Origin of the sequence: Streptomyces scopuliridis, assembly GCF_042790125.1 — a bacterium.
In the GTDB taxonomy this organism is placed as follows: Bacteria; Actinomycetota; Actinomycetes; order Streptomycetales; family Streptomycetaceae; genus Streptomyces; species Streptomyces scopuliridis_A.
Map to the genome: position 1 here is coordinate 1 of NZ_JBHTZS010000010.1, position 57,219 is coordinate 57,219.

Consider the following 57,219-nt stretch of genomic DNA (forward strand, 5'->3'; position numbering starts at 1 on the left):
GGGCGGGCGGTGTGGCGCCCCCCTTAGCCGCGCCCCCCCGCCCCGCCGGGCGGGGCGGGCGGGGGCGGGCCCGCCGCCCCCCCGCCCCCCGCCGCTACCGGATCCGTCCGCGCTTGGCCTCCATGGCCGCGCGGCCCTCCGCGCCCTTGCGCTTCCAGTCCCGCCGGATCTCGCCGCGCAGCCGGGCGTCCGTCTTGGCGACGATGCGCTGGTTCTCGCGGAGCAGCTTGCGGTAGCTCTCCAGCCGCCGCACGGACAGCGAGCCGTCCTCGACCGCGCCGAGCACGGCGCATCCCGGCTCCGCCAGATGCGCGCAGTCATGGAACCGGCATTCCGCCGCGAGCTCCTCGATCTCCGAGAAGACCTGCCCGACCCCGGTCTCGGCGTCCCACAGTCCGACACCGCGCAGCCCGGGTGTGTCGATGAGCACGCCGCCCCCGGGCATGGTGAGGAGATTGCGGGTCGTGGTGGTGTGCCGCCCCTTCCCGTCCACCTCGCGGGTGGCCCGCACCTCCATCACCTCGTCCCCGAGCAGGGCGTTGGCGAGGGTCGACTTCCCGGCCCCGGAGACACCGAGCAGGACGCTGGTGCCGCCCGACAGCACGGCGGAGAGCACATCGATCCCCTCCCCCGTGGCCGAACTGACGGTCAGCACCTGCACTCCGGGCGCGGTGGTCCGTACGTCCTCGACCAGATGGCCGAGCACGGCGGGGTCGCTCACGAGATCCGCCTTCGTGAGCACGATGACCGGGAGGGCGCCGCTCTCCCAGCCGAGCGCGAGAAAGCGCTCGACCCGCCCGAGGTCGAGTTCGACGGCGAGGGAGATCGCGATGACGGCGTGGTCGACATTGGCCGCGAGGACCTGCCCCTCGGAGCGGGTGGAGGCGGTGGACCGTACGAACGCGGTACGCCGCGGCAGATACTCCCGTACGAACCGGGGATCGCCGCCCGGGTCGACGGCGGCCCAGTCGCCGGTGCAGATCACCCGCAGCGGATCACGCGGGGTCACGAACTCGGTGTCGGCCCGCACCGGTCCGGCCGGGGTGATGACATCACACTGGCCGCGGTCGACCCGTACCACCCGGCCGGGCACCAGGCCGCGCTCGGCGTACGGAGCGAACTCGGCTTCCCAGCCCTCGTCCCAGCCGTACGGGACGAGCGGGTGTGACGTGGGGAACGCGAGCAGAGAGGAGAAAGACAAGGGGGACCCTTCACAAGGGTGGCCCCGGCACGCGCGCGTGGGCGCGAGAAGAAAAAGGGAGGAAGGTCAGCCGGAGACCACGGGGGTGGGATTGATGAACCTCTGTTCCTGGGCAGCGCCCAGCGTGGTGACAGTCATCAATGTCCTCACCTCCTGATTCCTCGATCCGGTCCGATCCGGCCTGATCCGGTCCGGTCCGTGACGGCTGACAGCCGTCAACTGATGGCAGCGGTCGGCCGTACGGCGCTCACCCTAGCCGTACCGGACGAGGTGGCGCGAGCCGATTATCCGGGCCCGTCCGCCGGTACCGCCGGGGCCGCCACCTCCGCGGAGGCCGCCGCGTGGCACGCGCCCCGGCCGTCGGCGCGGGCGACGATACGGCCCGCCTCGACCCGTACGGCGGCCTCGGTGGCATCGCTGACGGCGGGCAGGCCGGCCGCCGCCGCGAACGCGCCCGACTCGTCGAACACCACTTGCAGCCGGGGCCAGGCCGAGGGCGGGAAGGCCCGGCGCAGGCAGTTGCAGAGGTCGGCGACGGTCAGCCGCGCCAGCGGTGCCAGTTCCGCCGGGTCGCCGGTGACCAGGACGGCGGTGATCCGGGCGCCGGGCGGTGCGGCCCGAACCGCCTCTTCCACGGCCTCGACGCGGTGCAGTCCGAGGATCGCCACCACGCCGTCGTCCGTGAGCAGCGCGGGCTCGCCGCGTACCGCGTCCGTGACCCTCGGCGGGTCCCACGGCTCGTCGGTCGGCCATGCCTGGGTGATCACATGCGGGGGCGGCCACCAGTCGTGGAGCGCGAGGCCGGCCAACTGCTCGACGGCGCTGACGACATTGAAGGGTTCCACGAAGCCGGGCGCGACGGCGGCGAGCCGGCTCGCGCCGTGCAGGGTGGTGAGCGCGGCCTCCGCGATCCGCACCTGGCTGCCGGACCCGTCGTGTTCCCCGGGCGGCCGAAGTCGCTCCAGGGCCAGCCCGAGCAGGATCGCGTCCAGCTTCATCAGCTGCGCGAAGGGCCGCCGGATCCGCCCCTCGGCGAGGACTTCCGGCAGCACATACAGTCCGAGCCGGGCCGGGCCGTGTTCCTCGTCGGTGTCGGCCAGCGGTAGCCGGGCGACCCATGCGCGGGCGAGCGCGCCGAGCGCGTCCCGGGTGGTCTCGGACACGGCGTCGGACGCGAGCCCGGCATCGGAGGCAGGCCCGGAGCCGGACGCGGACCGGGGCGCGGACCCGGGCTCGGGCCGGGGCTCGGAGACGGACTCACGCTCGGCGAGACCGGCCAGGACGGCGAAGTAAAGGGCCCTTTTCCCGGGGAAGTTGGAGTAGACAGCCCCGCGCGTCAGTCCGGCGCGCTCGGCGATACCGTCGACCTTGGCGTCCCTGAACCCGCGCTCGGCGAACTCGTCCCGGGCGGCGGCCAGTACCTTGGCGCGGTTGTGCTCCTGCAGCTCCGCCCTGCTGAGCCGGCCCATCGCCCTCACTCGTCCCCGCGTTGCTGTTCAGTGCCGGTTCACGATACCGTGACGTCTCAGATGGTGATGTCATATGGTCCAACCATGCGAACGCCGCACAACCGTTGAGGAGACGCTTCCCAGTGGCACACATCGGCGACGGCGGCGAACTGCTCAGATGCACGTTCTGCGGGAAGAACCAGAAGCAGGTCAGGAAGCTCATCGCGGGTCCGAGCCCGGTCTGCATCTGTGACGAATGCGTCGGACTCTGCAATGAGTTGATCGCGGAGGAGCTCGACGGCGCGCACGGGGACGGGCCCCTGGAGCTGCCGAAGCCGCGCGAGATCCACGCCTTTCTCGACCAGTATGTCGTCGGGCAGACGAACGCCAAGAGGGCGCTGGCGGTGGCGGTCTACAACCACTACAAGCGCATCCGGACGGACGGCCGGGCGGCGGGGGACGCGGGCGAGCCGGTCGAACTCGGCAAGTCCAACATCCTGTTGATCGGTCCGACCGGCTGCGGCAAGACCTATCTGGTCCAGACGCTCGCCCGGATGCTCGACGTACCGTTCGCGATCGCCGACGCGACGGCGCTCACGGAGGCCGGTTATGTCGGCGAGGACGTCGAGAACATCCTGCTGAAGCTGATCCAGGCGGCGGACTACGACGTCAGGAAGGCCGAGACCGGGATCATCTACATCGACGAGATCGACAAGGTCGCCCGCAAGAGCGAGAACCCGTCGATCACCCGCGATGTCTCCGGCGAGGGTGTCCAGCAGGCCCTGCTGAAGATCCTGGAAGGCACCACCGCCTCTGTACCGCCGCAGGGCGGCCGGAAACACCCGCAGCAGGAGTTCCTCCAGATCGACACGGCCAATGTGCTGTTCATCGTCGGTGGCGCGTTCGCCGGTCTGGAGCGGATCGTCGAGCAGCGGGCCGACCGCAAGGGCATCGGCTTCGGCGCGGCGATCGCCGGCAAGGAGGAGCGGGAGCGGCGCGACCTCTACGCCGAGGTACTGCCCGAGGATCTGCTGAAGTTCGGGCTGATCCCGGAGATCGTCGGCCGCCTCCCGATGGTGACGACCGTCCAGCCGCTGGACCGGGCGGCGTTGACGCGCATCCTCACCGAGCCGCGCAACGCGCTGATCAGGCAGTACCAGAAACTCTTCGAACTCGACGGCGTGGAGCTTGAGTTCACCGAGGACGCCATCGGCGCGATCGCCGAGCAGGCGCTGCTTCGCCGCACCGGCGCCCGCGCGGCCCGCGCGATCCTCGAAGAGGTGCTGCTCCATGTGATGTACGAGGTGCCGAGCCGGGACGATGTGGCGCGGGTCGTGGTCGACCGCGACACCGTGCTCGACAACGTCAACCCCACGCTCGTACCGCGCGAGAAGCCCGCCCGCACCCGGGAGCGCCGCGACCGCTCCGCGTAGCGCGCGGCCGGCCGGGTGGCTGGAAATATGCCTGGCCGGGGCGCCTCTTGGGAACCGCTTTACCTTCTGGGGTAGTTCTGGTGGCGTTCAACACCTCTATGAAGGAGCGGACGCCACGATGGTGTTCAAGAAACTGCTCGGAGCCGTCGGTGTCGGCGGGCCCTCGGTCGACACTGTGCTGGACGGCGTGGCCGCCGTGCCGGGCGGCCCGCTGTCGGGTCAGGTGCGGCTGCGGGGCGGCCGTACGGACCTGGAGATCGAGCAGATCACGCTGGACCTGGTCGCCCGTGTCGAGGCCGAGGGACACGACGAGGAGACCGAGGGCACGGTCGTCTTCGACCGGGTCGTCGTCGCCGGCGGGTTCCGGCTGGCGGAGGAGTCGGAGCAGACGATTCCGTTCACGCTGACCCTGCCGTGGGAGACGCCCGTGACCGAGCTGTACGGTCAGCCGCTGGGTGTGGTGCTCGGGGTACGGACCGAGCTGGAGGTGTCCGGAGCGCGGGACAAGGGCGATCTCGACCAGCTCAGCGTCTCTCCGCTGCCGGTCCAGGAGGCCATTCTGGAGGCCCTCGGACAGCTCGGCTGGGGCTTCAAATCGGCCGATCTGGAACTGGGCCACATCAACGGCACCGACCAGCGGCTGCCGTTCTACCAGGAGATCGAGCTGACCCCGCCGGCGCACTACGCGCACGCGCTGAACGAGATCGAGGTCACGTTCCTCGCCACCCCGGGCGGGATGGACGTCGTCATCGAGGCCGACAAGCGCGGAGGGCTCTTCTCCGGCGGACACGACACGGTCAACCGGTTCACGGTCTCGCACCACAACGTCCAGCACGTGGACTGGAACGCGGAAGTCGACAGGTGGATCAAGCAACTTGTCGACAGCCGTGGCGCGCACGCGGGCCAGTACGGCGGGCACCACGGTGAGCAGCACTACGGCGAGCCGCACTACGGCGGACATCACGGCGGGCACCACGGCGACCACCACTCCGGCGGGCACCGGTCCGGTCCCAGTACGGGAGCGGTGGTGGCCGGTGTCGCGGCGGGCGTCGCGGTAGGTGTGGTCGGCGGCATGGTGGCCGCCGAGGTCGTCGACGAGATCGGCGACGCGTTCGAGGGCGAGGAGGACGAGGGCGGCGACGAGTAGCGAACCGCCGGCCCCCTGGGCGGACGCGCGCGGGGCGGTGGCCGACGGCCACCGCCCCGCGTGCCCTACCGGCCGGTCAGTCCCGTGAGTTGCCGAAGAGCAGCCGGTAGGCGATGAGCAGCACGAGCGAGCCGCCGATCGCCGCGCCCCAGGTGGCCGCGTCGAAGAACTCGTTCTGCACCGGGCGGTCGAAGATCTTCGCGGAGAGCCAACCGCCCACGAAGGCACCGGCGATGCCGATGAGTGTGGTGCCGATCAGCCCTCCGGGATCGCGTCCGGGCAGCAGGATTTTCGCGATCACCCCGGCCAGCAGCCCCAGAATGATCCAGCTGATGATGCCCACGTCGTTCTCCCCAGTCGGCGTACGTTGCTTAGTTGCGCAACTGTACGCATACCCAGCGGGCGAGCGTTCACCGCCCGGTCCTTCAGGTCTCGCCGGAACCGGCCGAGTCCCGCTCAGGTCCCGTTCAGACCTCGCTCATGTCCAGCCAGACCGCCGTGTCCGGCGGCAGCGGCGTGGTGTCCTGCCCGGCACCGGCCGTCAGTTCGCCGCTCGCCAGCAGCAGCCGCGCGCCGACGGGCAGGGCCAACGGCACGGGCGTGTCGGAGAGGTTGACCCGGCAGACCAGCCCGGCGCCCTTCCGGAAGGCCAGTTCGCCCGGGGCCGACGGCAGCCATGCGAAGCTCTCGTCGCCACGGAAGCCCCGGCGCAGGGACAACGCCGTACGGTACAGCTCCAGGAAGGAGTCCGGCCGGCCGGACTGGGCCTCCACCGACCACGCGCCCCAGCCGTCGGGCTGCGGCAGCCAGCTGCCCCCGGGACCGAAGCCGTACGAGGAACCGGCCGTGGTCCACGGCAGCGGCACCCGGCAGCCGTCGCGGCCCTTCACCCGGTGGTCCGTGCGCTCCCACATCGGGTCGCGCAGCGCCTCCGCCGGCAGCTCGGCGATCTCGGGGAGGCCCAGCTCCTCGCCCTGGTAGAGGTACGTCGTCCCGGGCAGCGCGAGGGTCAGCAGCGCGGCGGCCCGCGCCCGCCGGCCGCCCAGGACGTCGTCGGGCTCCGGGTCCCGGCCGTCGGTCCGCAGCCAGGCGCGCAGGTCCGTGCCCTCCGGCAGCCCGTACCGGCTGCGGTGGCGTACCACGTCGTGGTTGGAGAGCACCCAGGTCGGCAGGGCCCCGGCCGAGGCCGCACCGGTGAGAGAGGTGTCGATGACGTCGCGGAAGGATCCGGCGTCCCACGGGCAGCGCAGATGGAAGAAGTTGAACGCCTGGTGCAGCTCGTCGGGCCGGGTGTAGAGCGGCAGCCTGGCGGCGCTCACGCCCGCCTCGGCGACCATGATCCGGGGAGGTGCGTACGAGTCGGTGATCTTCCGCCAGACGCGGTAGATGTCATGGACCTCGTCGCGGTCCCAGAAGGGGTGGTTCTCGCCGCTGGGCGGGGAGTTGAGGGGCGCGGTGTCACCGCCCCGGGTGTCGCGCAGCGGCGTGGTGAGGTCCTTGCGCAGGCCGTGCGCCACGTCGATGCGGAAGCCGTCGACCCCGAGGTCCAGCCAGAAGCGGAGAACGCTCTCGAACTCCGCCGTGACGTCGGGGTTCTCCCAGTTCAGATCGGGCTGCTCGGCCGCGAAGATATGCATGTACCACTGACCGTCGGGGACCCGCGTCCAGGCCGGGCCGCCGAACTTCGACTGCCAGTCCGCGGGCGGCTCGGCGCCGTCGGGGCCGCGTCCCTCCCGGAAGACGAAGCGGTCGCGGGCGGCCGAGCCGGGCTCGGACGCCAGCGCCTCGGCGAACCAGGGGTGCTGGTCGGAGCAGTGGTTCGGCACGATGTCGACGATCGTACGGAGCCCGAGCGCACGGGCCCGGCGGAGCAGCGCGCGGAAGTCGTCGAGGGTGCCGTGCCGCGGATCGACGTCCCGGTAGTCGGCGACGTCGTAGCCGCCGTCGGCCAGCGGGGAGCGGTAGAACGGTGTGAGCCAGACGGCGTCCGCGCCGAGTTCGGCGACATGGCCGAGGCGGTCGGTGATCCCGCGGAGGTCGCCCATCCCGTCGCCGTCGGCGTCGGCGAAGCTCGGAACGTAGATCTGGTAGACGACGGACTCCCGCCACCAGTCACGCCCGTGGTCTCTTCCGCCGCCGCTGCCGCTTCCGTCGCCATCGCCGTTGCCGTCGCCGTCGCCGTCCGGGAACGCGTACTGAGTCACAGATACCTCTCGTGCTGGGCTGAGGGGGCGCTGAAACTGTAGTGGTGCGGTGCGATCATCCCTTCACCGCACCGGGCGCCCAGCACGCGGCCGACGGCCGCCAGGTCTCCCGGCGATCCGCTCGGCCGGATGACGTACGGAGATGACATACGAGGTCGACGCGCCACCTCTCGGCGGGGGGCCGGCCGCGCTCCGCGCGACCGACACGGATCCGGTCACGCCGAACGCGGCCCTGGACACGCGGAGCGCCGCCACGGCTGCGGAAGACCGTGACCGGCCGCCGGGGAAGCGGGCCGCGAGCGGATCAGCGGCCCAGTTCGCGCTTCAGCTCGGCCTTGTTCATGGACGAGCGGCCATGCACATTGCGGCGCTGCGCCTCGGCGTACAGCTGGTCGTACGTGGGCCCCGCGGCCCCGCTGTGCGAGCGCTGCCCGCCGCGCCGGGAGGACGACATGTCCTGGGTCGACGTCTTGCTCGCCGTACGGGACTCTCCCGCCCGGGCCCGTTCCTTGTTCACGGTGCGTGCGGCGATCTGCTCCGACCGCGCCGTGCTCTCGCCGCGCTTCCGCGCGCTGTCCTTGATGTGTTCGTACTGGCGCTCACGTTTCGCGCTGGAGCCTTGTGGCATGTGGATCACTCCTCATGGTCCGTTTTATGCCGGATGGTGCTCTTGAGGTCACCCTCCTACCCCCTTTCAGGACCGGCAACTTGATGCCGTCGCCCGCGAGGCACGCCACATAGTGATTCAATCGTGAACCACTATGGGCCGCGCCGATCACGCCGCACATGAGACGTTCCGTCCGGCCCTGTCCGACATCTTCCTTCCGGTCCGACCAGTCGGTACGTTGCGTGACAACCGGATCAGCCGACGGGCCACCCGGCCCGCCCGGGGGCGACGGAGGGCCAGATGACACCACGCGTACCGCCAATACAGGGGCACTGCGACGAACGGTTCGCCGCCGTGCGCGCCGCGTTCGAGCGGAACTTCGAGGAGCGCGGCGAACTGGGCGCGGGCGTCACCGTGCTGGCCGGCGGGGAGACCGTCGTCGATCTGTGGGCGGGGTGGGCCGACGGCGCGCGGACCCGGCCGTGGGAGCGCGAGACCCTGGTCAATGTGTGGTCGACGACCAAGGGTCCGACGGCCCTGTGCGCGCATCTGCTGATCGACCGCGAACTGCTCGACCCGGACGCGCCGGTCGCCGCGTACTGGCCCGAGTTCGCCGCCGCCGGCAAGGAGTCCGTGCTCGTACGGCACCTGCTCGCGCACCGCGCGGGGCTGGCCGGACTGCGCGAGCCGCACTCCGTCGAGCAGCTCTACGACTGGGAGCTGACCACGTCCCGGCTCGCCGCGACGGAGCCCTGGTGGGAACCGGGCACCCGGTCCGGCTATCACGCCCTCACCTACGGCTTCCTGGTCGGCGAGGTCGTCAGACGCGTCACGGGCCTGCTGCCGGGCGAGTTCCTGCACCGGGAGGTGACCGGGCCGCTCGGTATCGACTTCACCATCGGGCTGCCGGAGAAGGAGGCCGCGCGCGCCGCCGAGCTGGTGCATTCACGCGCCCCGCTCACCGGCGAACAGGCCGCCGCCTTCGCCCAGATGGAGCCGGTGGCGCTGGCGGCCCTGGGCAACCCCGCGACCGGCGCCGCCGAGGCCAACACAGCCGCGTGGCGCGGCGCCGAGGTGCCCGCCGCCAACGGGCACGGCACCGCCCGCGCGGTGGCCGCGCTGTACGGAATCCTGGCCGGGCGCGGTCGTCTCGGCGAGCACCGCGTCCTCTCCGAGGCGACCGTCGAGCGGGTCCGCGAGGGCCAGGGCGCCTGCCGGGACCTGGTGCTGGGCGCGGGCTTCGCCCATGACACGGAGATCGGCCTCGGGCTCTGGCTGAGCGGCCGGAACGGCTCGTACGGGCCCAATCCCAGGGCGGTCGGCCATGACGGCTTCGGCGGCTCCTGCGGACTCGCGGATCCGGAGGCGGGCATCAGCATGGGTTACGTCATGAACCGGATGGGGTCGAACATCGCCGACGATCCACGCAAGATGGCGCTGATCGACGCATTGTACGGCGCGCTGTAAGCCAGCCTGACGGGCCCTCACGGAGCAGGTCCGTCCGGCAGCACACGTCACACGGGTACGCAAGAGCGCCCTGCCGGTCGAATCACCGTGCCGTCTCGGGCTGTTGCGTACCCGTTCCGCGCCTGTACCGAAAAGATCCAGCCATGATCAACGCGAGGGCAATTCGGTGGTACGGCACCTAAACGGGCGGCGGACGCGCATAGACACGAGCGACCAACCCCCTCCCCCCGGTCACTTGAAGCCACTGCGTCATCCATCCTGCACCCTCCGTTAAGCATGTGTGTTTGTGACGGATCTTCGCGTGGCCGAATGCCGTCAGGAGGCAAAATCCCTGCCTGGCGTGGGCTTTGATGGATATTTGCCGGTGCTTTGCCGCTGTCACAGGCTTTGCAGCAGCTCACGTACGCGCCGTCGGCCGGGCCGGCGAGAGCGGCCAACAGAGCTGTCAACCCCATGACTTCGGGAATTTTCGGGCCGCCGGCGGACGGTACACGCCGTCGGTCCAGAACTCGGCCTTGCTTCAAAAGCAAACGGAGTCAACGATTCACACCGTGCGGTTGACAGGTCCACGGCTAAAACCGAATAGCCATGGACGATCGCATCCCCCAGCGGCCCGCTCACCCAACGGGCCACGCAGTTCCCCCACCTATGGAGGATTTTGTGACCTTCAAGCGCTTCTCCCCCCTCGGCGCGGTTTCCAGACGAGCCCGCCTCCTCGCCGTCACCTCCGGTCTGGTGACCGCCGTCGCGCTTGCGGCCCCGTCGGCCGTCGCCGCCCCGGCCCCGGCCCCCCAGCCGACCGCGGCACAGTTCGCCACCGCCAGCGCCGCCATCGCCGACGCGGACATCGCCGGTACGGCCTGGTACACGGACAAGGCCTCCGGCAAGGTCGTCGTCACCGTCGACAGCACGGTCACGGCCTCCGAGATAGCCACGATCAAGGACTCCGTGGGCGACGCCGCGGGCGTCACGATCAAGCACACCCCCGGCAAGATCAACAAGCTCATCGCCGGCGGCGAGGCCATCACCACCGGCGGCAGCCGCTGTTCCCTCGGCTTCAACGTCCGCAGCGGCTCGACGTACTACGCGCTGACCGCCGGACACTGCACCAACATCAGCTCTTCCTGGAGCATCGGCACCCGCGCCGGCACGAGCTTCCCGAACAACGACTACGGCATCATCCGCCACTCCAACGCGGCGGCGGCCGACGGCCGGGTCTACCTGTACAACGGCTCGTACCAGGACATCACCTCCGCCGCGAACCCCTCGGTCGGCCAGAGCGTCCGCCGCAGCGGCTCGACCACCGGTGTCCACAGCGGTTCGGTCACCGGCCTCAACGCGACCGTCAACTACGGTGGCGGCGACATCGTCTACGGCATGATCCAGACCAACGTCTGCGCCGAGCCCGGTGACAGCGGCGGCGCGCTCTTCGCCGGCAGCACGGCGCTGGGCCTGACCTCGGGCGGCAGCGGCAACTGCTCCTCCGGCGGCACCACGTTCTTCCAGCCGGTCGTCGAGGCCCTCAACGCCTACGGCGTGAGCGTCTTCTAATCGAGACACCCTCCCTCGGACCGCCGACGGGCCGCGCACCTGGTGCGCGGCCCGTCGTGTCGTCCTCCCGGCCTGCCGTACCGGTGTGTCAGCCGGTGGCCGCCGCGGGCAGCGTGACCTCGAACCGGCAGCCGCCCGTCACATTGCGCACCTCGGCCCGGCCCTCGTGCGCCTCCACGATGCCGCGGACGATCGCCAGCCCGAGGCCCGCGCCCGCGGGCGGGGTACGCGCCTGGGTGCCGCGCCAGCCGGTGTCGAACACCCGCGGCAGATCCTCGGCCGGGATACCGCCGCAGCCGTCCGTCACGGAGAGAACCACGGAGTCCGCGCGCCGTTCGGCGGCCACCGCGACCGTGCCGTCCGCCGGGGTCCGGTGAATGGCGTTGACCAGGAGATTGGCGAGGACGCGGGTCATCTCCTTGCCGTCCACCTCGACCGGTACGGCCTCCACCCGGCCCCCGACGAGCCGTACCCCGTGCTCCCTGGCGAGCGGATCGGCGCCCGCGAGCGCCTCGCCGACCAGGTCGTACACCGACATCCGGGTCGGGGCGAGCGCCAGCGCCCCGGCGTGGATACGGGACAGTTCGAAAAGATCCCCGACCATCGAGTTCAGCCGCTCGACCTCGGCCCTGATCTGCCGGAAGTAGCGGTCCGGGTCCTGGACGACGCCGTCCTCCAGCGCCTCGGACATGGCGCGCAGTCCGGCGAGGGGCGTCCGCAGATCGTGCGAGATCCAGGCGACCAGTTCGCGCCGGGACGTCTCCAGCGCCCGTTCGCGCTCCCGGGAGGCGGTCAGCTTCGCGCTGGTGGCCGCCAGCTCGCGTCCCAGCGCGGCGAGTTCGGCCGTGGAGGCGCCGTCGGGCGCGGCGAAGCTGCCGCCGTCGCCGAACGAGCGGGCGGCCAGCGCCAGATCGCGGCTGCGGGCGACCACCCAGCGCCCCAGCAGCAGCGCGGTGGCCAGCGAGACGACCGCGGCCATCGCCACGACCGTGGTGACGACGGAGAGGTCATGGGCGGACAGGAACATCGCGCGGGCGACGACGAGCGTGCCCGCGAGCATCGCGGTGACGGTGACGGCGGCGACGACGGTCAGGGCGACGGCGACCGAGCGGTCCCGCAGCAGCCGCAGCACCAGCGCGCCGAGCAGACCGGCGGCGGCCGCGCCGAGGAAGGCGAACAGCGCGATCAGCGCCATGTCACGCACGGCGCGCTCAGCTCTCGTCGGCGGAGACGGGGGCGTGTGCCGGTGCGGGCGCCGGTGCGGGCGCGGGCGATGGTACGGCCTCTACGGAAGCCGTGGGGGCGGAAGCCGGGTCGTCGAAGCGGTAGCCGACCCCCCAGACCGTCCGGATCAGCCGGGGCCTGGCCGGATCGTCCTCGATCTTGCCGCGCAGCCGCCGCACATGCACCGTGACCGTCGACAGATCGCCGAACTCCCATCCCCAGACGTCGTGCATCAGCGTCTCCCGGCCGATCGCCAGGCCGGGATGGCGCATGAGGTGGGCGAGCAGATCGAACTCGCGCAGCGTGAGCGCGAGCGGCCGGCCGTCCTTGGTGGCGCGGCGGCCCGCCGGGTCGAGGGTGATCCCGGCACGGCGCAGCTCGGGCTCGGCGGCCCCCGTCGCGCGGCCCTGGTCGCCGTGGCGGCGCAGGACGGACTCGACGCGGAGGACGAGTTCCCGGGGGCTGAAGGGTTTGGTGACATAGTCGTCCGCCCCTATCTCCAGCCCGAGGATCCGGTCGTCCTCGTCGCCGCGTGCGGTCAGCATGATCACCGGTACGGGCGCGGCGGCCCGCAGCCGCCGGCACACCTCCAGGCCGTCCATGCCGGGCAGCATCAGATCGAGCACCACCAGGGCGGGCCGACCGGCGGCGGCGAGCCGCAGCGCCTCGGGGCCGTCGGCCGCCCGGTCCACGGAGAAACCGGCCCGCTCCAGGTAGCCGGTGACGACCTCGGCGACGGTCGGATCGTCATCGACGACCAGGATGGTGTGCATGCGTCCAGTCTCCTCGGGCCGTGGCCGGCGCACGGCCCCTGACCTCTTACGAAACCATGACGGCCGGATACGGAGACCATGACGGCCTCGACGGCCTCGGATACGGGCGCGTCCGATTCGTTCAAGACCCGCCCCGGCCCGCGCTCCTACGGTGGACACATGCCTACCGCTCCACGGATCCCACGACTCGACGCGATCGGCCTGGTCGTCTCCGACATGGCCGCCTCGCTCGCCTTCTACCGGCTGCTCGGTGTGGACATCCCCGCCGACGCCGACACCGCGGCCCACGCCGAGGCCACCCTGCCCAGCGGGCTGCGCGTCCTCTGGGACACGGAGGAGACCATCCGCTCGTTCGATCCGGGGTGGACCCGGCCGCAGGGCGGCGAGCGGATCGGACTGGCCTTCCTCTGCGCGGGCCCCGCCGAGGTGGACGCCACCTACGAGGCGCTGCTCGCGGCCGGGTACGCCGGGCATCTGAAGCCCTGGGACGCGGTCTGGGGACAGCGTTACGCGGTGGTCCTCGACCCGGACGGCTGCGGGGTCTCGCTGTTCGCCAGCGCCGCGTAGGCACCGAGGGTGAGCCCGGCCAGCTCGCGGGTCTCGCGGGCGAGATGCGCCTGGTCGGCGCAGCCCGCGGCGAGCGCCGCGTCGACGAACGGCACGCCGTCGCGTACGAGCGTCAGCGCGCGCTGGAGCCGTAGCACCCGGGCCAGGGTCTTGGGCCCGTAGCCGAAGGCGTCCAGCGCGCGGCGGTGCAGCTGGCGGGCGCCAAGACCGACGGCGTCGGCGGTGGCGGCGACCGTACGGCCCGCTTCCAGTGCGTCGACGACCGCCCGCGGCAGCGGGTCCGGCGGTCCCGCCGCGGCGGCCCGGCGCAGCGCGACGGCCTCCAGCGCGGCCGTCGGGTCCGAGGCCGCCGCCAGCCGGGCGGTGAGCCGGCGCACCTCGGCCGGGGACCACAGATCGGCCAGCTCCACCCGCAGGTCGCGCAGCTCGTGCGCCGGTACGCCGAGCAGCGCCGGCGCGGTCCCGGGCGCGAAGCGCACTCCGGCGCAGTGCAGCCCGGCGATGCCCTCGGGGGCGTACGCGCGGGTGTCGGGCCCCGCGACCAGCAGTCTGCCGCCGATCCACAGCAGGTCCATACAGCCGTCCGGCAGCACCGGGTAGGGAGGCGAGCCGTCGTCGGCCCGCGCCGTCCGCGTCCAGACCATCGCGCCCTCCAGCCGCGATGTCCGTTCCCGATACATACGGATCAGCCTAAAGCCTCGCCGAGACGAGGGCCATTGATCCAGAATGGGCCTCCGGCAGGTCCGGCAGGACGTGGGGCGTTCGCATCGCGGGGGCGACGATGACGGCACTGATGGAGTTCACCACCGACAGCGGTGCCACCGTCGTGGTCGAGGTCGACCGGGATACGCCGGGCGCCAGACCGGTGGCGCGCGGCAACTCCCTCGCGCAGGCGGGCCATACCTTCGGCGAGGCGCTCCAGGGGATCCGCTCGGCCGCGGAATCCGCGCTCGCGGTGTTCCGGGACGGCTCGCTCCAACCGGACGGTGTGGAGCTGGAGTTCGGGGTGAAGCTGATGGCGGAGGCCGGGGCGGTGATCGCCAAGACCTCGGCCGAGGGCCATATGACGGTCAAACTCTCCTGGAACCCGGGCGCGACCGGTGAGTCCGCCGCCACCGGTGAGTCCGCTTCCGCCGGAGACTCCGGAACGGCGGGGAGTCCGGGAACGGCGGGCCGGTGACGCGCTCCCCGGCCTGGCACGCCAGGATCGACACCGACGGGGCGGTGGGCTCCGGCTTCCTCGTCTCCGGCCGTACGGTGCTGACCTGCGCCCATGTGGTGACCGGCGACCGGGCCTCGGTGGTCTTCCCCGGCGCGCCGGGGCTCGCCCCCGTACCGGCCCGGGTGGTCGTACGGGGACACGCCTGGGCGGGCGGGGACCGCGACCCGGGCGATCTGGCCGTCCTGGAGCTGGACCGGCCGCCGGGCCTCGTCCCCGCCGCCTTCGCACCGCTCGACGCGCCGTACGCCTCGCCCGCGCCGAAGCTGGTGGCGTACGGCTTCCCGTTCGGGTACGACGAGGAGGGCGTGCAGAGCGAATTACGGGCCACCTCAAGCCAGTTGATCCGCGACGAGTGGGCTCAGCTGGGAGGCTGGCGCGGCTACGGGCAGAAGACCGATCACGGGTTCAGCGGCGCCGCCGTGATGGTGGAGAGCACCGGTACGGTGGCCGGGATGGTCGTCTCGCACGACCCGGTGAGCCACACCAGCCGGATGATCCCGGCGCGCATCCTCGCCCGGCACTGGGCACCGCTCGCCGATCTCGTCCCCACCCCCGGCTATCCGGCGGAGGAGAAGCGGTGGCTGCGCGAGCTGGTGGCCCGCGCCGGCTCCCCGGCGCCCGCCAACTCCCCCGCGCTCACCGGTGCCCTCGGCAGACTGCTGCGCGGCGCCGCCGGACCGCTGGGGGTCGAGCCGCCGCCCGGTGAGCCGGGCAGTCTCTGGGAGGCGGTCTGGTATCTGCTGTCGGAGGGCGGGCGGCCGGGTCCTGGCGCGTTGCCGCTCGCGGAACTCACCGTTCGGCTGGCCGGGTTGGTCGGCGACGCGACGCTCGGCGCGGAGCTGCGCGACTGGTCCCGCGCGCACCGCGCGCGGCACGATCCACCGCCCGTGGCGCCGCCCGCCGTGAGCCACGCGGCCGTCGGCCTCATGAGCTACGCGCCGGCGCCGCCGTACGCGGCCGAGCACGCCGAACCGTACGCACCCGCCCTGGCCGTGGCTCCGGCCCCGGGACCCGCCGTGGGGACATCCCCCGTGCGCCCCGCCACCCGCCGCTGGTCGCCCATCCTCGTCGAGATCACGCGCAGCGGGGCCGACCGCGGCGCGCTGCTGGTCGAGGTGTCCGCGTACCGCGACGGAGAACGGCGGCTGGTCGCCGAACAGCGGCTGGCGGAGCGCGAGGTCCGGGCCTGGGTGCTGGACCGTATCGACGACGCGTTCGCCCAGATCGACACCGAGGGCAGGGAGCTGATCGCGTTCGCCCTGCCGCGCCGCTGGCTCAACAAGCCGGTCGACCAGTGGAGCGCGCGCAAGGGGATGGGAACGCCGCTGGGGTGTGTCGCGCCGGTGGTGGTGATGGACCACGACCGGCGGGGCAGCAAGCGGCTCCAGTTCCGGCTGAAGAAGATGTGGGACGTACTCGACCGGCAGCCGGGTTCCGCCGTCCATGGGATCAGCTGCGCGGGCTCCGCCAGGCCCGAGTGGCTGACCGTACAACTCCAGGACGTGGTGGGCCCGGTGGGGCTGACCAGACCGCCGAAGAGTCCGCGCGACCGGCTGCACACCGCGGTACTGGACGCCCCCGCCCCGATCGTGCTGTGGCCGCGCACGGGCTGCGCCGGCGGCGCGTCCTGCGGCGACTCCTGCCGGGGCACCGCATTCCTGAACGCGCTGGCCGACCAGCTCTCCGTACTGCCGCCCGGCGATCTGCCCGAGCGGATCTTCGAACTGCGCAAGCGCGCCTTCGGCCATGACGGGCCCGAGCCGCACTGGGCCGCCGACCTCTCCTTCGTCTGGGAGGATCCGCGCTGGTTCCCCGATGTCCCCCCACTGAGTCAGTCGCCCGTCGGCTGAGCCGCGGCCCCCCGGCCACGTCGAAGCCGAGACCTGGAGAACGCCCATGCCCCTGTGGCCGGTCTACACCGGAGCCGATGAACCGCACGACGGCATCATGCGGTTGCCCGAGCCGCCGCCCTGGCGCGCCTTCAACGGCGGCCCCGTGGTCGAGCCGCCCCAGGACGACCCGGCGCCCTCGCCCGACCGGGTGCACCGCGCGCAGGCGTACCGCGCGACGGACGAGAGCGTCCAACTGGTCAACGCCGCCCTGTACTTGCGGCGGCCCCTGCTCGTGACGGGCCCTCCGGGCAGCGGCAAGTCGAGCCTCGCGTACGCGGTGGCGCGGGAGCTGCGGCTCGGCCCCGTACTGCGCTGGAACATCACCAGCCGGAGCGCGCTCGGCGACGGGCTGTACCAGTACGACCCGCTCTCCCGGCTCTACGCGGCGGGCCGGGGCCCGGAGGGCGGCGATCCGGAGAACACCAATATCGAGGACCATCTGCGACTCGGCCCGCTGGGTACGGCGCTGCTGCCGTACGAGCGGCCCCGGGCGCTGCTGATCGACGAGATCGACAAGAGCGATCTCGATCTCCCGAACGATCTGCTGAACATCCTGGAGGAGGGGCAGTACGAGATCCCCGAGCTGGTGCGCGCCGCGCGGACCCGCTCCACGGCGGAGGTGCTGGTCGCCGACTCGGACCGGCTGGTGGCGCTGGAACGGGGGCGGGTGCGCTGCCGCGCGTTCCCGTTCACCGTCCTCACCAGCAACGGGGAGCGGGAGTTCCCGCCGGCGTTTCTGCGGCGCTGCGTCACGCTGGAGCTGAAGCAGCCGGAGGCGGCGCATCTGGAGGCGATCGTCCGGGCGCATCTGGGCCCGCTCGACGGGCAGGCGCGGGAGCTGGTCCACCGGTTCCTGGAGCGGGGCAGCGGTGGCGAGCTGGCGACGGACCAGCTGCTCAACGCCATCTATCTGGCGAGGACTTCGGGGCTCGAAGCGCCCACGCGCGACGAGCTGGCGGACCGGCTGATGAGCTATCTGAGCCGGACACCGGAACCCGATGACTTCTGACCGGGCGTTCTCCGGACCGGCCGCGCTGCGCGAGGTGCTGACGGCGGCGGGCGGCGATCCGCCGACCGGCCGGGAGCTGGCCGAGGTGCTGTGGCTGGCGACGCACATACGGCCCGAGCCCGAGCCGGACGCCGGAATCGGCACCGCCGCCGGAGCCTGGCCGGAGGCCGCTCCCCGGCTGCCCCAGCGGGGTCCCGCCCAGCGTGCGACCATCCCCCACGGCGCGTCTCCGCGGGGCATGGATCCCCCACGGACTCCCCCGGGAGGGGCCGTGCCGGACCCGGGCTCCGCAGACACCCCCTTCGCGCACAGCCCGGACGGCCGGGTCCCCCTGCACCGCCCGGCGCCGCCCCCCGTCACCGGGCCGGCGCCGCCCCCGGTTCCGGACGCGCGGGCCGAGGTGCTCACCCCCGCACCGCCGATGATCTCCCATCCGCTCGCGGTCCAGCGGGCGTTGCGTCCGCTGCGCAGGACCGTGCCCTCGGCGCGCGAACGCGAGCTGGACGAGACGGGCACCGCACACCGCATCGCCTCGCTCGGCGCCCGGCGCGGCCAGTGGCTGCCAGAGCTGAGGCCCGCGCCGGAGCGCTGGCTCCATCTGCGGTTCGTGCTGGACCGCGGCCCGACGATGGCCATGTGGGAGCCGCTCGCGCACGATCTGTACACGGCCTTCGGGCAGACGGGCGCGTTCCGTACGGTGGAGCTGGTACGGCTCGGCGCGGACGGCTCCGTACCCCCTCGGCAGTGGACGGCCGGGCGGACGATGGTGCTGATCCTCAGCGACATGATGGGCCCGCAGTGGCGGCCGGGAGCGACGGGAGCGGCGGGGGCCGCGGGCCGGCAGTGGTACCGGACGCTGCGGCGCTGGACCCGCGAGCTGCCGGTGGCCGTGGTCCAGCCGCTGCCGGAACGGATGTGGCGGCACACCCCGCCGGCGCCGGTGCCCGGACTGTTCACGGCGGCCGGTCCCGGCGCGCCCAACACCGCGCTGCGCTTCACCCCGTACGACGGCGAGGCACGGGGCGTTCCCGTGCCAGTGCTCGAACCGGCGCCGGAGTGGCTGCACCACTGGGCCGGGCTGGTGGCCTCCCCGGCCGGCACCGAATTCCCGGGCGCGGCGGCCCTGTTGACGGACGGGACGCCGGCCGGACCTTCCGTGACGCTCCCCGGGGAGGCGGGGGACGGACTGATCCCGCGACATGTGCCGGCCAGGGAGCTGGTGCTGCGCTTCCGCTCGGTCGCCTCCCCGCAGGCGGTCCGGCTCGCGGCCCATCTGGCGGTGGGCCCACCGCACTTGCCCGTGATGCGGCTCGTACAGGCGGCCGTCGAGGAGCGTCCGCAGCCGCAGCATCTGGCGGAGGTGGTGCTGAGCGGGATGCTCACGGCCGTACCGGGCCCCGCCGGGTCCTATGACTTCCGGCCCGGCGTGCGCGAACTGCTGCTCGGCGCGCTGTCGCGTACCGGGCTCGCTCATACGGTCGATCTGCTCGAACGGGTCGGGGCCGTGATCGAGTCGCGCGCGGGCTCGGCGCGCGGCGAGTTCCGGGCGCTCCTGGGCGGCGACGGCCCGGCGGGGGACGGCCGGGCGGCGGGCGAACCGTTCGCGCTGGTGAGCCGGGAGAGCGTGCGGCTGCTGCGGGGACCCGAGCCGCCGGGCGGGCCCGCGTCGGGGAACGGAGAGCGGGTACTGGCCGGCCGGTACCGGCTGGTGGAGGTCATCGAACGCGGTACGCACGGCGTGGTGTGGCGGGCCTACGACCGGGAGCGCGACCGGGAGCAGGACCGGGGCCGTACGGTCACCGTCAAGATCTTCGAACGGCCGGGGATGCGCGATTCCCTCCTGGCGATGGCCAGGTCGGAGCACGAGTCCACCGCCGTGCTGCGGCACCCCGGTGTCGTGAAGATGCGGGAGCACGGCACGGACGGCGGCGTCGTCTACCTGGTCAGCGAGGCCCTGAGGGGCAGCAGCCTTGCCGGGTTGCTGGCGGAGAACGGACACCGTCCGCTCCCCATCGCCGAGATCACCGACATCGCGGCGCAGGTGATCGATGTCCTCTCCTATGCCTGGAAGAGGGGCGTCCGGCCGGAGCCGCCATCGCTGACGAACATCATCAGGCTGTCGGACGGCATGGTGAAACTCCGCGGCTTCGGGGGCGCTCTCCCGGACGACGACACCTACGACGAACTGCACGCCCTGGGCCGTGTGCTGTACGAACTCGCCACCGGCGTCGACCCCTTCGGCGCCGCGCACTCCTGGCGACCGCCGCGAGAGTTGCGGCCCGATCTGCCCGCCGCACTGGAGTCCGCGATCATGGATCTCCTCTCCGGCGCCGCCGAGACCCGCCGGCGCGGCGCCGACGCGCTGAGGTCGTCGGGCGTACCGGGCAGCACCTGGCAGTACGGCGTACTGGGACCGCTGCGTGCGATGCACGGCGGGCGCGACCGTGCACCCGCCTCGAACGCGGTACGGGCCGTCCTCAGCAGGCTGCTGCTGGCGCGCGGCGAGCTGGTGTCCCACGAGGAGCTGGGTTTCGCTCTGGAGGGCACGAGCACGCCGTGGGACTGGAGCCAGGTCGCGGACGCCGTCGATCTCCTGCTGGACGAAGGACATGCCGTGGAGGGGCCCGACGGGCAGTACCGTCTGCGGCTCGACACGGAGTTGGACCTCGCCGTCGCGGAACAGCTGGCCGACGACGCCGTGCGCGCGGAGGAGAGGGGCGAGCGGCGGCGCGCGGCCCGGCTGTACGACGCGGCTCTCGGGCACTGGTACGGCGAACCGCTGGACGGCGTCGACGGCCGGTGGGCGGAGCGGGAGCGGGAGCAACTGCGCGCCTGGCGCCGCTCGCTGGAGGACGCCCGCTTCGTGCTGGCGGAGCGCGGCACGGGAGGCCCACCGGAAGCCGAGGTCACGCAAGAGGAGCCGGAGCCCGAAGCGGAGGCCCCGCCGGAGGCTCCGCCCCAGGCCGTCCGTGGCGACGCTGTCCACCTCGCCATCGGCGGCGCCGAGTTGTTCGGCGTCCCCCGCGACACCCGGGCCGAAGCCAGGCTCTTCTTCATTCCTCGGCTCCGGCAGGCCTGTCGCGAGGCGTTCGGCGACGCGGGCGTCTTCGAGGAGCACGGCACCCTCACGGTCCCCGACAGCACGCTACGGGTGACGGCCGCACCGGAATACACCCTGGCCCAGGTGCTGGACCGGCTCGTCGACCCGTTCGCGCCGATCCTGGCCGAGGGAATGTCGCGGTGGCTCTTCCCGCTGCCCGTGGTGCTGACCGTCCATCTCCACCACGGGCCGCCGGACGCGGTCGCCCTGGAACTGGAGGGGAAGTCACCGGCCTTGGGCGGGCTCGGCGGGCTGGGGAACGGGAAGATCGCCCTGATGCTGGGGCTGCGGGACGAGCAGTACCGGCGGATCGGCGCGCCCGAGGGCTACCGCCCCTTCGACGCCGCGACCGAGGACGGCACCACCCATGTCGTCTGGTACCGGGTGATCCACTACGCGCCGCCCAAGCCCGCCTCCCGGCCTTCCTGGCTGCGCCGTCTGCTCGGCGGCGGCACCGCCGCCGGGGCCGACGACGAGAACGGGGAGACCGCCGAGGGGCCGGACCAGTCCGGATGACACCGGACCGGACCGGACTAACTCCCCTGTCCGTCACGGCTCTTGCCGCGGTCCCGCGCCCCGTGCAGCCCCGACCTCATCCGCGCCTTGACATCGTCCGGCGGCAGGAACCGGGACCACCGCTCCGGGAACTCCGAGGGCATGTCCGGGTCGGTCACATCGTCGTCCTGCGGTCCCTCCGGCCCCTCCACCGCGACCGTACGGGCCACCAGCTCCGCCGCCTGGGCCGCGCGCAGCCGTTCATTGGCCGCCCGCGCCGCCGCGGTGGCGACCGACGGCCAGACCCGGTCGATGGCGGCGTTGACCGCCGCGCCCACCAGCACGGCGAACGCGGAGACACCGATCCAGAGCAGTACGGCGATGGGGGCGGCGAGAGAGCCGTAGATGGTGGGGCCCTCGACCGTACTGGTCAGATAGATCCGCAGCAGGAAGCTGCCGAGCACCCACATCCCGAGGGCGACCAGACCGCCGGGAACGTCCTCGATCCAGCGCGACCGCGCCGGTACGGAGACGTGGTACAGCGTGGTGAGGAAGGCGATGGAGAGCAGGATCACCACCGGCCAGTACAGAACGCTGACGACCTCCGTGCCCCAGGGGATGAACTCCACGACCCGGTCGGGGCCCACCACGGCGAGCGGCAGCACCACCGCGCCGATCAGGATCGCCACGATGTAGAGCAGGAAGGCGAGCAGCCGGGTCGCGACGATGCCGCGCCGGCCGTCGAGCCCGTACATCACCGTGATGGTGTCGACGAAGACATTGACCGCCCGTGAGCCGGACCAGAGCGCGATCGCGAAACCGAGCGAGATGACATCGGGCCGCCCGCCGTGCGTGATGTCCGCCAGCAGGGGTTTGGCGATCTCGTCGACGCCGCGCTGCGAGAGCACCGTGCCGGCCGCCGCGAGGATGTTCCGCTCGATGGAGGCGACGGTGGTGGTGTTCGTCCAGTCGTCCACATAGCCGAGCAGCCCGATGAGCCCGAGCAGCAGCGGCGGCAGTGAGAGGAGGGTGAAGAACGCCGCCTCGGCCGCGAGCCCCAGGATGCGGTACTCGATGCACGAGTTGACGGTGTCCTTCAGCAGCAGCCAGGCCATCTTCCGCTTGGATACGTCGCGATAGAGGACTCGGGCCCGGTGGAGTCGACCCGCTGGTCGCTCGGGTGTTTCTTTTGCTGCCTGCACCTCCTTACCGTATCGGCATGGCAGCCAGCACCCACACAGTGACCAACCAGGTTCCGCCCCTGGTGGGGTACGACGTCTTCAGCGCCGACCGCGCCCTGACCGAGGGCGTGGAGCGGCACAGCGCGCCCGCACTTCTCGACGAGACCCGCGCGGAGCTGACGGCCCTCGGCCGGACCGCCGGATCCGCCGAGGCGCAGGAGTGGGGTGCGCTGGCCAATGAGAACCCTCCGAAGCTGCGCACCCATGACCGTTACGGGAACCGGATCGACGAGGTGGAGTTCCATCCGGCCTGGCATCAGCTGCTGGGGCGCTCGGTCGGCGCGGGGCTGACCGACGCCTGGGGCCGGCCCGGTGGCCATCTGCGCCGCGCGGCCGGTTTCTTCGTCTGGACGCAGGTGGAGGCCGGGAACGGCTGTCCGGTGTCGATGACGCACGCCGCGGTGCCCGCGCTGCGTACGGAGCCGGCGCTCGCCGCCGAGTGGGAGCCGAGGCTGACCTCCCACCGGTACGAGCCGGGGCTGCGGCCCGCCGCGGAGAAGGCCGGCGTGCTCTTCGGGATGGGCATGACGGAGAAGCAGGGCGGCAGCGACGTACGGGCCAACACGACGCGCGCGGTGCCGCTGGACGCGGCCGGCGAGTATCTGCTGACCGGGCACAAGTGGTTCTGTTCCGCGCCGATGTGCGACGGGTTTCTCGTCCTGGCGCAGGCGCCCGGCGGTCTGACCTGCTTCCTCGTACCGCGTGTGCTGGCCGACTCCACCCGCAATGTGTTCCGTATCCAGCGGCTCAAGGACAAGCTGGGCAACCGCTCCAACGCGTCCGCCGAAGTGGAGTTCGACGGGACGTGGGCGCGCCGGGTCGGTGAGGAGGGCCGCGGGGTGCGCACCATCATCGAGATGGTGGCGGCGACCCGGCTCGACTGTGTGCTGGGCTCGGCCGCGCTGATGCGGCAGTCGGTGGCGCAGGCGGTGCATCACGCCACGTATCGCAGCGCGTTCGGCGGCGAGTTGATCGACAAGCCGCTGATGCGCAACGTACTGGCGGATCTGGCGCTGGAGTCGGAGGCGGCGACGACGCTCGCGCTGCGGCTGGCGTCCGCGTACGACACCGTCCAGAACGGCGGCGACGGCGCGGACCGGGAGCGGGCCTTTCTGCGGCTCGCGGTGCCCGCGGCCAAGTACTGGGTGACCAAGCGCTGTACGCCGGTGGCGGCCGAGGCCCTGGAGTGCCTGGGCGGCAACGGCTATGTGGAGGAGTCGGGCATGCCGCGGCTGCTGCGCGAGTCGCCGCTCAACTCGATCTGGGAGGGCTCGGGGAATGTGCAGGCCCTTGATGTGCTGCGGGCTCTCCAGCGCGAGCCCGAGGCGCTGAACGCCGTGCTCCAGGAGGTCGGCGAGGCGCGGGGAGCCGATCACCGGCTGGACGGCGCGATCAAGGGGCTGCTGACCGAACTGGCCGATCTGTCCGGCATCGAGGCGCGGGCCAGGCGGCTGGTGGAGCGGCTGGCGCTGGTGCTCCAGGGCTCGCTGCTGGTGCGGTGGGCGCCGCCGGAGGTGGCCGACGCGTTCTGTGCCTCACGGCTGGGCGGGGACTGGGGTACGGCCTTCGGCACGCTGCCCCACACGCTCGGTCTGGCGGCGGTCGTGGACCGGGCCGGGCCGGGCGTCTGAGCCGGTCCGCCGGACAGGGCCGAGACGCTGTCCGGCGGCAGACCGGGGTGGTGCCGCGCCGACACGGCACCACCCCTGGCCTGTTTTCACTCTCACGCACCAGCCCGCGGTCCGCCAGAGTTGCAGGCCGTTGCAAGCGGGTGCGCTGGATATCCGACGCACCGCAGGTGACCGGGGGCCCGATGAAGGACGTACCGCTGAAGCCGCTGAAGGACAAGGACACACCCCCGCACGGCGTGCCGCTCGATCTGGCGCGGCTCATGGCCATGGACGGTGCGCGGGCCACTCGGCTGCTGCACCGCGTACGGGACGCCGCGCTCGCGGGTGAGCCGCCGCCGGTGGCTCCCCGGCCGGTGATCGAGGCGTCCTGGCGGCGGATGCTCGGGATCGGGCTGGATCCCGAGCGGTCCGTGAACGGTGCGCTGCTGGGGCCGGACGAGCTGGAGCAGCGCCGGCGTGCCTCCGTGCTGAGCGAGGCGATGGACACGCTCAGCGGCTCGCTGCGCGAGATCGTCCACTCCTCGCGCCAGGTGATGGTGGTGACCGACGACGAGGGGCGGGTGCTGTGGCGGGAGGGCGCCGTCCCCATGCTGCGGCTGGCGGACGGCGTCAGGCTCGAAGAGGGCGCCGCCTGGTCCGAGCGGGCCATGGGGACCAATGCGATAGGCACGGCGCTGGCGCTGGGCCGGCCGGTGGAGGTCCACTCGGCCGAGCACTTCGTGCGGGAACTGCACACCTGGACCTGTGCGGCGTCGCCGGTGCGCGATCCGCGCGACGGGCGGGTGCTGGGTGTGGTCGATGTGAGCGGCCCGGCGACGGGCTTCCATCCGACGACGCTGGCGCTGGTGAGTTCCGTCGCCCGGCTCGCGGAGAGCGAGCTGCGCCAGCGGCACGGCCGGGCCGTGGAGCGGCTGCGTTCGGTGGCGGCGCCGATCATGTGCCGGCTGGGGGGCCGCGCCCTGGCGGTCGACCCTCATGGCTGGACGGCGGCGGTGACGGGCATGCCGCCGGTGGACCGGCTGCCGCTGCCGAAGACGCTGCGGGCCGGCCGGCTCTGGCTGCCCTCGCTGGGGATGTGCACGGTCGAGCCGCTGCCGGGCGGCTGGCTCATACAGGTGGACGAGGAGTGTCCGCCCACCGAGACGCCGAGCCGGGTGGTGCTGGACCTGAGCAGGCCGCGGCGCTGGTCGGTCGCGGTGTCCGGGTCGGCGGGCAGCTGGGCGCAGGAGCTGACCCCGCGCCATGCCGAGCTGCTGTACATCCTGGCGGTGCACCGGGCGGGCCGCAGCGCGGCGGAGCTGGCGGGCGATGTCTTCGGCGACCCGACCAGGGCGGTGACCGTACGGGCCGAGATGTCGCGGGTGCGGCGCCATCTGTCGGGTGTGCTGGCGCACCGGCCCTACCGCTTCAGCGAGGAGGTCGAGGTGGAGGTCGTACGGCCCGAGGACCCCGGCGATCTGCTGCCGCACTCGACGGCCCCGGCGGTGCTCGGAGCGCGGCGGCTGCCCTGTCCGTAACAGGCATGCGTGTGGGGCATGCGTGTGGGGCATGCGGGACGGCGTCCGCGACGGGGGCGGGGGGCCGGGCGGCACGGGGCCGCTTACCGGCGCGTCCGGGCGGCGTGGTTTTCTGGCCGGTATGAGCATCTCCGTGACCACCTGGTCCCTGGAACAGACCTCGCCCGACGATCTGCGGCCCGCCGCCGCGCCCCCGGGCGAGGTACGGATCGTACGGGCGGAGGTGCCGTCGGCGGAGTTCAGCCGGTTCCTGTACACGGCCGTCGGCGGCGATGTGAGCTGGTATGACCGGCTCTCGCTGACGCGGGAGCAGTGGCAGAAGACCATCGCCGCGCCCGGGGTGGAGACCTGGGTGGCGTACGAGCGGGGCACCCCGGCGGGATACATGGAACTGGCGGCGCAGGACGGAGGCACGGTCGAGATCGTGTACTTCGGGCTGATCCCCGAGTTCCGCGGCCGGCGTATCGGCGGCCATCTGCTCTCGTACGGAGTGGCCAGGGCCTGGGACCTGGCCGGGCGGTGGCCGGGGACGGAGCCGACCAAGCGGGTCTGGCTGCACACCTGCTCGAAGGACGGGCCGCACGCGATGGACAACTATCTGCGCCGGGGCTTCCGGCTCTTCGACACCAAGGTCGAGGAAGAGGCGGTCGAGGAAGAGGCGGTCGAGGAGGCGGCGCCTGTCGAGGAGGAGTCGCCGGTCGCGCCGTAAACCCTCCCGGCCCGTGACGGGCGCCACATCGTCTCGCTCCGTGGGACGACTGGGTCCACATATTGGATAGCAGTGGACTGCCCGGAGATTTGCGTGCCACGCTTCCGTCATGTCCCGAGCTGGAATTGCCTTGGTGAGTCGGCTGCACGTCGACCTCGGCCGCATGTCCAGCGCCATCTGTCCGGCGGGCTGAGAGTCCCAGCACCGCCGCGATTCAGCGCTCTCCCGCTCCCCCTGATTTTTTTCTCCGGCCTTGCCGCGCACCGCCGCGCTCACGCGCGGGTGCGCGGCTCAGCGCCGCCCTCCCGCATGTCTCGAAGGACGTATCCGCCATGGCCGCCACCCCGGAACAGCCCTCCAGCGCCACGCCACGCCGCAAGGTGAGCCGTCACCGCGGCGAGGGCCAGTGGGCCGTGGGTCACTTCACTCCGCTGAACGGCAATGAGCAGTTCAAGAAGGACGACGACGGCCTCAATGTGCGGGCGCGCATCGAGAACGTCTACTCCAAGGCCGGGTTCGACTCGATCGACCCCAACGATCTGCGCGGCCGGATGCGCTGGTGGGGCCTCTACACCCAGCGCAAGCCCGGGATCGACGGCGGCAAGACCGCGATCCTGGAGCCGGAGGAGCTGGACGACGAGTACTTCATGCTGCGGGTACGGATCGACGGCGGCCGGCTGACCACCGAGCAGCTGCGGGTCATCGGCGAGATCTCGCAGGAGTTCGCGCGCGGGACGGCCGACATCACCGACCGGCAGAACGTCCAGTACCACTGGATCCGGATCGAGGACGTACCGGAGATCTGGAACCGGCTCGAAGCGGTGGGGCTCTCCACGACCGAGGCGTGCGGTGACACCCCCCGGGTGATCCTCGGCTCGCCGGTGGCCGGGATCGCCGAGGACGAGATCATCGACGGCACCCCGGCGATCGACGAGATCCAGCGCCGGATCATCGGCAACCCCGACTTCTCCAATCTGCCGCGCAAGTTCAAGTCGGCGGTCTCCGGATCGCCGCTGCTGGACGTGGCGCACGAGATCAACGACATCGCGTTCGTGGGCGTGCACCACCCCGAGCACGGCCCCGGTTTCGATCTCTGGGTGGGCGGCGGGCTCTCCACCAACCCCAAGATCGGCCAGCGCCTGGGCGCCTGGGTCCCGCTGGACGAGGTCCCCGACGTCTACACCGGCGTCATCTCGATCTTCCGTGACTACGGCTACCGACGGCTGCGCACCCGCGCCCGGCTGAAGTTCCTGCTCGCCGACTGGGGCGCGGAGAAGTTCCGCAGGATCCTGGAGGAGGAGTACCTCAAGCGCGAGCTGATCGACGGACCCGCGCCCGAGCAGCCCGTACACCGCTGGCGGGACCATGTCGGGGTGCACCGGCAGCGGGACGGCCGCTTCTACGTCGGCTTCGCGCCGCGCGTCGGCCGGGTCGACGGCGCCACGCTGACGAAGATCGCCGAACTGGCGGCGGCGCACGGCTCGGGCCGGCTGCGTACCACCGCCGAGCAGAAGATGATCGTCCTCGATGTGACGGAGGACCGGGTCGACTCGCTGGTGGCCGGTCTGGAGGCGCTGGACCTGCGGGTCAGCCCGTCACCGTTCCGGCGCGGCACGATGGCCTGCACCGGTATCGAGTTCTGCAAGCTGGCGATCGTCGAGACCAAGCGGCGCGGCGCCACGCTCATCGACGAACTGGAGCGCCGTATCCCGGAGTTCGACGAGCCGATCACGATCAACATCAACGGCTGCCCGAACGCCTGCGCCCGTATCCAGACCGCGGACATCGGTCTCAAGGGCCAGCTGATGCTGGACAAGGACGGCAATCAGGTCGAGGGCTTCCAGGTGCATCTGGGCGGCGCGCTGGGCCTGGAGGCCGGATTCGGCCGTAAGGTCCGCGGTCTGAAGGTCACCTCCGAGGAGCTGCCCGACTATGTCGAGCGGGTGCTGGGGCGCTTCCAGAAGGAGCGCGAGGACGGCGAGCGCTTCGCCACCTGGGCGGCCCGCGCGTCGGAGGAGGCGCTGTCGTGAGCGAGCGCGCTGCCCCCTTCTACTGCCCGTACTGCGGCGACGAGGACCTGCGGCCGAACGAACAGGGCCATGGCGCCTGGGAATGCGCGGCATGCAATCGCGCCTTCCAGTTGAAGTTCCTCGGGCTGCTGTCCCGTGGACTCCAACGGAGCGATGGAGGCGAAGAGATATGACGGCACCGACGGAGACCGGCGATCCCCGGGCCCTCGCCGAGCGTGCGGGCCGCGCGCTCGAAGACGCCTCGGCCCTGGAGATCCTCACCTGGGCCGTCGACACCTTCGGCGCACGGTTCTGTGTGACGTCCTCGATGGAGGACGCGGTGGTCGCCCATCTCGCCTCCCGGGTACGGCCCGGTGTCGATGTGGTCTTCCTCGACACCGGCTACCACTTCCCCGAGACCCTCGGCACCCGGGACGCGGTGGAGGCGGTGATGGACGTCCGTCTCCGCACGCTCACCCCGCGCAGGACCGTCGCCGAGCAGGACGCCGAGCACGGCCCCCGGCTGCACGACCGCGACCCCGATCTGTGCTGCGCCCTGCGCAAGGTCGCGCCCCTGGAGGAGGGCCTGGCGGAGTACGACGCCTGGGCCACCGGACTGCGCCGTGACGAGTCCCCGACCCGGGCCAGCACCCCGGTCGTGGGCTGGGACGAGAAGCGCGGCAAGGTCAAGGTCTCACCGATCGCCCGGTGGACTCAGGACGATGTGGACGCGTATGTCGCCGAGCACGGAGTGCTCACCAACCCGCTGCTGACGGACGGTTACGCCTCCGTGGGGTGCGCCCCCTGCACCCGCCGGGTGCGGGAGGGCGAGGACGCGCGCGCCGGCCGCTGGGCCGGACGCGCCAAGACCGAGTGCGGGCTGCACGGATGACGGGCCGTCAGGAGGAGGGGCGTTCACGCGTGCCGGAGACGACAGGGACAACGGGGACACCGGAGACGACCGGCACGGCGGGGACGACGGAGCGGGGCGCCACCGTCTGGCTCACCGGACTGCCGAGCGCCGGCAAGACGACCATCGCCAACGCGCTGGCGGACCGGCTCCGCGCCGAGGGCCACCGCGTCGAGGTGCTCGACGGCGACGAGATCCGGGAGTTCCTCTCCGCGGGCCTCGGCTTCGGCCGCGAGGACCGGCACACCAATGTGCAGCGCATCGGCTTCGTCGCCGAACTGCTCGCGTCGAACGGCGTCAAGGCGCTGGTGCCGGTGATCGCACCGTACGCGGACAGCCGTGAGGCGGTGCGCAAGCGCCATCAGAGCGAGGGCACCGGGTATCTGGAGGTGCATGTGGCCACGCCGGTCGAGGTGTGCTCCGTACGCGATGTGAAGGGGCTGTACGCCAAGCAGGCGGCCGGCGAGATCTCCGGGCTGACCGGGGTGGACGACCCCTACGAGGCGCCGGACTCGCCCGATCTGCGGATCGAGTCGCACACCCAGTCCGTACCGGAGTCCGCCGCCGCGCTCCACGCGCTGCTCACCGAGAGGGGTCTCGCGTGACCACCACCGTCGCCGCCGTCACCGAGGGTACGGACGCCCCGTACGCGCTGAGCCATCTGGACGCGCTGGAGTCCGAGGCGGTGCATATCTTCCGCGAGGTGGCGGGCGAGTTCGAGCGGCCGGTGATCCTCTTCTCCGGCGGCAAGGACTCGATCGTCATGCTGCGTCTGGCGCTGAAGGCGTTCGCGCCCGCGCCGGTGCCTTTCTCGCTGCTCCATGTCGACACCGGGCACAACTTCCCCGAGGTGCTCGCCTACCGCGACCGCACGGTGGCCGCGCACGGACTGCGGCTGCATGTCGCGTCCGTACAGGAGTACATCGACGCGGGGAAGCTGCGCGAGCGGCCCGACGGCACCCGTAATCCGCTCCAGACCGTGCCGCTCACCGAGAAGATCCAGGCCGAGCGGTTCGACGCGGTCTTCGGCGGCGGCCGGCGTGACGAGGAGAAGGCCCGCGCCAAGGAACGGGTGTTCTCGCTGCGCGACGAGTTCTCGCAGTGGGACCCGCGCCGTCAGCGGCCCGAGCTGTGGCACCTCTACAACGGCCGGCACGCCCCCGGCGAGCATGTCCGGGTCTTCCCGCTGTCCAACTGGACCGAGCTGGACGTCTGGCAGTACATCGCCCGCGAGGGGATCGAGCTCCCGGAGATCTACTTCGCGCACGAGCGGGAGGTCTTCCGGCGCAGTGGCATGTGGCTGACCGCCGGGGAGTGGGGCGGCCCCAAGGAGTCCGAGACCGTCGAGAAGCGGCTGGTGCGCTACCGCACGGTCGGTGACATGTCCTGCACGGGCGCCGTCGACTCCGACGCCACCACGCTCGACGCGGTGATCGCCGAGATCGCCGCCTCCCGGCTCACCGAGCGCGGCGCGACCCGCGCCGACGACAAGATGTCCGAGGCCGCGATGGAAGACCGCAAGCGCGAGGGGTACTTCTAGCCATGACGAGCACGAGCAACACCGCCACGGAGCAGTTCGCGGAGCGGCTGTCGGCCACCACACTGCTGCGGTTCGCCACCGCGGGCTCCGTCGACGACGGCAAGTCCACGCTCGTCGGCCGGCTGCTGCACGACTCCAAGTCGGTGCTCACCGACCAGCTGGAGGCCGTCGAGCACGCCTCCCGCAGCCGCGGCCAGGAGGCGCCCGACCTGGCGCTGCTCACGGACGGGCTGCGGGCCGAGCGCGAGCAGGGCATCACGATCGATGTCGCCTACCGCTACTTCGCCACGCCCCGGCGGCGGTTCATCCTCGCGGACACCCCCGGGCATGTGCAGTACACCCGGAACATGGTGACCGGGGCCTCCACCGCCGAGCTGGCCGTGGTGCTCGTGGACGCCCGTAACGGCGTGGTCGAGCAGACCCGCCGCCATGCCGCGGTGGCCGCCCTGCTGCGGGTGCCGCATGTGGTCCTGGCCGTCAACAAGATGGACCTCGTCGGCTACGCGGAGCCCGTCTTCGCCGCGATCGCCGAGGAGTTCACGGCGTACGCGGCGTCCCTGGGCGTCCCTGAGATCACCGCGATCCCGATCTCCGCGCTGGCCGGTGACAATGTCGTGGAGCCGTCCGCGCACATGGACTGGTACGGCGGCCCCACCGTGCTGGAGCATCTGGAGACCGTCCCGGTCAGCCATGATCTGACCACCTGCCACGCACGGCTGCCGGTGCAGTACGTGATCCGCCCGCAGAGCGCGGAACACCCGGACTACCGCGGGTACGCGGGCCAGATCGCCGCCGGTACGTTCCGGGTCGGCGAGGAGGTGACCGTACTGCCGTCGGGCCGTACGTCGAAGATCGCCGGAATCGATCTGCTGGGCAGGCCGGTGGACATCGCCTGGACCCCGCAGTCCGTCACCGTGCTCCTCGACGACGACATCGACGTCTCGCGCGGCGATCTGATCGTGCCGTCCGACGACGCGCCCGCCACGACCCAGGACGTCGAGGCGACGGTCTGCCATGTCGCCGACCGGCCGCTGACCGTGGGACAGCGGGTGCTGCTGAAGCACACCACCCGTACGGTCAAGGCGATCGTGCGGGACATCCCGTCCCGGCTGACGCTGGACGATCTCTCCCAGCACCCGGCCCCCGGACAGCTCGTCGCCAATGACATCGGGCGGGTGAAGGTCCGTACCGCCGAGCCGCTCGCGCTCGACAGCTACGCCGACTCCCGGCACACCGGCTCCTTCCTGCTGATCGACCCGGCCGACGGTACGACGCTGAGCGCCGGCATGGCGGGCGACGCCTTCGCCGACGCGGCTGCCCCGGCCACCGCGCCCGACGCGGCCCCGGCCGCCGACGACGAGGGCTGGGACTTCTGATGACCCCGGTGGTCCACGACGTCTTCGGGACGTTCGCGAAGGAGGGCGGCCGGGTCGGCAGCGGCGCCCTCGGCGCGGGAACGGGCGGGGTGGCGCGATGTGCGCGATGACGTACGCGCACCGCACGCGCGCCCGCACCCCCCACCCGCCGTACCCGCACGACCCGTTCCGCCGAAGACCTGCCGACGTCCCGGCCGCGCCCCCGCCTCCGTGAGAAGGGCGTGAGCACCGGGCCAACGAGAGGAACCCCTCCCGTGTCTGTCTCCCGCACCACCGCCCGCCGCGGACTCACCCTCGCGGCCGCACTGCCGCTGCTCGCCGTCGCACTCACCTCCTGCGGCTACGGCGCCGAGGCGGACAAGAGCGAAAGCGCCGCCCCGGCCGCCGAGGGCAAGGCGCTCTCCGCCGACACGGTGAAGATCGGCTACTTCCCGAACCTGACCCACGCGACCGCCCTGGTCGGGATCCAGGAGGGTCTCTTCCAGAAGGAGCTGGGCGGTACGAAGGTGGCGCCCTCGACCTTCAACGCGGGCCCCTCCGAGATCGAGGCGCTCAACGCGGGCAGCATCGACATCGGCTTCATCGGCCCCTCGCCGGCCATCAACGGCTACACCCAGACCGACGGCAAGAGCCTGCGCATCATCGGCGGCTCCGCGTCGGGCGGGGTGAAGCTCGTCGTCAACCCGGCGAAGATCAAGACCCTGGACGACGTCAAGGGCAAGAAGATCGCCACCCCGCAGCTGGGCAACACGCAGGACGTGGCGTTCCTCAACTGGATCTCCGAGAAGGGCTGGAAGGTCGACGCCCAGTCCGGCAAGGGTGATGTCTCCGTCGTCCGTACGGACAACAAGATCACCCCGGACGCCTACACGTCCGGTTCCATCGACGGCGCGTGGGTGCCGGAGCCGACCGCGTCCAAGCTGGTCGCGGAGGGCGCCAAGGTGCTGCTCGACGAGTCGGACCTGTGGCCGGACAAGAAGTTCGTGATCACGAACATCATCGTGTCGCAGACGTTCCTCAGCGAGCATCCGGACGTGGTCGAGGCCGTGCTGCGCGGCTCGGTGAAGACCAACGAGTGGATCAACGCCAACGAGGAGAAGGCGAAGGCGTCCGCCAACCAGGCGCTGAAGACGCTCTCCGGCAAGGCGCTGCCGCCCGAGGTCCTCGACCCGGCGTGGCAGTCGATCCAGATCACCAATGACCCGCTGGCCGCGACGCTCCAGGCGGAGGCCGATCACGCGGTCAAGGCCGGACTACTCAAGAAGCCGGACCTGAACGGCATTTACGACCTGGGGCCCCTCAACAAGGTGCTCAAGGCCGCCGGTCAGCCCGAGGTGGCCGACGCGGGTCTCGGCGCCCGGTAAGCCCAGGACCCGGACCGAATCCACCCGTTCCCAGGAGGTGACGACCATGGCCACAACCTTCGCCAAGGCCGCCGAGAGCACCCCGGCGGTGGACCACGCCGCCCGTATCGCGCATGTCTCGAAGTCCTTCGCGACACCGGCCGGGCAGCAGCTCGTCCTGGACGACATCACACTCGATGTCGCACCGGGCGAGTTCGTCACCCTCCTGGGAGCCTCGGGATGCGGTAAATCGACCCTGCTCAGTCTGGTCGCCGGACTCGACCGGCCGTCCGCCGGGTCCATCGAGACCCCGGGCGGCCGGCCCGCCCTGATGTTCCAGGAGCACGCGCTGTTCCCGTGGCTGACCGCGGGCAAGAACATCGAGCTGGCGCTGCGGCTGCGCGGTGTGCCCAAGCAGGAGCGGCGCGGCGAGGCGGAGCGGCTGCTCGGCCTCGTACGGCTGGAGGGCTCGTACGGCAAGCGGGTGCACGAACTGTCCGGCGGGATGCGGCAGCGGGTCGCGCTGGCCCGCGCGCTCGCCCAGGACAGCCGGCTCCTGCTGATGGACGAGCCGTTCGCGGCGCTCGACGCGATCACCCGGGACGTCCTGCACGACGAGCTGACCCGGATCTGGCGGGAGACGGGCCTGTCGGTCCTCTTCGTCACGCACAACGTGCGCGAGGCGGTACGGCTCGCGCAGCGCGTCGTCCTGCTGTCGTCGCGCCCCGGCCGGGTGGCCCGTGAGTGGCGGGTGGAGATCCCGCAGCCGCGCCGTATCGAGGACAGCGCCGTCGCGGAGCTGTCCGTCGAGATCACCGAAGAACTGCGTGGGGAGATCCGCCGCCATGGCCAGCACTGAGACGACGCGGAAGGACACGTCGCCGAAGGGCACGTCGCCGGGGGACGCCTCGCCGGAGGACAGCTCGCGGACGGACAGCTCGCCGCACGGCGACATGGCCGGCCTGGAGGCCGGACTCGACGCGCTGGACACCGTACAGACCGGGCGTACGCCACTGCGCCAGACGCTCGTCCGGAAGGTGCTGCCGCCCGTCGTCGCCATCACGCTGGTGCTGGTCGTGTGGCAGCTCCTCGTCTGGGCCAAGGTCACCGACGACTACAAGCTCCCCTCGCCCGGCGCGGTGTGGGCCGAGGTGTCCGACGCCTGGGCGCAGGGCACCCTGCTCGGCTATATCTGGACCAGTGTGTCGCGCGGTCTGCTGGGCTTCCTGCTGGCGCTGGTGATCGGCACGCCGCTCGGACTGCTGGTCGCCCGGGTGAGGTTCATCCGCGCGGCCATCGGCCCGATCCTCTCCGGACTCCAGTCGCTGCCGTCGGTGGCCTGGGTGCCGCCGGCCGTGATCTGGCTGGGGCTCAACGACTCGATGATGTACGCGGTCATCCTGCTCGGCGCGGTCCCCTCGATCGCCAACGGACTTGTCTCAGGCGTCGACCAGGTGCCGCCGCTCTTCCTGCGGGCCGGGCGTACGCTCGGCGCCACCGGGCTCCGCGGTACCTGGCACATCGTCATGCCGGCCGCGCTGCCCGGCTATCTGGCCGGGCTGAAGCAGGGCTGGGCATTCTCCTGGCGCTCGCTGATGGCCGCGGAGATCATCGCGTCCTCGCCCGATCTCGGTGTGGGGCTCGGCCAGTTGCTGGAGAACGGCCGCACGGTCGGCAGTATGCCGATGGTGTTCCTCGCCATCTTCCTGATCCTGATCGTGGGTATCGCCATCGACCTGCTGATCTTCAGCCCGCTGGAGCGACGCGTGCTGCGCGGCCGTGGTCTCCTGGTGAAGAGCTGATCCCATGCGCCACACGCACCACTCGTACTCCGGCCACCCCAGAGACTCAGGACACTCCAGAGACTCCGGACACTCCAGGCACCCCATGAACCACGCGCACCCTCCTGTACTGCTGGTCATCGCCCACGGCAGCCGCGACCCCCGGCACGCCGCGACCGTGCACGCCCTCGCCGGGCGGCTGCGGTCGCTGCGGCCGGGGCTGCGTGTGGAGACCGGATTCCTGGACTTCAACGCCCCGTCCGTGCCCCGGCTGCTGGACCGGCTGGCGCTGGAGGACGTACGGGACGTGATCGCCCTGCCGCTGCTGCTGACGCGCGCCTTCCACGCCACGTCCGACATCCCGGCGGTGCTGCGCGAGGCGTCGGCCCGCCACCCGCTGCTGCGGATCCGGCAGGCCGAGGTGCTCGGCCCCTCGCCGCTGCTGACGGCCGTGCTGGAGCGGCGGCTGTACGAGGCGGGGCTCACCCCCGCCGACAAGGGCTCGACCGGGGTCGTCCTGGCCTCGGCGGGCTCCTCCGACCCGGAGGCGATCGCGGTGATCGCTGAAATCGCGCGGGAGTGGCGGCACACCGGTTGGTGCGCCGTGCGGCCCGCGTTCGCCTCCGCATCACTGCCCCGCACCGAGGACGCGGTGCGCGCCCTGCGCGCGGAGGGCGTACGGCGGGTCGCCGTGGCCCCGTACGTCATCGCCCCCGGCTTCCTGCCGGACCGCATCGCGGCCGGTGCCCGGGAGGGCGGCGCGGAGGTGCTGGCCGGGGTGCTGGGCGCCGCCCCCGAGCTGGCGCGGCTGCTGCTGCGCCGGTACGACGAGAGGGCGTCGGCGCCGGCACGTCTCACGCCGCTGGCGCGTCCCGCGTAGGCCACGCGGTTCGCGGGGCACCTGTGACATTCCTGTGCTCGCGTGCGCTGATCATCGTGAGAGGCAGTGGCACGGGGGGGACTGTGCCGTACCGGCACGGATAGGGAAGCTTTGAAACAGGCAGGCGAGGGCCGCCGCGCCCACCAGCACGACGAGGAACTGGGGGCGGCGGTCTCGCGTGCCCAGGAAGGGGACGAGGCCGCCTTCGCCATCGCGTACCGTCTGGTCCAGCCCGGACTGCTCGGTTATCTGCGCGGGCTGGTCGGGGACGAGGCGGAGGATGTGGCGGCCGACGCATGGCTGGAGATCGCCCGCGATCTGGGGCGCTTCCGCGGCGACGGCGCGGGCTTCCGGGGCTGGACGGCGACCATCGCCCGGCACCGCGCGCTCGACCATCTGCGCAGGCAGAAGGCCAGACCGCGGCCTTCCGCCTTCGAGCAGGACTTACTCGAACTGCCCGGCGCCCACAGCACCCAGGACGAGGCGTTCGAAACCATCTCGACCCAGCAGGCGCTCGCGCTCATCGCCGAACTGCCCAGGGACCAGGCGGAGGCGGTACTGCTCCGTGTCGTCGTCGGACTCAACGGTCCCGCCGCCGCCCGGGTCCTGGCCAAGCGTCCGGGCGCCGTACGGACGGCCGCGTACCGCGGCCTCAAACGGCTCGCGCAGCGGCTGCGCGTACCGACTGTGACGGATGAGTCCGCTCCCACGCTGGGGAAGTCAAGATGAACACACACCAGTCGGGCGGCACGGGCGATTCGGGCGGCGCACCGCACGAACCCTCCGTCGAGGCCATCCTCGCCGCCGCCGTACGCGCGGAATCCCCCGCCCAGGAGCCACAGGACCAGGCCCTCGCGGCCTTCCGGGCCGCCCGCGACGCGGGAGGACTCACCGCACGCACCCGTCGCAGGGACGACTGGCGCCCGCACCGCCCCCGCCGGTTCACCGCACGCGCCTGGCGCGCCACGGCGGGCGCGCTGCTCGCGAGCCTCACCCTCGGCGGGGTGGCCGTCGCCACGTTCGGCGTGCCCCACATCTCCGCCCGCCCCGTCAAGAGTCCGGAGAGTCCCCCGCCGAGTACCGCCTCGCCCCCCGCCCCCACCACCGACTCCGGCGGCCCCGGAGGACCCTCCGCCGAGTACACGCCGTCGTCCTCCGCGTCGGCCCCGTCCGTCAGCGCCTCACCCGACGACACCCCGCTGGGCTCCTCTCCCCGGTCGAGGGCCACCGAGGCGCACTGCCGCAACTTCGAGAAGGTCACCTCCCGGGGCAACGCCCTGAACGCGACGGCCTGGCAGCGCCTCGTCCAGGCGGCGGGCGGCGAGGAGCACGTACCCGCGTACTGCGCCGCCCTCCTGGGGTACACACCCTCCCCGGGGCCCAGACCGGAGAACACATCGGCGAACGCACCGGAGAAGACGCCGGAGGACAAGCCGGACAACGAACCGGAGGACCAGCCCGGGAAGGGCCCGGCCGAGAACGGCAAGGGGCAGCAGCAGAAGACCTCCTGAGAACGGTCCCGGCGTGACGATCCGGGCCCGCCCCGCGCTGGGTCATTCGGGGAAGCCGGACAGAAGGGGATCCAGTGCGTACGAGAACGAGGCGGGGCGCGTGACCGGCGCGGCGCCGGACTGGGCGGCCGATTTACCGGACGAGCTGCCTCCGGGCCGGTTCGTCCCCCGCGACGAGCCGGGCGGCTCCGTGATGTGGCTCTCCGACGAGCCGGTGGACGACATCGTCCACTGGTGGGGCGTGGTGCAGGAGCGGCAGGACGCTACGGGCCTGCGGCCGGTGTTCCTGGGATGGCCGGACAGCGGCCCGGCTCCCTGCGAGAGCGCCGATGTCGACGCCGTCGACGGGGAGGAGTGGCTGGCGACGTCATGGGAGGAGTACCGGCGGACCCGCCACAAGCCCCGGTACGACCCGGGCCCGCCGTACGAGTCATGGCCGGGACTCGCTCCGGCACCCGCGAAGATCCCCGACCCGGAGGCCGCGGCCCGGCGAGCCGTCGCCGACACCTGCCCCCGGCTCCCGCAAGGACGCCAGCACCTGAGCCTGGTGGCCACCGCGCGCAGCGCCGACATCCCCGCACTGGCCGGCTGGCCCGGCTCGGCGACCCATATGCGCCCCGCCGTCCTCTCGGCCGTTCTGCGCACCTGGGAGGACCGGTTCGGCGCGCGGGTGCTCGGGATGACGGGTTCGACGCTCTACGTCTCCGTAGCGGCCCCACCGACCGGCCCCGAGCAGTCCGTGCACGTGGCACTGGAGCATCTGCTGCTCTGCCCCGCCAACATCTACCAGAGCTTCAGCGAGACGTTCCCCCGGTACTCCGTGCATCTGCGCGAGGAGCCCGTCTGGTCGTTCTGGTGGGACTGAGTGACGGCGCGGTTGGGACTGAGTGACGGCGCGGTGACGGTGATCAAGGGCGCCAGGTCCGGTCCGGCCGCCCGAGGCACCCCGCCGGTACCGTTCGGCCCTATTCATGGCGCTCATCCGTCCGGAGACTCGAAAGAGCGGAAGGTGATAGCCATGGAATCCAAGGAATGGACCGTGCAGATCCACATCACGGAAGAGGGCAACGAGACGAAGGCCGATGCCGTCCTGACCACCCAGGACACCTCACGTCTCGCGGGCAGAGGCATGGCCCGGCGCAATCCGATCGACCGGACCGTACCCGAGATAGGCGACGAACTCGCCGCCAGCCGCGCGCTGGAGGATCTGGCCATCCGCCTGCATGATGTCGCCTCCGACGACATCGTCGAGCTGGCGGGCCCCGCGGACTCCTCCCGGAGGTGACAACGACCGGCCGTGCTCCGCCGGACAGGGCTTAGTCGAACAGCGTGCCCTGGTGGAAGAAGAGCAGCCAGCGGTCGTCCTTCAGCCGCCACAGTGAACTGCGGTGGGCCCGGCGGCCGTTGGAGTCGCTGTCGTAGGTCAGCTGCACCACATCGGCGGCGAGCCGCACGCCCCGCATCTTGGAGGTGGTGATCGGCGGCGGCGCCGGGGTCCCGCCCTGCTCCGTGAGCATCGCGATGAGCGAGGCGCGGTCCCACTCCCGGCCCGAGGCGCCGAACTCCCGGAAGTCCGGGTGGAGAAGCTCCGCGAGAAGGGCCGGTGAGGACCGTACCGACCGGTCGAGCAGCCGCAGTTCGGCCCGGATGGCGGCGGAGATCGCGGACGTGCGGTCAGTCACGGGTGAGCTCCACCAGTTTGAGTACGGTGTTCCAGTTGCGGGTGGTGGCGGTGACGCCCTTGAACAGGGCCGGTCTGGCCAGCGCTCCGGCGAGCTTCGAGCGGCCCAGGCCGTCCGGCGCGTACAGATACAGCGCGCGGTCGCCCAGCCGGAACTCCTCGGGGAGATACGCGGCCGGGTCGAGCGACGCGAGCCGTTCGGGGCCCACCGGCTCGGAGAAGTAGATGAGATGGAGCTGCTTGCCCGCCAGCGTGTGCGCCGGGAAGGGGCAGGCATCGGTGACGGCCCGCAGATACGGGGCACCGCGCACCAGACAGTCGACGGTGAACCCGAAGCGCTGCTCGATGGCGCGCTCCAGCGTGGCGCCGAGGGCGCTCTCGTCGTCCGACGCGCTGGTGAAGACGGCGTTGCCGCTCTGGAGGTAGGTACGGACATCGCCGTGGCCCAGCTCCGTGAGCAGCTCACGGAGGTCGGCCATCGGGACCCGTCGGTGGCCGCTCACATTGATCCCGCGCAGGAGGGCGGCGTACGTCGTGCTCATGAGCACACGATAGGACGGGAGGGCGCGGCGCGACGGCCGCCGCGCTCCGGCGGGGGAGAGTGCGACGGCCGCCGGACGCGCTGAGCCCGCGGGACGCACCGGGCGCACCGGGCGCACCGGGCGTACCGGGTGACACACCGTGCACACCGAGTGACGGACCGGACATGCCGGGTGGGCCCGGGCCACTCGATGATCTTGAGCAGCCCGGCCGGCCGTCGGCCTCGGTGGACGAGGCGACCGTGACGGCCTCCTCGTCCCGCGTCGGCGACGTCCTGCCCGGTGGTGCCGATCCGGCTCGATCCCGCCCATGCCCAAACAGGGTGCCCGGGACGGCGGTTCAGTGGCCAACGCCTCCCCGCCGCACGCGCCGTTCAGGCCGCGTCCGTCGGCAGGGCCTCCTCGATCAGGTCCGCCGCCCGTCGCGTACCGCCCTCCTTCACCATCTCGCGCCTGATCTCCCCCAGCCGCCCGGCCACTTCGGGGTCCGAGGCCACGGCGAGGACCGCCGCGCGCAGGGCCTCCGGAGTGGCCGCCTCCGTGTCGAGACGGCGGGCCACGCCCAGCGCGACCAGCATGTCGGCGTTGCCGAACTGGTCAACGGCCTGCGGGACCGCGACCATCGGCGTGCCCGTCGCCAGCCCCTCCTGGCTGCCGCCGGCGCCCGCGTGGGTGATGAACGCGTCGGCCTGCTTGAGGACGGCCAGTTGCGGCACCCAGCGGCGCACCTCCACATTGGCCGGTACGTCGCCCAGCTCCGCCTCCTCGACGTACGCGCCGATCTGCAGGACGACATGCCAGCCCGGCAGATCGCCGAACGCCTCGACGCACGCCCGGTAGAAGGCGGGCTGCCTGGTGAAGGCCGAACCGAGCGAGACCAGCAGCACCCGCTCCGCCCCGGCCGGCCGCCGCCACTCCCCCTGCTCGGCGCGGTCCCCCTGACAGGCGCCGACGAAGGTGAACACGGACTCGTCCACCGCCTCCGCGTTGTACTGGAGCGCCTTGGGGATCAGTACGAGGGAACGCTCGGGCCTGGCCACCAGCCGGTCCGGGTCGGTGTGGTCCATGTGGTGCTCGTCCAGCCACTCCTGGAACCGCGCGCGGTACGCCCTGCCGCGCTCGGAGGCGTCGAGCTCGGCGAGCATGGGCTCGGCGACGTCCTTCTCGTACCCCTCCCAGGCGACCATGTGCGTCGAGAACTGGAGATACGGAACGCCCCAGCGGTGCGCGAGCACGGGCGCCGGAAAGGAGGTGGTGTCGCCGAGGACCAGGTCGGGGCGGTCGCCGTCGAACGCCTCGGCCAGCTGTGGCAGCGCCTGGACGGCGTCGTCGAGGAACGGCTCCAGGTTGTCGATCAGCTCCGTGCCCCAGGCTTCGGGATCGTCGTCGGGGCCGGGCAGTACGGAGGTGTAGATCACCGGTTCCGCGCCGGTGGCCGCGACCTTCGCGGCGAAGGAGGCGGGGATCGCGTAACTGACGCGGTGCCCCCGGGCGACCAGTTCCCGGATGACCTCCAGGCTCGGGTTCACATGCCCGTGGGCAGCGATGGAGAACATGGCGATATGGGCACGCTTCGATGCGGTCATGGATCGACCGTAGACGAGACGATACGTCTCGTGCAACTCAATAGGGGCCCGGAACCCGCACGCGTTCACGAGTGCGAGACTTTGCCGGGCGGGCGCGATCACCGGCCGCGAACACCGGCCGCGATCACCAGAAGCGGTCACCGGACGCGGTCACCAGAAGCAGAAGCGAGCAGAAGAGAGACATCGATGGACGAGGCGCGGGCGCGGCGGATCCTGGCCGCGACGGGGCTGCCGCGCGACGCGGAGCTGCTGGCCCTGGGGGAGAACGCGGTGTTCGGCACGGCCGGACTGGTCGTCAAGGTCGGCCGGGACGCGACGGCCCACCCCGAACTGCTGGAGCGGGCGCGGCGCGAGGTCGCCCTCGCGTCCTGGCTCGCGGAGTGCGGGATTCCGGCCGTACGGGCGGCCGAGCCGGAGGCGCGGTCGGTGGACGGTCATCCGGTGACGCTCTGGCACCGGCTGCCGGCCGCCGTACGGCCCGCCGGGCCCGGCGATCTCGCGTCCCTGCTGCGGCTGGTGCACGCCCTGCCGGTCCCGGACCCGTCGCTGCTCGCGCTTCCCCGCCGGGAGTTGCTCGGTGGTGTCGAGCGCTGGCTGCGGATCGCCGGGGACGCGATCGACCCGGCCGACGCCGACTATCTGCGCGGCCGTCGCGACGGCTTCGCCGAGGCCGCGGCCACGCTCGTCCCCCGGCTGCCGAGGGGGCCGATCCACGGCGACGCGCTGCCGCGCAATGTCCATGTCGGCCCGGACGGCCCGGTCCTGGTCGATCTGGAGACCTTCTCCTCGGACCTCAGGGAACACGACCTGGTGGTCATGGCGCTCTCCCGCGACCGGTACGGTCTGCCCGCCGAGGCATACGACACCTTCACGGCGGTCTACGGCTGGGACGTACGCGAATGGCCGGGCTGCCCGGTCCTGCGCGGCGCCCGCGAGACGGCCAGCTGCGCCTGGGTGGCCCAGCACGCCCCGGCCAACCCCAGGGCCCTCGACGAGTTCCGCCGCCGGGTCGCCTCGCTGCGCGACGACGATCCCGAGGTCCGCTGGTACCCGTTCTGACCCGCCCACCGGCCCACCGGTCCGGCACGCGCCCCTTCCCCGGGGGAGGACGACCGCGACGGACCGGACAGCCTGTCGCGCCGCGACGACCTCACCGTCCGTCGGCCGCACGCGCACGGTATGGGTGGCCGACGGCCCTGGACACGTGAGTCCGTCTCACACGGCGTCAGCGGGACGAGGGCTCGGCCACCGGCTCGCGCAGCGGCCAGATCCCGTCGATCACCGCGTCCGCGTTGCCCTTCTTCCGCAGGAACTTCTGGAAGTCGGCCGCCCACTCGGCATACCAGCCGATCTGACGCTCATGCAGCAGCGCCGGGGTCAGCCCGGCCACCGAGGGATGCCGCTCCGCTATCGCCGTGGCCACCCGGACGGCCGCCAGCGCGTCCGCGCCCGCGTCGTGCGCGGCGTCGAGCACCACGCCGTACTCCGCGCACACCGCCTCCAGCGTGCGCTTGCCGCGGCGGTAGCGGTCCACGGCGCGGTCGATCGTATACGGGTCGATCACCGGCCCGACCGGCCCCAGCGGCGGCAGTCCGTACCGGCGCAACTCGGCGGAGAGCAGCGTCAGATCGAACGGCGCGTTGTACGCCACGACGGGCACCCCGCGCGTCCAGTACCCGCCGAGGACCCCGGCGATCTCCGCCGCCACCTCGGGCGCCGGACGGCCTTCCGCCGAGGCCCGTTCACTGCTGATGCCATGTACGGCGGACGCCTGGGCGGGGATCCGGATGCCCGGGTCGGCCAGCCAGCTCCGCTGCCGTATCACCTCACCGCCGCGCACCTCGACCACCGCGGCCGTCACGATCCGCGCCTCCAGCGGCTCGGTGCCCGTCGTCTCCAGATCGAAACCGACCAGTGGTTCCCCATGCCAAGTCATCGTGGCCCTCCCTCATGACGCGGTGGTGCTTCCCCCGTTGGACCTTCACCCTGCCACGCACCACTGACAGTGCCCGGCACGGGCCCCGGCTCCCCGCCCCGTCGCCGGCCTCGTTGCCGGCCCTGTTCCCGGCTCCGGCCGCCGGCTCAGGAGACCGGCCGGGAGTCGGACCAGACCGACTCGAACTCCTCGCGATAGGTCTGGAAGAGACCGTGCTCGGAGTCCTGCCCCGTGCGCACCACCTCACGCCCGCCGCCCCGCAGCACCAGCACCGGCGCCTCCATGCCCCGGGCCCGGCGCAGATAGGACTGGATGACGGCCAGCCCGTCGGGGCCGTCCCCGTCGACGAGATACGCGGTGAAGCGCGGGGTCTCGTCGAAGACATGGATCTCGAAGGCGCCCGGATCGCGCAGTTTGGAGCGCACCCGGCGCATATGAAGGATGTTCATCTCGACCGACCGGCTCAGCTCGCCCTTCTTGAGCCCCAGCTCGCGCTCCCTGCGCTTGACCGCGCTGCTCGCCGGGTTGAGGAAGACCAGCCGTATCCGGCAGCCCGATTCGGCGAGCCGGATCAGCCGCCGTCCCGAGAAGTTCTGTACGAGCAGGTTCAGCCCGATCCCGATGGCGTCGACACGCCGGGCGCCGCCGAAGAGATCCTCGGCCGGGATCTGCCGTTGCAGCCTCACCCGGTCGGGGTGCACGGAGACCACGTCCGCGTACCGGTCGCCGACCAGATCCTCCACCGCGTCGACCCGGAGCCGCGCCGCCGAGGGCACCCCGCTGCCGGCGCCCAGGATCTCCAGGAGCCGGGCCGAGGCCCGCTCCGCCTGGGCGAGGACGGTCTCGGAGAGCGCGCGGTTGCGCGAGACGACGTTGCGCGCGACCTCCAGTTCGTCCAGCGCCAGTTCCACATCCCGCCGGTCGTCGAAATACGGCTCGAAGCAGGGCCAGTGCTGGACCATCAGCTCCCGCAGCTGCGGGAGGGTGAGAAAGCTCAGGACGTTGTCGTCGGCCGGGTCGAGCAGATACCCCTTGCGCCGCGACACCTCCCGTACGGCGACGGCGCGCTGCACCCACTCCTGTCCGGCGGGTCCGGCGGCGGCGACCACCCACTCCTCGCCGTGCACGGGCTCGTAGATGGGCCGCAGAACGGCGGCGACCACGGCGCGCAGTCGCTGTTCCACGAGATTCAGCCAGATATAGGCGCGTCCGGCCCGCTGCGCGCGCGTACGCACCTCACTCCAGGCGTCCGCGCCCCACTCCAGTTCCGCCCCGATCTCCATCGGTCGCGCGAGGGAGACCGCTCCGGGCGGGATGTCGCCGGATTCCCCCGTATGACCTGCGTCACCAGGGGGCAACTCCAGCCCTCCCGAGCTCACCCGCGCACCGCCTTCTCTCCCCTTCAACGATCAAGGAAGGGTACTCCGCATCCCGGAGGCGGTGCAGCAGGATGCACAGGCTCCTTTCCCAACTCCCTTATTCGTGAGGCTTGTTCCCGGCGTCGAGATCAGCCGGAGTGAGGTGATTCATAGCGGTTGGACCTGGTACGCGCCCGGGTCCGCCGGGACTCGGGGAGACGCGCGGGACAGCCGGGGCCGTCGCCGCGATCCCGGCGACGGCCCGTCACGCGAGGTTGACGCCGGGCCCCTTCCCTGGGGCCGCGCTGGGGCCGCGCCGGCGCCGCCCCGGCCGAGAACCGGCAAGAAGAGGCAAGAACTCATCGGGTTCCTAGGTGGTTGCCCTTCTTTCGGGGAAGATCTGGCTCAAGAGCCCCGCAGCACCCGGATCAGAAATGGAAGAGTCGTATCTATGCAGGTCTGGCCGGGACAGACGTATCCCCTCGGCGCCACGTACGACGGCGCCGGTACCAACTTCGCGGTCTACTCAGAGGCCGCCAACCGAATCGAGTTGTGCCTGCTGCACGACGACGGTTCAGAAACGGCGGTGGAGCTGCGCGAGACGGACGCCTTCGTACGGCATGCCTATCTGCCGGGCATCATGCCCGGTCAGCGCTACGGCTTCCGGGTCCATGGCCCCTATGAGCCGGAGCGCGGACACCGCTGCAACTCCGCCAAGCTGCTTCTCGATCCGTACGCGCGTGCGATCAGCGGCAGTATCGACTGGGGCGAGTCGGTGTACGGCTACCACTTCGGCAAGCCGGACTCGCGCAATGACATGGACTCGGCCCCCCACACGATGTCCTCCGTCGTCGTCAATCCGTACTTCGACTGGGGCGACGACCGGCTGCCCCGTACGGACTATCACCGCACGGTGCTCTACGAGGCCCATGTGAAGGGCCTGACCATGCTCCATCCGGAGCTGCCCGAGGAGCTGCGCGGCACCTACGCCGGACTCGCCCATCCCGCGGTGATCGAACACCTGACGGAGCTGGGAGTGACCGCGCTGGAGCTGATGCCGGTGCACCAGTTCGTCAACGACCACCGGCTGGTCGACGCCGGCCTCGGCAATTACTGGGGCTACAACACGATCGGCTTCTTCGCCCCGCACAACGCGTACGCCTCCTGGGGCGACCGGGGCGAACAGGTCCTGGAGTTCAAACAGGCCGTACGGGCGCTGCACCGCGCGGGGATCGAGGTCATCCTCGACGTCGTCTACAACCACACGGCGGAGGGCAACCACCTCGGTCCGACGCTCTCCTTCCGCGGTCTCGACAACGCGCAGTACTACCGGCTCGCCGACAATCCCCGCTACTACACGGACACCACGGGGACCGGTAACTCCCTGCTGATGCGCAGCCCGCACGTACTCCAGCTGATCATGGACTCGCTGCGGTACTGGGTGACCGAGATGCATGTCGACGGTTTCCGCTTCGACCTCGCGGCGACGCTGGCCCGTCAGTTCCACGAGGTGGACCGGCTGTCGTCGTTCTTCGACCTCGTCCAGCAGGACCCGGTGGTCAGCCAGGTCAAGCTGATCGCCGAGCCGTGGGACGTGGGCGAGGGCGGCTACCAGGTGGGGAACTTCCCGCCGCTGTGGACGGAGTGGAACGGCAAGTACCGCGACACCGTACGGGACCTGTGGCGGGGTGAGCCCAGGACGCTGGCGGAGTTCGCGTCCCGGCTGACCGGCTCGTCCGATCTGTACCAGGACGACGGGCGCAGGCCGCTCGCCTCCATCAACTTCACCACCTGTCATGACGGCTTCACGCTGCACGATCTCGTCTCGTACAACGAGAAGCACAACGAGGCCAACGGCGAGTCCAACCGGGACGGCGAGAGCCACAACCGGTCCTGGAACTGCGGGGCGGAGGGCGACACCGACGACCCCGAGGTCCTGGAGCTGCGCAACCGCCAGATGCGGAACTTCATCGCGACGCTGATGCTCTCGCAGGGCGTTCCGATGCTCAGCCATGGCGACGAGTTCGCCCGTACGCAGGGCGGCAACAACAACGCGTACTGCCAGGACAACGAGGTCTCCTGGGTCCGCTGGCCGGAGAAGGGCGCGGAGACCGACACCACCATGCTGGAGTTCACCCAGGCGATGGTGTGGCTGCGGCGCGACCATCCGGTGTTCCGGCGCCGGCGCTTCTTCCACGGGCGCCCGGTGGAGGGCACGCACGACGATCTGTCGGACATCTCGTGGTTCACGCCGGAGGGCGAGGAGATGACCCAGCAGGACTGGCAGGCCGCGCACGCCAAGGCCATGACGGTCTTTCTGAACGGTGGCGCGATCTCCGAGCCGGGTCCGCGCGGTGAGCGGATCTCGGACGACTCGTTCCTGCTGATGTTCAACGCGAGCGCCGAGAAGCTGGAGTTCGTGGTGCCGGTGAACCACGGCGAGCAGTGGCAGATCATGGTGGACACCGCCCGGCCGGAGGGAGTCACTCCGGGGCAGGGCGAGAAGGTCGACGGGGGCGAGCGGATCCCCATGATCGGCCGCAGTATGACGGTACTGATGCGGCCGGCGTAGCCGCGTCGTCAGATCCCCAGGACAGGACCCAGGGGCGGCGCGTACGGGACATCCGGTTGCCGCGCCGCCCCCGCGGTGTTCCAGTGGCCGGAGGGATCACGGAGCGCCGCCGACCGTCTTCGACCGGCGGATACGTACGGATCCCGGATGACACACATACCGAGAAGCGGGGTACGTACGATCGTATGACTCCCACCGCGACCTATCGGCTCCAGCTCCAGCCGGACTTCCCGTTCTCGGCCGCCGCCAAGGCCGTCCCGTATCTCGCCGCGCTCGGGGTCTCGCATCTGCATCTGTCGCCCGTCCTGGAGGCCGTGCCGGGCTCGACACACGGCTATGACGTGGTCGACCACTCCGCCGTACGGGCCGAGCTGGGCGGCGAGGAGGGGCTGCGGCGGCTGGCCGGCCGGGCCCGGGAGCACGGTCTCGGGATCGTCCTCGACATCGTGCCCAACCACATGGCCGCCGCGCCCCGGCACAACAAGGCGCTCTGGGAGGTGCTGCGCGAGGGCCGGGACTCGCCGTACGCCCGCTGGTTCGACATCGACTGGGCGGCGGGCGACGGCAAGCTGCTGCTGCCGGTGCTGGCCGGGCCGATCGGGGAGGAGCTGGACGCGGGCGGGCTGAGCGTCGAGGGCGGGGTGCTGCACCACGGCGACCAGCGCTTCCCGCTCGCGCCCGGCAGCGAACACCTGGGGCTCCCGGAGCTGCTCGACGCCCAGCACTACCGGCTCGCCTGGTGGCGGCTGGCCCGTACCGAGCTCAACTACCGCCGCTTCTTCACCATCTCCGAGCTGATCGGTCTCCGGGTGGAGGACCCGGAGGTGTTCGCCGCCACCCACGCCAAGATCATCGAGCTGGTACGGGACGGAGTCGTCCAGGGGCTGCGTATCGACCACCCGGACGGTCTCGCCGACCCGGAGGAGTATCTGCGCCGGCTGCACGAGGCGACGGCCGGGCAGTGCTGGACGGTCGTGGAGAAGATCCTCGCCGACGACGAGGTGCTGCCCGCCGGGTGGCCGGTCGCCGGCACCACCGGCTATGACGCGCTGCGCCATATCGACGGGGTGTTCACGGACCCGGTGGGCGCCGAGGCGCTGGAGGTCCGTTACCGCGATATCGCCGCGCCCGTCGGGGACCGGGGCGGTTACTGGGAGGGGACGGTGCGCCGGGCCGCGTACAAGGTCGTCTTCCATGAACTGGCCGCCGAGATCTCCACCCTGGTCCGTACGGCGCAGCGCGTCTGCGCCGCCGACCCCGCGCTGCGCGACCACGCGCCATGGGCGCTGCGCACCGCGATCCGGGAGCTGCTGGTACGGGTCCCCGTCTACCGCCCCTACACCACGGCGGGCGGCCCCTGCCCCGAGGAGGCCGAGGCGGCGGTCCCGGCGGAGGCGGCACGGCAGGCGAAGGCAGTGTTCCCGGTGGAGCGGGAGGCGACGGCCGTGGACGTGGTGCGGGAGCTGGCCCTCGGCAGGCTCGGTACGGGCCCGGACCATACGGCCTTCTGCGCGCGCTTCGCCCAGACCGCGTCCGCGCTGCGCGCCAAGTCGGTGGAGGACACGGCGTTCTACCGCTATGTGCCGCTGATCTCCGCGAACGAGGTGGGCGGCGATCCGGGCAGTCCCGCGGTGAGCCCGGAGCGGTTCCACGCGTACTGCGCCCGGCTGGCGCGCGACTGGCCGGCCACCGGCACCGTACTGACCACGCACGACACCAAGCGGAGCGCGGACGTCCGCGCCGGGATCGCCGTCCTGTCCGAGTGCCCGGAGCGCTGGGACGAGCTGCTGGAGCAGCTGGCGGGGGCGGTCCCGGTGCCCGCGCCGGATCCGCAGGTGGCCTGGCAGGCGTGGCAGACGGCGGTGGGCTTCACCCCGGCCGCCGAGGGCATCCTCCCGGAGGGCTCGCGGATGGTGCCCGCGCTGCTGAAGTCCGTACGGGAAGCCGGGCTGCACACCAGCTGGACGGAGGCGGAGCCGCTGTACGAGCAGGCGGTGGCCGCGTTCGTGGAGGCCGGTCCCGCCGGCCCCGCGCGGCGTACGGTCGCGGCGCTCTCCCGCGCGCTGGGTCCGTACGCGCGGGCCAGCGCGCTGGGCGCGGCGCTGGTGCAGCTGACCATGCCGGGGGTGCCCGATCTCTACCAGGGCACGGAGCGCGCGTACTTCGCGCTGGTGGACCCGGACAACAGGCACCCGTTCAGGACCGGGCCGCCGGACGACAAGACGGTGATCACGACGGCGGCGCTCCGGCTGCGCGCCGAACGGCCCGAGCTCTTCGGCGAGTCGGGGACGTACGCCCCGCTGCCCGCGGCCGGGCCCGCCTCCTCGCACTGTCTGGCCTTTGTCAGATCGGGTCGGGTGATCACGGTAACGACGCGGCTGCCGTACGGACTTGAGCGCTCGGGAGGGTGGCGCTCCACGGAACTGGCGCTGCCGCCCGGCCGCTGGCGCGAGGTGCTGACGGGGCGTGAGGTGTCGGGCGCGCCGCGGCTCGCGGAACTGCTCGACCCGTACCCGGTGGCGCTGCTGACGGCCGGCTGACGGTCCCGTGCTCTTTACGTGGACGCCCTGACGTACACGCTCTTCCGTACACGAAGCGTTTACAGAGTGGGCCGGCCGCGCTACGTTCCGAATTGGGAGCGCTCCCATTCACCGTTCACACGCTTGTCATGATCACGTCAGAAGCCGTCAGAAGCTCAGAAGGGACTCGCGTGATGAAGCACCCCCCACGGCGGCCACGGTGGCTGTCGCATCCCCGGAGAGCCGTCCTCCTCGCCCTGCTCGCCGCACTCCCCGCCCTGCTGCTGGTCGTCGGCAACAGCGGGACCTCGTCCGCCCATGGCACCCCCATGCAGCCGGCCAGCCGTACGTTCATGTGCTGGAAGGACGGTCTGAGCAGCACGGGTGAGATCAAACCCATCAACCCCGCCTGCAAGGCCGCCGTCGCCGCGGGCGGCACGACCCCGCTCTACAACTGGTTCTCCGTGCTGCGCTCCGACGGCGCGGGCCGGACCCAGGGCTTCATCCCCGACGGGCAGTTGTGCAGCGGTGGCAACACCACGTTCACCGGCTTCGACCTGGCCAGGAACGACTGGCCGCTGACCCATCTGACCTCGGGCGCGTCGCTCGACTTCTCGTACAACGCCTGGGCGGCGCACCCGGGTTGGTTCCGGGTCTACATCACCAAGGACGGGTTCGACCCCACCAGGACCTTCACCTGGGCCGACCTGGAGTCACAGCCCTTCCTGACCGTCGACCACCCGCAGGTCACCGGGCCCGTCGGGACGGTCGAGGGCGCCTACAAGTGGACCGGCAACCTGCCGGGCGGAAAGTCCGGCCGGCACATCATCTACATGGTGTGGGAGCGCTCGGACAGCAAAGAGACCTTCTACAGCTGCTCCGACGTGGTTTTCGACGGCGGCAAGGGCGAGGTGACCGGCGTCGGTGACCCCGGAAACCCGACCGACCCGCCCACCGACCCCACGGCCACCTGCACCGCCACCCGCGCGACCACCGGCACCTGGACCGGCGGCTACCAGGCGGAGGTGACGGTGAAGAACACCGGCGCCCACCCGATCCTCGGCTGGATGGTGGAGTTCACCCTGCCGAGCGGCCAGCGGGTGGACAGCCTCTGGAACGGCAACGCCACCTATGGCGGCCAGGAGGTGATGGTCCATAACGCCGACTGGAACGGCTCGTTGGCGGCCGGGGCCTCGACCACCTTCAGTTACGTGGCCACCGGAGGACCGCCGGACACCGCGTCCGCGTCGCCCTGTTCCGTGCACTGACCCGAGAACCGCCCGGCCCGCCGTTCCCCGCCCCCACCCGGAACGGCGGGCCGGGTCCCTCGCTCTTCCTCCCGCTCGGCGCGCGTTCCCCGCCGAGTACGCGTTCCCCGCCGAGTACGCGTTTCCTGGCGAGTGCCCGTTCCCGCCGACTGCGCGTTCGCGCTCAGTGCGAGGCGAGCCGGAAGCTCATCGTCCCGAAGCTCACCAGATCGCCGTCCCGCACCTCGGCCGTCGTGGTCACCCGCCGGCCGTTGACGGTCGTGCCGTTGGTCGAGCCGAGATCGCGCAGGATCCACCGTCCGCCCTGCATGCTCAGTTCGGCGTGCAGCCGCGAGACCGTGTCATGGCTGAGGCGCAGCCCGTTGACCGGATCGCGGCCTATCCGCAGGGGATACGGGCCGGGATGGGGCAGCAGCAGTTTCGGCAGCCGCTCCGCCTGCCAGGCCCTGCGCAGCCGCTGCGTGAACGCGGACAACTGGCCCACCGTCCCGAACACCCTCCGGGACCACGGGCCTTCGGACTCCAGGTCCGCGGTGAGCAGCTTCAGCTCATCGGCCCGGCGCGCGGCCAGCGCCAGATCCATCCGGCGCAGGAAGGTGTCGTGCGACAGCTTGCCCTGCGCGGCGCCTTCCCGGAGTACCGCGAGGACACGGTCGCGCTCGGCGTCGGAGAGCCGCGCGGGATACGTGTGGAACTCGAAGGAGGACGTCACAGACGTGATTGTCCTTCCGACGCATGTGAGGTGTCCAGACGGTCAGGAGTTCCCGCCGTCCCGGCCGCGCCACCGCGGGTGCCCACCCCGTTCGCCGCCGTCGCCGCGCCTCGCGCCGTCTCGCTTGTCACGATGGAATTTGTCACCGTGTGGCGGAGAAGAGAGAGTGGACAGTGCCGACGACGAGGGGGAACCACCCGTGCGGTTCGAGGTGTGGGCGCCGCAGGCGCAGGACGGGATCGTACTTCAGCTGACGGACGGCGGGAACGGCACGGGCGCCGGGCTGCCCATGGAGCGCGATCCCGGGCGGGCGGGCTGGTGGACCGCCGAGGCGCCCGCCGCCGACGGCACGCGGTACGGCTTCGCGCTCGACGGCGGGCCCGTACTGCCCGATCCGCGCTCCCGCCGCCAGCCGGACGGCCCCGACGGCCCGAGCGCCGTCGTCGACCAGGCGGCGTACGCGTGGCACACGCCCTGGCAGGGCCGCGATCTGCCCGGCGCGGTCCTGTACGAGCTGCACATCGGCACGTTCACCCGCGAGGGTACGTTCGACGCGGCGGCCGAACGGCTCGCCGCGCTGGCCGAGTTGGGGATCACCCATGTCGAGCTGATGCCGGTGTGCCCCTTCCCCGGGACCCACGGATGGGGGTACGAGGGCGTCTCGCTGTGGGCGGTCCATGAGCCGTATGGCGGCCCCGCGGGGCTCAAGCGCTTTGTCGACGCGGCACACCGTCTGGGCCTGGGCGTGGTGCTCGATGTGGTGCACAACCATCTCGGCCCGGCCGGCAACTATCTGCCGCGCTTCGGCCCGTACTTCACCGACACGCACCACACGCCGTGGGGGGCCGCCGTCAATCTGGACGCCCCGGGCTCGGACGAGGTACGGGCGTGTCTGCTGGGCAGCGCCCTGGCCTGGCTGCGGGACTTCCGCCTCGACGGGCTGCGGCTCGACGCCGTGCACGCGCTCGCGGACCAGCGCGCGCTGACCTTCCTCGAAGAGCTGTCGACGGCTGTCGACGCGCTCGCCGCCGAGCTGGGACGGCCGCTCTTCCTGATCGCCGAGTCCGACCTCGGTGACCCGCGCACCACCACCCCGCGCGCGGCGGGCGGTCTGGGGCTGCACGCCCAGTGGAACGACGACTTCCATCACGCGCTGCACACGGCGCTCACCGGTGAATCCCAGGGCTACTACGCCGACTTCGCGCAGGCGCCGCTCGCCGCGCTCGCCAAGACGCTCACCCGCGTCTTCTTCCACGACGGTACGTATTCGAGCTTCCGTGGCCGTACGCACGGCCGCCCCGTCGACCGTACGGCCACGCCCGCGCACCGCTTCCTCGGCTACGCCCAGACCCATGACCAGATCGGCAACCGCGCGCTCGGCGACCGGCTCTCCGCCACCCTCTCCCCCGGGCTGCTCGCCTGCGCCGCCACGCTCGTCCTGACGGGGCCGCACACCCCGATGCTCTTCATGGGCGAGGAGTGGGGCGCGACCACCCCCTGGCAGTTCTTCACCGACCACCCCGACCCGGTGCTCGCCGAGGCCGTACGCACGGGCAGGCGCCGGGAGTTCGCGGCCCACGGCTGGGCGGCGGAGGACATCCCCGACCCGCAGGACCCGGCGACATGGGAGCGCTCCTGTCTCGACCGCTCCGAGGCCGGAAAGGAACCGCACGCGCGCCTGCTGGCCTGGTACCGCGAGCTGATCGCCCTCCGGCACACCCATCCGGACCTCTCCGATCCGGATCTGGCGGCGGTCCGGGTGGCGTACGACGAGGAGGCGCGCTGGCTCGCGTACCGGAGGGGGGATCTGCGGGTCGCGGTGAACCTCTCCGGCGAGCCGGCGGAGATCCCACTCGGCGACGCGGGCCGGGTCCTGGCCTCCTGGCAGCCGACCGAGCCGCCGGGCGCCGACGGCGTGCTGCGGCTGCCGCCGGAGTCGTGCGTGGTCCTGGCGGACGGCTGATCCGGTCTCGGGCGCCGCGAAGCAGGCCAGGACGGAGCACGGCGGAGCAGGGCGACGCGGTGCAGGGCGACCGGTGCAGGGCAGGGCAGGGCGGGGGCTACTCGACGATCGCCATCTCGTGAGGGGTGTTGTTGAGGCGCCGGCCGCCGTCCTCCGTCACCGTCACGATGTCCTCGATCCGCACACCGAAGCGCCCCGGCAGATAGACACCGGGCTCGACCGAGAAGCACATGCCGGGGACCAGCGGACGCTCCTCGCCCTCGATCATGTACGGCGGCTCATGGGTGGTGACCCCGATGCCGTGCCCGGTGCGGTGGATGAAGTAATCGCCGTACCCCGCCCCGGAGATGACCGCGCGGGCCGCCCGGTCGACGTCCTGGCAGGCAGCTCCGGGCCGGACCGCTTCGAACCCGGCCTGCTGTGCCTCGCGTACGAGATCGTGGACGCGCCGCTCCTCGGCGCCCGGCTCGCCGACATGGACGGTACGGGTGGTGTCGGAGCCGTAGCCGTACTTGAGGCCGCCGAAGTCGAGGACGACCATGTCGCCGTGGACGATGACGCGGTCATCGGCCTCATGGTGCGGATCGGCGCCGTTCGGGCCCGAGCCGACCACGGTGAAGTCAACCTGGGAATGGCCGTGTTCGAGGAGGAGCGCGGCGAGGTCGGCGGCCACGTCCGTCTCCCTGCGCCCGGCGAAGCGGACCTTCAGGATGTCGCCGTACGCGGCGTCGGCCGCCGCGCCCGCCGCCGCGAGCCGGGACAGCTCCCGCGCGTCCTTGACGGCGCGCAGCATCGGCAGCGCTTCGGTGAGCGCCACGTACGAGGTGCCGGGCAGCGCCTGCTGCAATCCGAGCAGATGCATCGCCCAGGCGTTGTCGCTGACCCCGAACCGCCCGGCGGGGTCGAGCAGCGGGGCCGTCACCGCGTACGGATCCTTGCCGTCCGTCCAGTCCCGCAGGGTGAGCGCCGGGGCGCCGGGGGCCCGCGCCGCGTCCGGCGCCTCCAGTGTGGGCACCACGAGCACCGGGTCCTGGCCCGCCGCGACGACCAGCATCGTGAGCCGCTCGGTGTCGGCGGTCGGCCGGTAGCCGGTGAGATACGTCAGATCCGGGCCCGGCGCGATCAGTACGCCCGCGAGCCCGGCCTCGGCGGCGGATCCGGCCGCGCGGGCCATCCTGGCGCGGTAGTCGTCAGCGGTGAAGGGCGGGGGCGGGGCGGTGATGGGCATGGGTGCTCCTTCTCGATCTCTCGCGGACCGGGACGTCGTCCTCAGATGTCATCCGGCGACTCCTGGCGGGCCAGCCGTTCCAGCAGTTCGTGGAAGTCGTCGCCGACGACGATCCGCAGCCCCTCGGCGTCCCGGGCGCTCAGCTGCGTGAGCGCCCCGGCGCGCCACCAGTAGACATACGGGCTGACCGCCCCCGGGGCGTCCTCGTACCCGGAGGCGGCGAACGCGGTCATGGCGGTGAGGGTCGGGATGATGGAGGTGTCGTGGATGACATGGAAGGCGAGCTGGTGCCGGAAGGGCATCGCGACCAGCGCGCCGTCCGGCGGGATCGGCCGGCCGGTCACTTTCCGTACGACCGTGTCCAGGGCCAGGACCCGGCTGGCCGTGTAGAAGGAGTCGCCGAGGAGCACCTCGAAACGCGTCCCGTCGGAGTCCTTGACGGCCTCGTGCCCCTCGATCGGCAGGTCCTGGAGGTTGCTCAGGGCCCGGTCACGGAGGTGCTGGAGCCGGCCGAGCGGCTCCAGGGCCTCGTCGGTGAGCATCATGACGCTCTCGGGGAGGTCGAGGGCGAGGACTTCGTACAGCCCGGGGGCGACGGAGCGCGCGTAGCCGAAGGTCTGCGGGTCGAGGCCGTCCTCGCTGATCACCCGGGGGTAGAGCTGGGCCCGGATCTGCTCGGGCGGCAGCGTGTCCAGCGCGGACGGGGAGTCCATGGTGCGCAGCACCATCCCCGCGTGCCGCCGGGCCAGATCGCCCCAGACGCGGGAGCCGCGCTCGTCGTGATGGCAGACGGCGGCGAGATTGGCCAGACCGAACTGGCGGCCGGAGCTGTCGGTCACCTGGTCCGCGTAGAGGGTGACCTCAAGGCCGTGCTCGGCGAAGGCCTCCCGGACCTGGCTGCGGAACAGCGCGGCCTCGTCGACGGAGAAGAAGGGGAACGCGAGATCCCGGGGCGCGTCGCGGCTGTCGCGCTTCGGCCCTCGTCGGAACAGCCCCACACCATCGCCTCCTGCCCGATCGTCCGGTGATCGCCCGTCCCGGTGATCGCCCAACTTCCGATGCTAGTCCCAGGGGGTGACGCCGTGGCGGGCCGGACCCTGTCACGTCCGCTCCCGCGCGCTCTTGCTGGGCACCGGTCATACGTATAACCTACGCCGCATGCCTTATATCGCCCTGGCCACTCTCGTCGTGGACGACTACGACAAGGCGCTCGCCTTCTATACGCGGGCCCTCGGCTTCGAGCTGATCGAGGACACCGAGCGGGGCGACGGCTCGCGCTGGGTCGTGGTCCGGCCGCGCGGCGTCGGCGGCGGTCCGGGCGGTTCCGCGAGTGCCGTGGGCCTGCTGCTGGCGCGCGCGAAGAACGACGCCGAGCGCGCGAGCATCGGCGTGCAGACGGGCGGCCGGGTCGGCTTCTTCCTCCACACCGAGGACTTCGCCCGCGATCACGCCCGGATGCGCGCCGCCGGGGTCCGCTTCCTGGAGGAGCCGCGCCACGAGCCGTACGGTTCGGTCGCCGTCTTCGAGGACCTCTACGGCAACCGCTGGGACCTGATCCAGCCCGCCTGAGCCCTCGGTCCGGCCGCGTACGCGCACGCCGCCGGGGCCGTACGGCGACATCCCGTACGGCCCCGGCGGCCCTGTCCCGGCGCCTCCCGCCCGGACCCGCCCCTCCGTTCTACGAGGGGGACTTCCGCAGCAGCCATAAGCCCAGTCCGGACCCCACCACTCCGAGCCCGGCCACGACGCTCAGCGCGATCTCCGTGCCACCGTCGTCCACCAGGAAGTTCAAGTACACGTTGGCCAGCAGGCAGCCGATAAGCACGATCCAGAGCAGGGCTTTCATGGGGATTCCTTCACCTTCCAGGACGCTTTCCTCAGCACGTCCACTCTCCCGCACCGAGCCCGCGAGCACAGGAGGGCAGCCCCCCGAACCGGGGGTTCAGCACACCCCCCGAACGCGGGTGTGATTCCCCGCGTCCGCCCGTGCGGGACCGGGGGTCCGTGCGCGCGGGCCCCCCGCCGGACGGTACCTTCGTGCTGCCGAACTCGACGCCGGCCGAGCCGGG

51 protein-coding genes are annotated in these 57,219 nt (G+C 71.9%); 33 read left to right on the forward strand and 18 right to left on the reverse strand.

Features of this window, described 5'->3' with window-relative positions; translation table 11 throughout:
* Positions 1–94 precede the first annotated feature (94 nt).
* Together rsgA and ACFRKB_RS17425 are read right to left on the reverse strand one after the other, a co-directional pair.
* The gene (gene rsgA, locus ACFRKB_RS17420) at positions 95–1,201 is read right to left on the reverse strand and encodes a ribosome small subunit-dependent GTPase A (protein ID WP_383106711.1); all 1,107 of its coding nucleotides are present in this window, start codon (positions 1,199–1,201) and stop codon (positions 95–97) included.
* 284 nt (positions 1,202–1,485) lie between these two features.
* On the reverse strand, positions 1,486–2,670 hold the full coding sequence (locus ACFRKB_RS17425) for a TetR/AcrR family transcriptional regulator (RefSeq protein ID WP_383106712.1): 1,185 nt from the start codon (positions 2,668–2,670) through the stop codon (positions 1,486–1,488).
* A 122-nt stretch (positions 2,671–2,792) separates the two neighbouring features.
* Here ACFRKB_RS17425 and clpX point away from each other — a divergent pair, with 122 nt between their 5' ends.
* The gene (gene clpX, locus ACFRKB_RS17430; RefSeq protein WP_383106713.1) at positions 2,793–4,082 is read left to right on the forward strand and encodes an ATP-dependent Clp protease ATP-binding subunit ClpX; all 1,290 of its coding nucleotides are present in this window, start codon (positions 2,793–2,795) and stop codon (positions 4,080–4,082) included.
* A gap of 118 nt (positions 4,083–4,200) precedes the next feature.
* The gene (locus ACFRKB_RS17435) at positions 4,201–5,229 is read left to right on the forward strand and encodes a sporulation protein (RefSeq protein ID WP_383106714.1); all 1,029 of its coding nucleotides are present in this window, start codon (positions 4,201–4,203) and stop codon (positions 5,227–5,229) included.
* A gap of 76 nt (positions 5,230–5,305) precedes the next feature.
* Here the strand turns inward: ACFRKB_RS17435 and ACFRKB_RS17440 are convergent, their stop codons facing one another.
* The 3 genes from ACFRKB_RS17440 to ACFRKB_RS17450 all read right to left on the reverse strand — a co-directional run bounded on the left by ACFRKB_RS17440 (position 5,306) and on the right by ACFRKB_RS17450 (position 8,061).
* A complete protein-coding gene (locus ACFRKB_RS17440; protein WP_030350666.1) occupies positions 5,306–5,572 on the reverse strand; it encodes a GlsB/YeaQ/YmgE family stress response membrane protein in 267 nt (88 codons plus the stop codon).
* Between the two features lie 124 nt (positions 5,573–5,696).
* Complete coding sequence (locus tag ACFRKB_RS17445) at positions 5,697–7,433, reverse strand: glycoside hydrolase family 13 protein (RefSeq protein WP_383106716.1); 1,737 nt, start codon at positions 7,431–7,433, stop codon at positions 5,697–5,699.
* Between the two features lie 304 nt (positions 7,434–7,737).
* Positions 7,738–8,061, reverse strand: a complete 324-nt coding sequence (locus ACFRKB_RS17450; protein WP_383106717.1) for a plasmid stabilization protein — start codon at positions 8,059–8,061, stop codon at positions 7,738–7,740.
* A 279-nt stretch (positions 8,062–8,340) separates the two neighbouring features.
* Here ACFRKB_RS17450 and ACFRKB_RS17455 point away from each other — a divergent pair, with 279 nt between their 5' ends.
* Both ACFRKB_RS17455 and ACFRKB_RS17460 read left to right on the forward strand, forming a co-directional pair.
* Positions 8,341–9,507 carry a serine hydrolase domain-containing protein gene (locus ACFRKB_RS17455; protein WP_383106718.1) on the forward strand — a complete coding sequence of 389 codons (1,167 nt, stop codon included), beginning with the start codon at positions 8,341–8,343 and terminating at the stop codon, positions 9,505–9,507.
* A 660-nt stretch (positions 9,508–10,167) separates the two neighbouring features.
* A complete protein-coding gene (locus ACFRKB_RS17460) occupies positions 10,168–11,058 on the forward strand; it encodes a S1 family peptidase (RefSeq protein ID WP_383106719.1) in 891 nt (296 codons plus the stop codon).
* An 88-nt stretch (positions 11,059–11,146) separates the two neighbouring features.
* On the opposite strand, the gene ACFRKB_RS17465 is transcribed toward ACFRKB_RS17460, so the two are convergent.
* Both ACFRKB_RS17465 and ACFRKB_RS17470 read right to left on the reverse strand, forming a co-directional pair.
* Positions 11,147–12,262 (reverse strand): sensor histidine kinase, encoded by a 1,116-nt coding sequence (locus tag ACFRKB_RS17465; protein ID WP_383106720.1) that lies wholly within the window; start codon positions 12,260–12,262, stop codon positions 11,147–11,149.
* A gap of 7 nt (positions 12,263–12,269) precedes the next feature.
* Entirely contained in the window at positions 12,270–13,055 is a 786-nt protein-coding gene (locus ACFRKB_RS17470) for a response regulator transcription factor (RefSeq protein ID WP_383106721.1), read from the reverse strand.
* A 159-nt stretch (positions 13,056–13,214) separates the two neighbouring features.
* Here ACFRKB_RS17470 and ACFRKB_RS17475 point away from each other — a divergent pair, with 159 nt between their 5' ends.
* Positions 13,215–13,622 (forward strand): VOC family protein, encoded by a 408-nt coding sequence (locus ACFRKB_RS17475; RefSeq protein WP_383106722.1) that lies wholly within the window; start codon positions 13,215–13,217, stop codon positions 13,620–13,622.
* Here the strand turns inward: ACFRKB_RS17475 and ACFRKB_RS17480 are convergent.
* Positions 13,562–14,302: a helix-turn-helix domain-containing protein gene (locus ACFRKB_RS17480; protein WP_383106724.1), complete on the reverse strand. Its 741-nt coding sequence runs from the start codon at positions 14,300–14,302 to the stop codon at positions 13,562–13,564. The two genes, ACFRKB_RS17475 and ACFRKB_RS17480, sit on opposite strands and share 61 nt — an antisense overlap.
* A 101-nt stretch (positions 14,303–14,403) precedes the next feature.
* Between ACFRKB_RS17480 and ACFRKB_RS17485 the strand changes: the two genes are divergently transcribed.
* The 4 genes from ACFRKB_RS17485 to ACFRKB_RS17500 are packed head-to-tail and all read left to right on the forward strand — an operon-like array spanning position 14,404 to position 21,361.
* Positions 14,404–14,802 carry a CU044_2847 family protein gene (locus tag ACFRKB_RS17485; protein ID WP_383106725.1) on the forward strand — a complete coding sequence of 133 codons (399 nt, stop codon included), beginning with the start codon at positions 14,404–14,406 and terminating at the stop codon, positions 14,800–14,802.
* The gene (locus ACFRKB_RS17490) at positions 14,799–16,694 is read left to right on the forward strand and encodes a VMAP-C domain-containing protein (protein ID WP_383106726.1); all 1,896 of its coding nucleotides are present in this window, start codon (positions 14,799–14,801) and stop codon (positions 16,692–16,694) included. Before ACFRKB_RS17485 ends, ACFRKB_RS17490 begins: the two co-directional genes overlap by 4 nt.
* Before the next feature lie 46 nt (positions 16,695–16,740).
* Positions 16,741–17,745: an AAA family ATPase gene (locus ACFRKB_RS17495; RefSeq protein ID WP_383106727.1), complete on the forward strand. Its 1,005-nt coding sequence runs from the start codon at positions 16,741–16,743 to the stop codon at positions 17,743–17,745.
* The gene (locus ACFRKB_RS17500; protein ID WP_383106729.1) at positions 17,735–21,361 is read left to right on the forward strand and encodes an SAV_2336 N-terminal domain-related protein; all 3,627 of its coding nucleotides are present in this window, start codon (positions 17,735–17,737) and stop codon (positions 21,359–21,361) included. The genes ACFRKB_RS17495 and ACFRKB_RS17500 overlap by 11 nt, the downstream gene beginning before the upstream one ends.
* 17 nt (positions 21,362–21,378) lie before the next feature.
* Here ACFRKB_RS17500 and ACFRKB_RS17505 read toward each other — a convergent pair whose 3' ends face one another.
* Positions 21,379–22,542: a YihY/virulence factor BrkB family protein gene (locus ACFRKB_RS17505; RefSeq protein ID WP_383106730.1), complete on the reverse strand. Its 1,164-nt coding sequence runs from the start codon at positions 22,540–22,542 to the stop codon at positions 21,379–21,381.
* 17 nt (positions 22,543–22,559) lie between these two features.
* On the opposite strand from ACFRKB_RS17505, the gene ACFRKB_RS17510 reads away from it, so the two are divergent.
* The 18 genes from ACFRKB_RS17510 to ACFRKB_RS17595 all read left to right on the forward strand — a co-directional run bounded on the left by ACFRKB_RS17510 (position 22,560) and on the right by ACFRKB_RS17595 (position 39,073).
* Positions 22,560–24,212, forward strand: coding sequence for an acyl-CoA dehydrogenase family protein (locus ACFRKB_RS17510; protein ID WP_383106731.1), 1,653 nt, complete (start codon positions 22,560–22,562; stop codon positions 24,210–24,212).
* A gap of 182 nt (positions 24,213–24,394) precedes the next feature.
* Complete coding sequence (locus tag ACFRKB_RS17515) at positions 24,395–25,729, forward strand: GAF domain-containing protein (protein ID WP_383106733.1); 1,335 nt, start codon at positions 24,395–24,397, stop codon at positions 25,727–25,729.
* A gap of 121 nt (positions 25,730–25,850) precedes the next feature.
* A complete protein-coding gene (locus ACFRKB_RS17520; protein ID WP_383106734.1) occupies positions 25,851–26,438 on the forward strand; it encodes a GNAT family N-acetyltransferase in 588 nt (195 codons plus the stop codon).
* A 109-nt stretch (positions 26,439–26,547) separates the two neighbouring features.
* Entirely contained in the window at positions 26,548–26,631 is an 84-nt protein-coding gene (locus ACFRKB_RS17525) for a putative leader peptide (RefSeq protein ID WP_326614601.1), read from the forward strand.
* A gap of 139 nt (positions 26,632–26,770) precedes the next feature.
* Complete coding sequence (locus ACFRKB_RS17530) at positions 26,771–28,468, forward strand: nitrite/sulfite reductase (protein WP_383106735.1); 1,698 nt, start codon at positions 26,771–26,773, stop codon at positions 28,466–28,468.
* Positions 28,465–28,641: a hypothetical protein gene (locus ACFRKB_RS17535; RefSeq protein ID WP_165371890.1), complete on the forward strand. Its 177-nt coding sequence runs from the start codon at positions 28,465–28,467 to the stop codon at positions 28,639–28,641. Before ACFRKB_RS17530 ends, ACFRKB_RS17535 begins: the two co-directional genes overlap by 4 nt.
* On the forward strand, positions 28,638–29,339 hold the full coding sequence (locus ACFRKB_RS17540) for a phosphoadenylyl-sulfate reductase (RefSeq protein ID WP_383106737.1): 702 nt from the start codon (positions 28,638–28,640) through the stop codon (positions 29,337–29,339). The genes ACFRKB_RS17535 and ACFRKB_RS17540 overlap by 4 nt, the downstream gene beginning before the upstream one ends.
* Positions 29,336–29,962, forward strand: coding sequence for an adenylyl-sulfate kinase (cysC, locus tag ACFRKB_RS17545; protein WP_383106738.1), 627 nt, complete (start codon positions 29,336–29,338; stop codon positions 29,960–29,962). The genes ACFRKB_RS17540 and cysC overlap by 4 nt, the downstream gene beginning before the upstream one ends.
* Entirely contained in the window at positions 29,959–30,897 is a 939-nt protein-coding gene (gene cysD / locus ACFRKB_RS17550) for a sulfate adenylyltransferase subunit CysD (protein WP_383106739.1), read from the forward strand. The genes cysC and cysD overlap by 4 nt, the downstream gene beginning before the upstream one ends.
* Positions 30,898–30,899: 2 nt before the next feature.
* Entirely contained in the window at positions 30,900–32,273 is a 1,374-nt protein-coding gene (locus tag ACFRKB_RS17555; RefSeq protein WP_383106741.1) for a sulfate adenylyltransferase subunit 1, read from the forward strand.
* Between the two features lie 254 nt (positions 32,274–32,527).
* Positions 32,528–33,637, forward strand: a complete 1,110-nt coding sequence (locus ACFRKB_RS17560; RefSeq protein ID WP_383106742.1) for an aliphatic sulfonate ABC transporter substrate-binding protein — start codon at positions 32,528–32,530, stop codon at positions 33,635–33,637.
* A gap of 46 nt (positions 33,638–33,683) precedes the next feature.
* Positions 33,684–34,475, forward strand: coding sequence for an ABC transporter ATP-binding protein (locus ACFRKB_RS17565; RefSeq protein WP_383106743.1), 792 nt, complete (start codon positions 33,684–33,686; stop codon positions 34,473–34,475).
* Complete coding sequence (locus ACFRKB_RS17570; protein WP_383106744.1) at positions 34,462–35,418, forward strand: ABC transporter permease; 957 nt, start codon at positions 34,462–34,464, stop codon at positions 35,416–35,418. Before ACFRKB_RS17565 ends, ACFRKB_RS17570 begins: the two co-directional genes overlap by 14 nt.
* Before the next feature lie 85 nt (positions 35,419–35,503).
* Positions 35,504–36,277, forward strand: coding sequence for a sirohydrochlorin chelatase (locus ACFRKB_RS17575; RefSeq protein ID WP_383106746.1), 774 nt, complete (start codon positions 35,504–35,506; stop codon positions 36,275–36,277).
* 111 nt (positions 36,278–36,388) lie between these two features.
* On the forward strand, positions 36,389–37,006 hold the full coding sequence (locus tag ACFRKB_RS17580) for an RNA polymerase sigma factor (protein ID WP_365972844.1): 618 nt from the start codon (positions 36,389–36,391) through the stop codon (positions 37,004–37,006).
* Positions 37,003–37,788 carry a hypothetical protein gene (locus tag ACFRKB_RS17585; protein WP_383106747.1) on the forward strand — a complete coding sequence of 262 codons (786 nt, stop codon included), beginning with the start codon at positions 37,003–37,005 and terminating at the stop codon, positions 37,786–37,788. Before ACFRKB_RS17580 ends, ACFRKB_RS17585 begins: the two co-directional genes overlap by 4 nt.
* A 13-nt stretch (positions 37,789–37,801) precedes the next feature.
* Positions 37,802–38,653, forward strand: a complete 852-nt coding sequence (locus ACFRKB_RS17590; protein WP_383106749.1) for a DUF4253 domain-containing protein — start codon at positions 37,802–37,804, stop codon at positions 38,651–38,653.
* Between the two features lie 153 nt (positions 38,654–38,806).
* On the forward strand, positions 38,807–39,073 hold the full coding sequence (locus ACFRKB_RS17595; protein ID WP_383106750.1) for a DUF1876 domain-containing protein: 267 nt from the start codon (positions 38,807–38,809) through the stop codon (positions 39,071–39,073).
* Positions 39,074–39,104: 31 nt separating this feature from the next.
* Here the strand turns inward: ACFRKB_RS17595 and ACFRKB_RS17600 are convergent, their stop codons facing one another.
* The 3 genes from ACFRKB_RS17600 to mgt all read right to left on the reverse strand — a co-directional run bounded on the left by ACFRKB_RS17600 (position 39,105) and on the right by mgt (position 41,594).
* Positions 39,105–39,470, reverse strand: a complete 366-nt coding sequence (locus ACFRKB_RS17600) for a nuclear transport factor 2 family protein (protein WP_383106751.1) — start codon at positions 39,468–39,470, stop codon at positions 39,105–39,107.
* Entirely contained in the window at positions 39,463–40,011 is a 549-nt protein-coding gene (locus ACFRKB_RS17605; RefSeq protein WP_383106752.1) for a DUF1697 domain-containing protein, read from the reverse strand. Before ACFRKB_RS17605 ends, ACFRKB_RS17600 begins: the two co-directional genes overlap by 8 nt.
* A gap of 371 nt (positions 40,012–40,382) precedes the next feature.
* Positions 40,383–41,594, reverse strand: coding sequence for a macrolide-inactivating glycosyltransferase (mgt, locus tag ACFRKB_RS17610; RefSeq protein WP_383106754.1), 1,212 nt, complete (start codon positions 41,592–41,594; stop codon positions 40,383–40,385).
* Positions 41,595–41,780: 186 nt separating this feature from the next.
* On the opposite strand from mgt, the gene ACFRKB_RS17615 reads away from it, so the two are divergent.
* Entirely contained in the window at positions 41,781–42,653 is an 873-nt protein-coding gene (locus ACFRKB_RS17615) for a phosphotransferase enzyme family protein (RefSeq protein ID WP_383106755.1), read from the forward strand.
* A gap of 166 nt (positions 42,654–42,819) precedes the next feature.
* Here ACFRKB_RS17615 and ACFRKB_RS17620 read toward each other — a convergent pair whose 3' ends face one another.
* Positions 42,820–43,530 (reverse strand): 3'-5' exonuclease, encoded by a 711-nt coding sequence (locus tag ACFRKB_RS17620; protein WP_383106757.1) that lies wholly within the window; start codon positions 43,528–43,530, stop codon positions 42,820–42,822.
* Between the two features lie 146 nt (positions 43,531–43,676).
* The gene (locus ACFRKB_RS17625) at positions 43,677–44,909 is read right to left on the reverse strand and encodes an SAV2148 family HEPN domain-containing protein (protein WP_365972835.1); all 1,233 of its coding nucleotides are present in this window, start codon (positions 44,907–44,909) and stop codon (positions 43,677–43,679) included.
* Positions 44,910–45,339: 430 nt separating this feature from the next.
* On the opposite strand from ACFRKB_RS17625, the gene glgX reads away from it, so the two are divergent.
* The 3 genes from glgX (at position 45,340) to ACFRKB_RS17640 (ending at position 51,247) form a co-directional block, all read left to right on the forward strand.
* On the forward strand, positions 45,340–47,460 hold the full coding sequence (glgX, locus tag ACFRKB_RS17630) for a glycogen debranching protein GlgX (RefSeq protein ID WP_365972834.1): 2,121 nt from the start codon (positions 45,340–45,342) through the stop codon (positions 47,458–47,460).
* A 185-nt stretch (positions 47,461–47,645) separates the two neighbouring features.
* Positions 47,646–50,000: a malto-oligosyltrehalose synthase gene (treY, locus tag ACFRKB_RS17635; RefSeq protein ID WP_383106758.1), complete on the forward strand. Its 2,355-nt coding sequence runs from the start codon at positions 47,646–47,648 to the stop codon at positions 49,998–50,000.
* 173 nt (positions 50,001–50,173) lie between these two features.
* Positions 50,174–51,247: a lytic polysaccharide monooxygenase gene (locus tag ACFRKB_RS17640; protein ID WP_383106759.1), complete on the forward strand. Its 1,074-nt coding sequence runs from the start codon at positions 50,174–50,176 to the stop codon at positions 51,245–51,247.
* 163 nt (positions 51,248–51,410) lie between these two features.
* On the opposite strand, the gene ACFRKB_RS17645 is transcribed toward ACFRKB_RS17640, so the two are convergent.
* Complete coding sequence (locus tag ACFRKB_RS17645) at positions 51,411–51,959, reverse strand: FHA domain-containing protein (protein WP_383106760.1); 549 nt, start codon at positions 51,957–51,959, stop codon at positions 51,411–51,413.
* Positions 51,960–52,158: 199 nt separating this feature from the next.
* On the opposite strand from ACFRKB_RS17645, the gene treZ reads away from it, so the two are divergent.
* Positions 52,159–53,922 carry a malto-oligosyltrehalose trehalohydrolase gene (gene treZ / locus ACFRKB_RS17650; protein WP_383106958.1) on the forward strand — a complete coding sequence of 588 codons (1,764 nt, stop codon included), beginning with the start codon at positions 52,159–52,161 and terminating at the stop codon, positions 53,920–53,922.
* 97 nt (positions 53,923–54,019) lie between these two features.
* Here treZ and ACFRKB_RS17655 read toward each other — a convergent pair whose 3' ends face one another.
* On the reverse strand, positions 54,020–55,150 hold the full coding sequence (locus ACFRKB_RS17655; RefSeq protein ID WP_383106762.1) for an aminopeptidase P family protein: 1,131 nt from the start codon (positions 55,148–55,150) through the stop codon (positions 54,020–54,022).
* 41 nt (positions 55,151–55,191) lie between these two features.
* Complete coding sequence (locus tag ACFRKB_RS17660) at positions 55,192–56,148, reverse strand: DUF1444 domain-containing protein (RefSeq protein WP_383106763.1); 957 nt, start codon at positions 56,146–56,148, stop codon at positions 55,192–55,194.
* Between the two features lie 160 nt (positions 56,149–56,308).
* Here ACFRKB_RS17660 and ACFRKB_RS17665 point away from each other — a divergent pair, with 160 nt between their 5' ends.
* Positions 56,309–56,719, forward strand: a complete 411-nt coding sequence (locus ACFRKB_RS17665) for a VOC family protein (RefSeq protein WP_383106764.1) — start codon at positions 56,309–56,311, stop codon at positions 56,717–56,719.
* A 109-nt stretch (positions 56,720–56,828) separates the two neighbouring features.
* On the opposite strand, the gene ACFRKB_RS17670 is transcribed toward ACFRKB_RS17665, so the two are convergent.
* Positions 56,829–56,996, reverse strand: a complete 168-nt coding sequence (locus tag ACFRKB_RS17670) for a hypothetical protein (RefSeq protein WP_249947818.1) — start codon at positions 56,994–56,996, stop codon at positions 56,829–56,831.
* Positions 56,997–57,219: the final 223 nt, after the last annotated feature.

Bases quoted from the DNA above. Each gene is read 5' to 3' on its own strand.
- ACFRKB_RS17425 (WP_383106712.1), bottom strand. From the start codon at position 2,670: ATGGGCCGGCTCAGCAGGGCGGAGCTGCAGGAGCACAACCGCGCCAAG.
- ACFRKB_RS17435 (WP_383106714.1), top strand. From the start codon at position 4,201: ATGGTGTTCAAGAAACTGCTCGGAGCCGTCGGTGTCGGCGGGCCCTCG.
- ACFRKB_RS17450 (WP_383106717.1), bottom strand. From the start codon at position 8,061: ATGCCACAAGGCTCCAGCGCGAAACGTGAGCGCCAGTACGAACACATC.
- ACFRKB_RS17455 (WP_383106718.1), top strand. From the start codon at position 8,341: ATGACACCACGCGTACCGCCAATACAGGGGCACTGCGACGAACGGTTC.
- ACFRKB_RS17470 (WP_383106721.1), bottom strand. From the start codon at position 13,055: ATGCACACCATCCTGGTCGTCGATGACGATCCGACCGTCGCCGAGGTC.
- ACFRKB_RS17475 (WP_383106722.1), top strand. From the start codon at position 13,215: ATGCCTACCGCTCCACGGATCCCACGACTCGACGCGATCGGCCTGGTC.
- ACFRKB_RS17480 (WP_383106724.1), bottom strand. From the start codon at position 14,302: ATGTATCGGGAACGGACATCGCGGCTGGAGGGCGCGATGGTCTGGACG.
- ACFRKB_RS17485 (WP_383106725.1), top strand. From the start codon at position 14,404: ATGACGGCACTGATGGAGTTCACCACCGACAGCGGTGCCACCGTCGTG.
- ACFRKB_RS17495 (WP_383106727.1), top strand. From the start codon at position 16,741: ATGCCCCTGTGGCCGGTCTACACCGGAGCCGATGAACCGCACGACGGC.
- ACFRKB_RS17500 (WP_383106729.1), top strand. From the start codon at position 17,735: ATGACTTCTGACCGGGCGTTCTCCGGACCGGCCGCGCTGCGCGAGGTG.
- ACFRKB_RS17510 (WP_383106731.1), top strand. From the start codon at position 22,560: ATGGCAGCCAGCACCCACACAGTGACCAACCAGGTTCCGCCCCTGGTG.
- ACFRKB_RS17515 (WP_383106733.1), top strand. From the start codon at position 24,395: ATGAAGGACGTACCGCTGAAGCCGCTGAAGGACAAGGACACACCCCCG.
- ACFRKB_RS17520 (WP_383106734.1), top strand. From the start codon at position 25,851: ATGAGCATCTCCGTGACCACCTGGTCCCTGGAACAGACCTCGCCCGAC.
- ACFRKB_RS17525 (WP_326614601.1), top strand. From the start codon at position 26,548: ATGTCCCGAGCTGGAATTGCCTTGGTGAGTCGGCTGCACGTCGACCTC.
- ACFRKB_RS17530 (WP_383106735.1), top strand. From the start codon at position 26,771: ATGGCCGCCACCCCGGAACAGCCCTCCAGCGCCACGCCACGCCGCAAG.
- ACFRKB_RS17540 (WP_383106737.1), top strand. From the start codon at position 28,638: ATGACGGCACCGACGGAGACCGGCGATCCCCGGGCCCTCGCCGAGCGT.
- cysC (WP_383106738.1), top strand. From the start codon at position 29,336: ATGACGGGCCGTCAGGAGGAGGGGCGTTCACGCGTGCCGGAGACGACA.
- ACFRKB_RS17555 (WP_383106741.1), top strand. From the start codon at position 30,900: ATGACGAGCACGAGCAACACCGCCACGGAGCAGTTCGCGGAGCGGCTG.
- ACFRKB_RS17565 (WP_383106743.1), top strand. From the start codon at position 33,684: ATGGCCACAACCTTCGCCAAGGCCGCCGAGAGCACCCCGGCGGTGGAC.
- ACFRKB_RS17570 (WP_383106744.1), top strand. From the start codon at position 34,462: ATGGCCAGCACTGAGACGACGCGGAAGGACACGTCGCCGAAGGGCACG.
- ACFRKB_RS17575 (WP_383106746.1), top strand. From the start codon at position 35,504: ATGAACCACGCGCACCCTCCTGTACTGCTGGTCATCGCCCACGGCAGC.
- ACFRKB_RS17585 (WP_383106747.1), top strand. From the start codon at position 37,003: ATGAACACACACCAGTCGGGCGGCACGGGCGATTCGGGCGGCGCACCG.
- ACFRKB_RS17595 (WP_383106750.1), top strand. From the start codon at position 38,807: ATGGAATCCAAGGAATGGACCGTGCAGATCCACATCACGGAAGAGGGC.
- ACFRKB_RS17605 (WP_383106752.1), bottom strand. From the start codon at position 40,011: ATGAGCACGACGTACGCCGCCCTCCTGCGCGGGATCAATGTGAGCGGC.
- mgt (WP_383106754.1), bottom strand. From the start codon at position 41,594: ATGACCGCATCGAAGCGTGCCCATATCGCCATGTTCTCCATCGCTGCC.
- ACFRKB_RS17615 (WP_383106755.1), top strand. From the start codon at position 41,781: ATGGACGAGGCGCGGGCGCGGCGGATCCTGGCCGCGACGGGGCTGCCG.
- ACFRKB_RS17620 (WP_383106757.1), bottom strand. From the start codon at position 43,530: ATGACTTGGCATGGGGAACCACTGGTCGGTTTCGATCTGGAGACGACG.
- glgX (WP_365972834.1), top strand. From the start codon at position 45,340: ATGCAGGTCTGGCCGGGACAGACGTATCCCCTCGGCGCCACGTACGAC.
- treY (WP_383106758.1), top strand. From the start codon at position 47,646: ATGACTCCCACCGCGACCTATCGGCTCCAGCTCCAGCCGGACTTCCCG.
- ACFRKB_RS17640 (WP_383106759.1), top strand. From the start codon at position 50,174: ATGAAGCACCCCCCACGGCGGCCACGGTGGCTGTCGCATCCCCGGAGA.
- ACFRKB_RS17655 (WP_383106762.1), bottom strand. From the start codon at position 55,150: ATGCCCATCACCGCCCCGCCCCCGCCCTTCACCGCTGACGACTACCGC.
- ACFRKB_RS17665 (WP_383106764.1), top strand. From the start codon at position 56,309: ATGCCTTATATCGCCCTGGCCACTCTCGTCGTGGACGACTACGACAAG.
- ACFRKB_RS17670 (WP_249947818.1), bottom strand. From the start codon at position 56,996: ATGAAAGCCCTGCTCTGGATCGTGCTTATCGGCTGCCTGCTGGCCAAC.